The 55,913-nt window shown below is 70.3% G+C and carries 51 protein-coding genes and 1 pseudogene (1 of these 52 running past the window's edge); 29 read left to right on the top strand and 23 right to left on the bottom strand.

The window, feature by feature from the left end:
- The 4 genes from VGL85_RS01125 to VGL85_RS01110 all read left to right on the top strand — a co-directional run.
- Nucleotides 1–662 carry the end of a peptide MFS transporter gene (locus VGL85_RS01125; RefSeq protein ID WP_331585130.1) on the top strand. 727 nt of this gene lie to the left of the window's left edge, so 662 of the gene's 1,389 nt are visible here — the last part of the coding sequence; the start codon falls outside the window, past its left edge; it ends in the stop codon at nt 660–662.
- 151 nt (nt 663–813) lie between these two features.
- Entirely contained in the window at nt 814–1,791 is a 978-nt protein-coding gene (locus tag VGL85_RS01120) for a hypothetical protein (RefSeq protein WP_331585128.1), read from the top strand.
- 147 nt (nt 1,792–1,938) lie between these two features.
- Complete coding sequence (locus VGL85_RS01115; RefSeq protein ID WP_331585126.1) at nt 1,939–3,198, top strand: PEPxxWA-CTERM sorting domain-containing protein; 1,260 nt, start codon at nt 1,939–1,941, stop codon at nt 3,196–3,198.
- A 93-nt stretch (nt 3,199–3,291) separates the two neighbouring features.
- A complete protein-coding gene (locus VGL85_RS01110; RefSeq protein ID WP_331585124.1) occupies nt 3,292–3,984 on the top strand; it encodes a glutathione S-transferase family protein in 693 nt (230 codons plus the stop codon).
- 216 nt (nt 3,985–4,200) lie between these two features.
- On the opposite strand, the gene VGL85_RS01105 is transcribed toward VGL85_RS01110, so the two are convergent.
- Nucleotides 4,201–6,369, bottom strand: a complete 2,169-nt coding sequence (locus VGL85_RS01105) for a bifunctional (p)ppGpp synthetase/guanosine-3',5'-bis(diphosphate) 3'-pyrophosphohydrolase (RefSeq protein ID WP_331585122.1) — start codon at nt 6,367–6,369, stop codon at nt 4,201–4,203.
- A 164-nt stretch (nt 6,370–6,533) separates the two neighbouring features.
- On the bottom strand, nt 6,534–6,893 hold the full coding sequence (gene rpoZ, locus VGL85_RS01100) for a DNA-directed RNA polymerase subunit omega (protein WP_331585120.1): 360 nt from the start codon (nt 6,891–6,893) through the stop codon (nt 6,534–6,536).
- 266 nt (nt 6,894–7,159) lie between these two features.
- Here rpoZ and VGL85_RS01095 point away from each other — a divergent pair, with 266 nt between their 5' ends.
- Entirely contained in the window at nt 7,160–7,984 is an 825-nt protein-coding gene (locus tag VGL85_RS01095) for a hypothetical protein (protein WP_331585118.1), read from the top strand.
- Nucleotides 7,981–8,298, top strand: coding sequence for a hypothetical protein (locus VGL85_RS01090; protein ID WP_331585116.1), 318 nt, complete (start codon nt 7,981–7,983; stop codon nt 8,296–8,298). The genes VGL85_RS01095 and VGL85_RS01090 overlap by 4 nt, the downstream gene beginning before the upstream one ends.
- A 97-nt stretch (nt 8,299–8,395) precedes the next feature.
- Here VGL85_RS01090 and folK read toward each other — a convergent pair whose 3' ends face one another.
- On the bottom strand, nt 8,396–8,917 hold the full coding sequence (folK, locus tag VGL85_RS01085; RefSeq protein WP_331585114.1) for a 2-amino-4-hydroxy-6-hydroxymethyldihydropteridine diphosphokinase: 522 nt from the start codon (nt 8,915–8,917) through the stop codon (nt 8,396–8,398).
- 76 nt (nt 8,918–8,993) lie between these two features.
- Between folK and VGL85_RS01080 the strand changes: the two genes are divergently transcribed.
- From VGL85_RS01080 to VGL85_RS01065, 4 genes are all read left to right on the top strand, one after another.
- Nucleotides 8,994–9,593 carry an NYN domain-containing protein gene (locus VGL85_RS01080; RefSeq protein WP_331585112.1) on the top strand — a complete coding sequence of 200 codons (600 nt, stop codon included), beginning with the start codon at nt 8,994–8,996 and terminating at the stop codon, nt 9,591–9,593.
- A 196-nt stretch (nt 9,594–9,789) separates the two neighbouring features.
- On the top strand, nt 9,790–10,422 hold the full coding sequence (locus tag VGL85_RS01075; RefSeq protein WP_331585110.1) for a uracil-DNA glycosylase: 633 nt from the start codon (nt 9,790–9,792) through the stop codon (nt 10,420–10,422).
- Between the two features lie 64 nt (nt 10,423–10,486).
- The gene (locus VGL85_RS01070; RefSeq protein ID WP_331585108.1) at nt 10,487–11,890 is read left to right on the top strand and encodes a sensor histidine kinase; all 1,404 of its coding nucleotides are present in this window, start codon (nt 10,487–10,489) and stop codon (nt 11,888–11,890) included.
- A gap of 77 nt (nt 11,891–11,967) precedes the next feature.
- On the top strand, nt 11,968–12,996 hold the full coding sequence (locus VGL85_RS01065; RefSeq protein ID WP_331585106.1) for an MBL fold metallo-hydrolase: 1,029 nt from the start codon (nt 11,968–11,970) through the stop codon (nt 12,994–12,996).
- Here VGL85_RS01065 and VGL85_RS01060 read toward each other — a convergent pair.
- Complete coding sequence (locus VGL85_RS01060; RefSeq protein WP_331585104.1) at nt 12,993–14,882, bottom strand: winged helix-turn-helix domain-containing protein; 1,890 nt, start codon at nt 14,880–14,882, stop codon at nt 12,993–12,995. The genes VGL85_RS01065 and VGL85_RS01060 overlap by 4 nt on opposite strands.
- Before the next feature lie 223 nt (nt 14,883–15,105).
- Here VGL85_RS01060 and VGL85_RS01055 point away from each other — a divergent pair, with 223 nt between their 5' ends.
- The 4 genes from VGL85_RS01055 to VGL85_RS01040 all read left to right on the top strand — a co-directional run bounded on the left by VGL85_RS01055 (nt 15,106) and on the right by VGL85_RS01040 (nt 18,519).
- The gene (locus tag VGL85_RS01055; RefSeq protein ID WP_331585102.1) at nt 15,106–15,459 is read left to right on the top strand and encodes a UrcA family protein; all 354 of its coding nucleotides are present in this window, start codon (nt 15,106–15,108) and stop codon (nt 15,457–15,459) included.
- Between the two features lie 234 nt (nt 15,460–15,693).
- On the top strand, nt 15,694–17,097 hold the full coding sequence (locus VGL85_RS01050) for a M20/M25/M40 family metallo-hydrolase (RefSeq protein WP_331585100.1): 1,404 nt from the start codon (nt 15,694–15,696) through the stop codon (nt 17,095–17,097).
- 334 nt (nt 17,098–17,431) lie between these two features.
- A complete protein-coding gene (locus VGL85_RS01045) occupies nt 17,432–17,719 on the top strand; it encodes a hypothetical protein (protein ID WP_331585098.1) in 288 nt (95 codons plus the stop codon).
- Nucleotides 17,716–18,519 carry a hypothetical protein gene (locus VGL85_RS01040; protein ID WP_331585096.1) on the top strand — a complete coding sequence of 268 codons (804 nt, stop codon included), beginning with the start codon at nt 17,716–17,718 and terminating at the stop codon, nt 18,517–18,519. The genes VGL85_RS01045 and VGL85_RS01040 overlap by 4 nt, the downstream gene beginning before the upstream one ends.
- A gap of 13 nt (nt 18,520–18,532) precedes the next feature.
- Here VGL85_RS01040 and VGL85_RS01035 read toward each other — a convergent pair whose 3' ends face one another.
- Genes VGL85_RS01035 through dapA form a run of 3 tightly spaced genes read right to left on the bottom strand, consistent with a single transcriptional unit; the run spans nt 18,533 to nt 20,621 of the window.
- On the bottom strand, nt 18,533–19,267 hold the full coding sequence (locus tag VGL85_RS01035; RefSeq protein ID WP_331585094.1) for a GNAT family N-acetyltransferase: 735 nt from the start codon (nt 19,265–19,267) through the stop codon (nt 18,533–18,535).
- Between the two features lies 1 nt (nt 19,268).
- Complete coding sequence (smpB, locus tag VGL85_RS01030; protein WP_331585092.1) at nt 19,269–19,727, bottom strand: SsrA-binding protein SmpB; 459 nt, start codon at nt 19,725–19,727, stop codon at nt 19,269–19,271.
- Nucleotides 19,728–19,736: 9 nt separating this feature from the next.
- The gene (dapA, locus tag VGL85_RS01025) at nt 19,737–20,621 is read right to left on the bottom strand and encodes a 4-hydroxy-tetrahydrodipicolinate synthase (RefSeq protein WP_331585090.1); all 885 of its coding nucleotides are present in this window, start codon (nt 20,619–20,621) and stop codon (nt 19,737–19,739) included.
- A 152-nt stretch (nt 20,622–20,773) separates the two neighbouring features.
- Between dapA and VGL85_RS01020 the strand changes: the two genes are divergently transcribed.
- Nucleotides 20,774–22,891, top strand: coding sequence for a lytic transglycosylase domain-containing protein (locus tag VGL85_RS01020; RefSeq protein ID WP_331585089.1), 2,118 nt, complete (start codon nt 20,774–20,776; stop codon nt 22,889–22,891).
- Nucleotides 22,892–22,894: 3 nt separating this feature from the next.
- Here the strand turns inward: VGL85_RS01020 and VGL85_RS01015 are convergent, their stop codons facing one another.
- Genes VGL85_RS01015 through VGL85_RS01005 form a run of 3 tightly spaced genes read right to left on the bottom strand, consistent with a single transcriptional unit; the run spans nt 22,895 to nt 25,446 of the window.
- Nucleotides 22,895–24,409: a serine hydrolase domain-containing protein gene (locus VGL85_RS01015; RefSeq protein WP_331585087.1), complete on the bottom strand. Its 1,515-nt coding sequence runs from the start codon at nt 24,407–24,409 to the stop codon at nt 22,895–22,897.
- Between the two features lie 33 nt (nt 24,410–24,442).
- Complete coding sequence (locus VGL85_RS01010) at nt 24,443–24,808, bottom strand: hypothetical protein (RefSeq protein ID WP_331585085.1); 366 nt, start codon at nt 24,806–24,808, stop codon at nt 24,443–24,445.
- A gap of 5 nt (nt 24,809–24,813) precedes the next feature.
- Nucleotides 24,814–25,446, bottom strand: coding sequence for a TetR/AcrR family transcriptional regulator (locus tag VGL85_RS01005; RefSeq protein WP_331585083.1), 633 nt, complete (start codon nt 25,444–25,446; stop codon nt 24,814–24,816).
- A gap of 132 nt (nt 25,447–25,578) precedes the next feature.
- On the opposite strand from VGL85_RS01005, the gene VGL85_RS01000 reads away from it, so the two are divergent.
- A complete protein-coding gene (locus VGL85_RS01000; protein ID WP_331585081.1) occupies nt 25,579–26,499 on the top strand; it encodes a class I SAM-dependent methyltransferase in 921 nt (306 codons plus the stop codon).
- Complete coding sequence (locus VGL85_RS00995; RefSeq protein ID WP_331585078.1) at nt 26,496–27,284, top strand: RNA methyltransferase; 789 nt, start codon at nt 26,496–26,498, stop codon at nt 27,282–27,284. The genes VGL85_RS01000 and VGL85_RS00995 overlap by 4 nt, the downstream gene beginning before the upstream one ends.
- Before the next feature lie 8 nt (nt 27,285–27,292).
- Here the strand turns inward: VGL85_RS00995 and VGL85_RS00990 are convergent, their stop codons facing one another.
- The 3 genes from VGL85_RS00990 to VGL85_RS00980 are packed head-to-tail and all read right to left on the bottom strand — an operon-like array spanning nt 27,293 to nt 28,560.
- Complete coding sequence (locus VGL85_RS00990; RefSeq protein WP_331585076.1) at nt 27,293–27,712, bottom strand: hypothetical protein; 420 nt, start codon at nt 27,710–27,712, stop codon at nt 27,293–27,295.
- A gap of 33 nt (nt 27,713–27,745) precedes the next feature.
- The gene (locus VGL85_RS00985; RefSeq protein WP_331585074.1) at nt 27,746–28,099 is read right to left on the bottom strand and encodes a hypothetical protein; all 354 of its coding nucleotides are present in this window, start codon (nt 28,097–28,099) and stop codon (nt 27,746–27,748) included.
- A 14-nt stretch (nt 28,100–28,113) separates the two neighbouring features.
- Entirely contained in the window at nt 28,114–28,560 is a 447-nt protein-coding gene (locus VGL85_RS00980) for a hypothetical protein (RefSeq protein ID WP_331585072.1), read from the bottom strand.
- A gap of 166 nt (nt 28,561–28,726) precedes the next feature.
- Here VGL85_RS00980 and VGL85_RS00975 point away from each other — a divergent pair, with 166 nt between their 5' ends.
- On the top strand, nt 28,727–29,584 hold the full coding sequence (locus VGL85_RS00975; protein WP_331585070.1) for an undecaprenyl-diphosphate phosphatase: 858 nt from the start codon (nt 28,727–28,729) through the stop codon (nt 29,582–29,584).
- Here the strand turns inward: VGL85_RS00975 and VGL85_RS00970 are convergent.
- Nucleotides 29,581–32,052 (bottom strand): ATP-binding protein, encoded by a 2,472-nt coding sequence (locus VGL85_RS00970; protein WP_331585068.1) that lies wholly within the window; start codon nt 32,050–32,052, stop codon nt 29,581–29,583. The two genes, VGL85_RS00975 and VGL85_RS00970, sit on opposite strands and share 4 nt — an antisense overlap.
- Before the next feature lie 137 nt (nt 32,053–32,189).
- Here VGL85_RS00970 and VGL85_RS00965 point away from each other — a divergent pair, with 137 nt between their 5' ends.
- From VGL85_RS00965 to VGL85_RS00955, 3 genes and pseudogenes are all read left to right on the top strand, one after another.
- A complete protein-coding gene (locus tag VGL85_RS00965) occupies nt 32,190–32,804 on the top strand; it encodes a glutathione S-transferase family protein (protein ID WP_331585066.1) in 615 nt (204 codons plus the stop codon).
- Between the two features lie 98 nt (nt 32,805–32,902).
- Nucleotides 32,903–33,553 (top strand): annotated as a pseudogene (locus VGL85_RS00960) (peroxiredoxin); the annotation flags it as partial.
- Between the two features lie 80 nt (nt 33,554–33,633).
- The gene (locus tag VGL85_RS00955; protein WP_331585062.1) at nt 33,634–34,113 is read left to right on the top strand and encodes a carboxymuconolactone decarboxylase family protein; all 480 of its coding nucleotides are present in this window, start codon (nt 33,634–33,636) and stop codon (nt 34,111–34,113) included.
- Between the two features lies 1 nt (nt 34,114).
- Here VGL85_RS00955 and VGL85_RS00950 read toward each other — a convergent pair whose 3' ends face one another.
- Genes VGL85_RS00950 through hrpB form a run of 5 tightly spaced genes read right to left on the bottom strand, consistent with a single transcriptional unit; the run spans nt 34,115 to nt 40,756 of the window.
- On the bottom strand, nt 34,115–35,422 hold the full coding sequence (locus VGL85_RS00950) for an alpha/beta hydrolase family protein (protein ID WP_331585059.1): 1,308 nt from the start codon (nt 35,420–35,422) through the stop codon (nt 34,115–34,117).
- A 55-nt stretch (nt 35,423–35,477) separates the two neighbouring features.
- Nucleotides 35,478–36,635 carry a 2OG-Fe(II) oxygenase gene (locus tag VGL85_RS00945; protein WP_331585057.1) on the bottom strand — a complete coding sequence of 386 codons (1,158 nt, stop codon included), beginning with the start codon at nt 36,633–36,635 and terminating at the stop codon, nt 35,478–35,480.
- Nucleotides 36,636–36,683: 48 nt separating this feature from the next.
- A complete protein-coding gene (locus tag VGL85_RS00940; protein ID WP_331585055.1) occupies nt 36,684–37,745 on the bottom strand; it encodes a TauD/TfdA family dioxygenase in 1,062 nt (353 codons plus the stop codon).
- A gap of 3 nt (nt 37,746–37,748) precedes the next feature.
- A complete protein-coding gene (locus tag VGL85_RS00935) occupies nt 37,749–38,261 on the bottom strand; it encodes a VOC family protein (RefSeq protein WP_331585053.1) in 513 nt (170 codons plus the stop codon).
- A gap of 11 nt (nt 38,262–38,272) precedes the next feature.
- Nucleotides 38,273–40,756: an ATP-dependent helicase HrpB gene (gene hrpB / locus VGL85_RS00930; protein WP_331585051.1), complete on the bottom strand. Its 2,484-nt coding sequence runs from the start codon at nt 40,754–40,756 to the stop codon at nt 38,273–38,275.
- A 141-nt stretch (nt 40,757–40,897) separates the two neighbouring features.
- Here hrpB and VGL85_RS00925 point away from each other — a divergent pair, with 141 nt between their 5' ends.
- The 5 genes from VGL85_RS00925 (at nt 40,898) to VGL85_RS00905 (ending at nt 45,762) form a co-directional block, all read left to right on the top strand.
- Complete coding sequence (locus VGL85_RS00925; RefSeq protein ID WP_331585049.1) at nt 40,898–42,466, top strand: amino acid permease; 1,569 nt, start codon at nt 40,898–40,900, stop codon at nt 42,464–42,466.
- An 83-nt stretch (nt 42,467–42,549) separates the two neighbouring features.
- The gene (locus VGL85_RS00920; RefSeq protein WP_331585047.1) at nt 42,550–43,233 is read left to right on the top strand and encodes an MBL fold metallo-hydrolase; all 684 of its coding nucleotides are present in this window, start codon (nt 42,550–42,552) and stop codon (nt 43,231–43,233) included.
- 49 nt (nt 43,234–43,282) lie between these two features.
- Nucleotides 43,283–44,020, top strand: a complete 738-nt coding sequence (locus VGL85_RS00915) for a response regulator (protein WP_331585045.1) — start codon at nt 43,283–43,285, stop codon at nt 44,018–44,020.
- A complete protein-coding gene (locus tag VGL85_RS00910) occupies nt 44,017–45,360 on the top strand; it encodes an ATP-binding protein (protein ID WP_331585043.1) in 1,344 nt (447 codons plus the stop codon). The genes VGL85_RS00915 and VGL85_RS00910 overlap by 4 nt, the downstream gene beginning before the upstream one ends.
- Before the next feature lie 183 nt (nt 45,361–45,543).
- Nucleotides 45,544–45,762, top strand: coding sequence for a general stress protein (locus tag VGL85_RS00905; RefSeq protein ID WP_331585041.1), 219 nt, complete (start codon nt 45,544–45,546; stop codon nt 45,760–45,762).
- A gap of 27 nt (nt 45,763–45,789) precedes the next feature.
- Here VGL85_RS00905 and VGL85_RS00900 read toward each other — a convergent pair whose 3' ends face one another.
- Both VGL85_RS00900 and egtB read right to left on the bottom strand, forming a co-directional pair.
- Complete coding sequence (locus VGL85_RS00900; protein WP_331585039.1) at nt 45,790–46,953, bottom strand: tetratricopeptide repeat protein; 1,164 nt, start codon at nt 46,951–46,953, stop codon at nt 45,790–45,792.
- A 43-nt stretch (nt 46,954–46,996) separates the two neighbouring features.
- Nucleotides 46,997–49,270: an ergothioneine biosynthesis protein EgtB gene (gene egtB, locus VGL85_RS00895; RefSeq protein WP_331585037.1), complete on the bottom strand. Its 2,274-nt coding sequence runs from the start codon at nt 49,268–49,270 to the stop codon at nt 46,997–46,999.
- 199 nt (nt 49,271–49,469) lie between these two features.
- On the opposite strand from egtB, the gene VGL85_RS00890 reads away from it, so the two are divergent.
- Entirely contained in the window at nt 49,470–49,991 is a 522-nt protein-coding gene (locus tag VGL85_RS00890) for a hypothetical protein (protein ID WP_331585035.1), read from the top strand.
- A gap of 18 nt (nt 49,992–50,009) precedes the next feature.
- Here VGL85_RS00890 and VGL85_RS00885 read toward each other — a convergent pair whose 3' ends face one another.
- On the bottom strand, nt 50,010–51,767 hold the full coding sequence (locus VGL85_RS00885; protein ID WP_331585033.1) for a CocE/NonD family hydrolase: 1,758 nt from the start codon (nt 51,765–51,767) through the stop codon (nt 50,010–50,012).
- A 150-nt stretch (nt 51,768–51,917) separates the two neighbouring features.
- Between VGL85_RS00885 and kynU the strand changes: the two genes are divergently transcribed.
- Nucleotides 51,918–53,153: a kynureninase gene (kynU, locus tag VGL85_RS00880; RefSeq protein ID WP_331585031.1), complete on the top strand. Its 1,236-nt coding sequence runs from the start codon at nt 51,918–51,920 to the stop codon at nt 53,151–53,153.
- Between the two features lie 104 nt (nt 53,154–53,257).
- The gene (locus tag VGL85_RS00875) at nt 53,258–55,054 is read left to right on the top strand and encodes an ATP-binding protein (RefSeq protein WP_331585028.1); all 1,797 of its coding nucleotides are present in this window, start codon (nt 53,258–53,260) and stop codon (nt 55,052–55,054) included.
- A 9-nt stretch (nt 55,055–55,063) separates the two neighbouring features.
- Here the strand turns inward: VGL85_RS00875 and VGL85_RS00870 are convergent.
- On the bottom strand, nt 55,064–55,913 hold an 850-nt coding region (locus VGL85_RS00870; RefSeq protein WP_331585026.1), incomplete at its 5' end, for a hypothetical protein.

Below are 55,913 nucleotides of genomic sequence, written 5' to 3'. Positions count from 1 at the left end.
AACAGGCGCGATTGACCGCCGCCGACCTGCCGGTGCTGGCCGCGATGGGCGTGATCCTGGTGGTGGTGGCGCTGTTCTGGATCGCCAACGGCGAGGTGCTGAACGCCTACATGATCTGGGCCCGCGCGCACCTGGACCGGCAGATCGGGGGCTTCACCCTGCCGGTGACCTGGCTGCAGTCGGCCAGCGCCATCGTCGGCATCTGCCTGGCGCCGGTGCTGGTGGGGCTGTGGAGCGGCCAGGCGAAACGCGGGCGCGAGCCCTCGGCGTTAGGAAAGATGACCACCGGCTGCGGCCTGGCGGCGGCGGCCTATGGGCTGCTGGCGCTGGCCTGCGCGGTGTCGGGGGCCGGACAGGTCCCGCTGGCCTGGGCGCTGGCCTTCCACCTGGTGGTGCAGAGCGCCTATCTGTTCGTCTATCCGGTGGGCATGGCGCTGTTCAGCCGCGTGGCCCCGCCGGCCATCAACGCCCTGATGATCGGCGTCTACTTCCTGTCGGTGTTCGCAGGCTCCCTGCTGGTGGGCTGGGTGGGCCAATTCTACGAGCGGATGACCGCGCCCGGTTTCTGGCTGCTTCACTCAGCCGCAGCCGGCGGCGCGGGGCTGATCCTGCTGATCCTCTGGGGACCGCTCAGCCGGGCCTTTATGGTCAAACCTATTTAACCAGAAGTCTTAACTCCGCCGAAGACCATCGGCTCTATACGAGGGTCTATCGAGGGCGGATGCGCCACGGCTTTTCACAAGGTCGGCGCCACGCTCCCGATCCCGCGCGGCCCCTGAAACAGGGGTCGGGGCTCAGAAGAGAGACGGTGTGGTGTCGTTGAGCGAGAGGACGGCGTTTCCAGCAGACCTGCCGGAGGGCTTGAAGCCCCGGCTGCGCCTGTTCCTGAGCGTCGACCTCGTGGGATCCACCGCCTTCAAGCAGTCGCGCCAGGAATGGCTGCCGGCGATGCTGAACTTCTACCGCGACTTCGACCAGATCGTTCACGCCCAGCACCGCGCCTTCCGCCAGCGCAGCAACGCCCTGGTGCCCACGCCGGAGCTGTGGAAGACCAACGGCGACGAACTGCTCTACGTCTGCGAGCTGGTGACCCGCGCCCAGGCGGTGGAGGCGATTCACATCTGGCTGGCGGCGCTCAGCGCCTACCGCTGCGACCTGGCGACGCTGACCGAGGACCTGGACGTCAAGTCCCGCGCCTGGATCGGCCTGTTCCCGGCGCCCAACTGCGAGGTCTTCTTCCGCCGCGGCGGGGCGCAGTTCCGCTCCGACGCCGACGACGACCCGATCCTGCTGCAGGCCGAGATGCGCGACCAGTGGTACGCCGGCAAGGGTCGCGAGGACATCGTGCGCGACTTCGTGGGCCCCTCGATCGACACCGGCTTCCGCCTGTCGTCGTGGGCGACGCCCCGGCGCATGGTGCTGTCGGCCGACCTGGCGTTCCTGCTCTCCACCAGCATGACCACCGAGGACGAGCCGCTGCCGCTGCACTTCTCCGGCGCGCACAAGCTGCGCGGCGTGGTCGATAACCAGCCCTATCCGATGATCTGGCTGCCGGTGGGCGCCGTGCCGCGCACCGACCAGGACGACGGCATCGGCCGCCACCTCTCCGACCCGGTGCTGCTGCGCTCGTACTGCGAGGCGATCATCGAGCAGAACTACAAGGTGTTCACGCCCCTGTTCCTGACCGACGAGATCGAGGACGACGGCGAGTTCGCCTGGGCGCCGCCCTTCATCATCAACCGCATCCTCCACGACTGGAAGATGGAGAAGCGGCACAAGCTGGCGGCGTAGCTCAGAATTTATACCGTATACAACTATCGGGGGAATTTTCCGTTCACCACAACTTGTTTGGACGGCCCCCAGTTCGCTCCTAACCTCACCTTCACAACACTGATATTCGGCGGCGGAGGGTCAGCCGATTCAGGTTTGGGGGTGGCCATGAAAATAGCTGTTGCATCGTCATGCGCCGTCGGCATCGCGGCGGCGGTCACGCTCGTGCTGGCGACACCGGCCAGCGCGGCGGTCCAGATCAATCCGATCTTCTCGAACACCTTCGGCCTCAGTTGCGCCGGGGGCAGTTGCGGGCTCGACCCGAGCCAGGTCGTCTCGTTGAGCGGCAACGCCGCGGCGATGGGCGCCATCACCGCCGCGACCACTCAGATCGCCTCCCAGTTCAGCAACAACCTCACCGAGAACATCGTGTTCTTCGGCTATCACGGCGGAACCGACAGCTTCCTGGGCGCCAGCATCTCCGGGCAGACCGTCTATAGCTACAACCAGTACACGACCGCGCTGGCGGCGCAGGCTGGCGCCAATCCTCAGAACACGGTCCTGAACACCGCCGTCGCCAACCTCGGCGCGGGTAACGGCGCCGGGATCAGCGGCGCCAATGTTGCGGTGAACACGACCGACGCGCGCGTGCTGGGCCTGGGCGTGGGCGTGAACACCGCCTTCGGACCCGGCGACGCCACGGCGCAGTTCACCAGCACCGGCGCCTTCGTCGGCAGCGACGCCGGCGGGACAGCGGACGCCGTCGTCTTTCTGAATATCGACCAGCCGCTCTTCTACACGCGGCCGATCCCGACCCCCGGCCAGGCCATCGGCTTCGACGCCGAGTCGACCATGGAGCACGAGATCGACGAGACCTTGGGAATCGGCGGCGCGGGCTCCCAGCTCAACAGCTTCAACGCCGACCCCAACTATGCGCAGGACGTCTTCGGGGTGAGGGGCCCGTTGTACGGCGTCATGGACCTCTACCGCTACGCCGCCCCCGGCGTCGGCTCGTTCGACCCCACCGACACAGCCGTCACCGGCTGCCCGGCCGGCGCGGGGTTCACCAACACCAATCTCTGTACTGGCGCGAACTCACCGTACTTCTCGGTCGACGGCGGACTGACCTCGATCGACGAGTTCAACCAGGCCTTCCCCGAAATCGGCGGCGACGCCGGCGACTGGGGCCTTAACCTGGCCCAGGCCTGCCCGGGAAACCAGTTCATCGGCGGCACGGGGGACGTACAGGACGCGTTCAACTGCAACAACAACTCCGCGGACGTCAGGCCCGGGACGCCTTCCTTCAAGGCGTTCGAAGCGATCGGCTTCAACGCCGTTCCCGAACCCGACGCCTGGCTCCTGATGATTGCCGGGTTCGCGCTGGCGGGGACTCAACTCCGCCGCCGCGCCGCCCGGGCGCGCCTCTGACCCCAAGCTGAGCAGTCCCGGTTTCGCCGCTCGACGAAACCGGGATGACACCCGGCAGCGGCCGTTCAATCATGCCGGCGGGAGACCGCCACGATGAAGCTCTACCAGACCTATGCCTCGCCGTTCCCGACGCGGGTGCGGCTGCTGATCTACGCCAAGGGCCTGGACGTCGAGATCATCGAGCCGCCGGGGTTCCACGCCTCCACGGAGGCCAAGGGCGACTACCTGAGGATCAACCCGATCGGCCGAGTGCCGACCCTGGTGCTGGACGACGGCCGCGCCCTGCCGGAGTCGGAGGTGATCTGCGAATATCTGGAGGACGCCTTTCCCGAGCCCAGCCTGCGGCCCGCCGATCCGTGGGGCCGGGCGCGGATGCGGCTGCTCGCCCGCATCTGCGACTTCTACGTGGTGATGGCCATGGTCCCGCTGTTCAACCTGTCGGCCCGCTCGCGCCGGCACTGGACGCCGGAGGTGGTGGAGGGCGCGGCGGCCAAGGTGGCCGAGGCCCTGGGCTGGCTGGAGGCCTACATCGGCGAGGACGGCTTCGCGGTTGGCGGCGCGCTCAGCCAGGCCGGCGGCGCCATCGCCCCGCAACTGGTGCTGGCGGCGGAGTGGATCCCGGCCGCGTTCGGCACGCCCGATCCCCTGCTCGGGCTTCCGAAGCTTTCGGCCTACTGGCGCGCCATCCAGGCAAACCCGATCTGCGCGCGGCTGATCGCCGAGACGCGCGAGGCCATCGCCGGGGTGGCGGCGCAGGCCAAGGCCCAGGCGGAGGCGCGCGCCTAGTCGTTGCGACAGGCCCTCCTCCCCTTGTGGGAGGAGGTGGCCCGCGGAGCGGGTCGGAGGTGGGGTCTCTCAGACTCTCGCAGCTTTTCGATCTGCCCTATCGCACCGATAGCGGCGTGCGACCCCACCTCCGTCGACCTCCGGCCGACACCTCCTCCCACAAGGGGAGGAGGATCACGCTGGGGCGTCGCTTCGAAATGGCGACTAGCCCGCCCCTTAGTCCTTGCGCCGTTCCACCGTCTCGACGCTGGGATTGGCCCGAAGCGCCGCGGCGATGTGGGTCAGGTGGCGGGCGTCGTTGACGTCGACGTCGATGTCCACGTCGAAGAAGTCGTTCTGACGGTGGTGCATGCGCAGCTGGACGATGTTGCCGCCGGCCTCGCCGATGATGCTGCAGACCTGGCCCAGGACGCCGGGAGCATTGCGGATGGTGGCGATCAGCTTGGCGCGGGCGATGGCGTTGCGCTCGGCCTCCGGAGTCCACTGCAGGTCGCGCCAGGCGGCCTCGTCCTCCTCGAAGCCGGCCAGATGCTCGCAGTCGATGGTGTGGACGGTGAGCCCCTTGCCCTTGGCGTCGATGATGCCGACGATCCGGTCGCCCGGCAGCGGCGAGCAGTGCTCGTCGAAGTGGATGGTGACGCCGGGCGTGAGCCCGCCGCCGCGCACATAGAGCCGGGCGCCGCGGCCGCCCTCGATCCGGTGGCGGGCGGCGGCGGCCTTCTTTTCCTCGGCCTTGAGGCCCGGGAACAGGGCTTCCAGCACCTGGGTCGGGGTGACCCGGCCGCGGCCGACGGCATCGAACAGCTCATCCTCCGTGGTCACGGCGAAGCGGTCGAAGGCGGGCCTGAGCGAGACGTCCTTGCGCGACTTGCCGGCGACCTCGAAGGCCTGGTCCACCGTGGCGCGGCCGAGGCGGGTGAACTCTTCCTTCTCGGTCTGGCGGATATGGCGGCGGATCGCCGAGCGGGCGCGGCCGGTGACGGTGATCGACTGCCAGTCCGGCGGCACCACCGGCTTGGCGCCCTTGATCACCTCCACCACGTCGCCGTTCTGCAGCACGGTGCGCAGCGGCTTCAGCTCGCCGTTGATCTTCACCCCGATACAGGTGTCGCCGATGTCGGTGTGCAGGGCGTAGGCGAAGTCCAGCGGCATGGCGCCGGTGGGCAGGCTGACCAGCCGGCCCTTGGGCGTGAAGACGAAGGCCTGGTCGAGGAACATCTCCAGCTTGGCGTGCTCGACCAGCTCCTCCGGGTCGCCGCCATGCTCCAGCACCTGGACCAGGTGGCGCAGGTTGACCAGAGGGTCGCGGCCGCCGGCGGCCATCTGGTGCTCGGCGTCGAAGCCGTAGCTGTCGTTCTTGTAGCGCCAGTGGGCGGCCACGCCCTCCTCCGCCACCCGGTCCATGGCCTCGGTGCGGATCTGCATCTCGATGCGCATGCCGCGCGGGCCGACCACGGTGGTGTGCAGCGAGCGGTAGTTGTTGCGCTTGGGCGTGGAGATGAAGTCCTTGAACCGCTCCGGCACCATGGGCCAGGCCCGGTGGACGACGCCGAGCGCGCGGTAGCAGTCGGGCTCGCCCTCGACGATCACCCGGAAGGCGTAGATATCGGAAAGCTGAGAGAATCCAATCGATTTTCGCTGCAACTTGCGCCAGATCGAATAGGCGTTCTTCTCGCGGCCGAACACCCGGGCCGGGATGCCGGCGGTCTCCAGCCGGGCGCTGATTTCCTGGCTGACCAGCGAGACCGCCCCGCCCTGGGTCTGGCGCAGCGTCTCCAGCCTGCGGCCGATGGCGTCGCGGGCGACCGGGTTCAGGTGCTCGAAGGCCAGCTCCTCCAGTTCGGTGCAGATGCGGTGGACGCCGATGGAGCGGGCCAGCGGGGCGTAGATGTCCAGGGTCTCGCGCGCGATCCGCTCGCGCTTGGCGGGGCTCTGGATGAAGCCCAGGGTACGCATGTTGTGCAGGCGGTCGGCCAGCTTGACCATCAGCACGCGCACGTCGCGGCTGATCGCCAGGATGAATTTTCTGAGGTTCTCGGCCTGGCGCAGGTGCTCGGAGGAAAGCTCCAGCTTGGAGAGCTTGGTGACCCCCTCCACCAGCTCGCCGATTTCCTTGCCGAACAGCTCGTCGATCTCGGCGCGGGTGACCGGGGTGTCCTCGATCACGTCGTGCAGCAGGGCGGTGACGATGGTCGCGGTGTCCAGCCGATAGTCGGTGAGGATGCCGGCCACCTCGATAGGGTGGGCGAAGTAAGGGTCGCCCGAGGCGCGCTTCTGCGCCCCGTGCATGCGCATGGCGTAGACATAGGCGCGGTTCAGCAGCGCCTCGTCGGCGGTGGGGTCGTAGGAGCGGACCTTCTCGATCAGCTCGAACTGGCGGAGCATCCGCGGACGCTTGGAGCCCGTCTGGCTGGGCGATGAGGCGGGGATGGCGATGGTCTTCTCGGCGGACGCGCCCGCCTTCGGGGTCTCCGAAGTGGGGGCGTCCTTCAGCGGAGCGGCGGGTTTGGTCGCCGCCTTGGGTGGGAGGGGGTCTGCGCCTTCGAGGCTCAGTACCGCTCCTCCTGGCCGCCGTCGCGGTCGCTCTGCAGGGCGCGCACGAGTTCGAGCTCGCTCATCTGCATGTGGGTGGGATCGGCCAGCAGGGCCAGGGTCTCGGCCTCTTCCTCGGCCTCGGAACGTTCGTCGACGCGCTGCAGGCTGGCGATGAGGGTCTCGCGCAGCTCCTCGGAATCGACCACGTCGTCGGCGATTTCGCGCAGCGAGACCACCGGGTTCTTGTCGTTGTCGCGATCGACCAGGATCTGCGAGCCCGCCGAGATGGCGCGGGCGCGGTGCGCCGCCAGCAACACGAGATTGAAGCGGTTCGGAACCTTTTCGATGCAGTCTTCGACAGTGACGCGAGCCATGGAGTCCTCGGAACGGGGAGAGAACTCACTAAAATAGAGGTTTAGGGCTCATTGTGCAATGCCGCAAAGGCCGCAGCCTAGGGCGCGGAAGCTGTTCGGCGAGCGGCCGGCATGGCCCGGGGCCGCATCACGGTCCTGTCCCCGGCTTCAGGCCGCTTGGTTCCCGGCCGGTTGAGGTTACGCCTTAAGCCTCGTTCACCACGTGCAGTTGCAATTGCTCAACCGATAGCAGCTAGGGTCGCGGGAAGCTGTCAGCCGGAGTCCCTATGCCGCCTGCGTCCGCCGCACGCCCTGGAGCGCGTCAGGAACGCTTCCCCTGGGAGCCGGAGTCCGTCAACCGGGCGAACCTGGCCCTGGCGGCGGTGCGCCAGCTGATCGTCCAGAAGATCCCGCCGCAAGGCGCCACGGCGCCCAGCGTGCTGGCGGCGGCCGGCGCCCTGGTCGGCGCAGCGGCGCAGAACGCCGCCCTCGAACAGGGCGAACTGCTCACCGTCCGGCGCGACCTGGTGGCGCCCGAGAGCCTGATGCTGCGCGAAACCAAGGACGGCCGCCGCTATCTGGCCGGGCGCTGGATCACGGCGCCCCTGCTGCTGGGCTACGGCCACGGCTTCCCGCTGCAGCGGTTCGTGGTGCAGGCCGGCTCGGCCGGCGGCATGAAGCGGACCGACTTCCCCGACTACTGGGAGCTGGAGCGCAGGGTCTCCAAGGCGGCGGCGGACCGCGGCGAGCTGGGGACCCTGGCGGCGACCGACGGCCGCCCGGCCACCGCGCGGCTGCCGGACCTGCTGCGCGCGCTCTGGCCCGCCACCCGGCGGATCATGATCGCGCCCATGCCGCTGGAGTTCGCCGACGAGCCGGTGCTGCACGAAGCCCATTGGCCGGCGCTGCTGGCCTTGGTCGCCGCGCGGCTGATGGCCCAGACCAAGGACCTCGTGCCGGCCCCGGTGGCGGCCGACCTGGTGATGGAGTCGGCGATCATGGCCTCCAAGCTGGACCCGGACCTGGCCGAACGCGGCCGCTGGCTGCTGGCCCCCGGCCCGCGCGGCCTGCAGATCGCCCGCGACGACCGCAAGCGGCAGCGGGTGGCATGACGATGGCGTTCCTGTTGAGCACGATCCTGGGCGTGATGCTCCCCGCCTTCGCGATCTGGGCGGTCGGGGCCGCGGCGGTCGTCGCCTTCACGCGGCAGCCGGAACGGCGGCCCTATCGGCTGCCCTGGCTGTTCATCGCCTTCGTGGCCGGCACCTGGAGCCTGTCCATCGAGGCGGCGATCCTGGATCCCCCGCGCTGGTCGCGCGCCCTCGGGACCCCGCTCCTGATGCTCCTGCCGCTGTTGCTGGCGGCGAACCGGATCGTCACGATCCGCAAAGGGCAGGCCAAGCCGAAGACCGACGCGGAAAGCTAGAGCGGGCGCGGGCTGCACGCGGTCTTCTCCGGCTGTCCCGGCGAAAGCCGGGACCCATACGACCTCGGCGGCTTCTTCGCAGGCGCCCTGCCCTGACTCAGCTTGGATCCCGGCCTTCGCCGGGACAGCCGGGTGTTGGGATGGGCGCCGCGTCCCTCCCTACCGTCGCCGACGCCGCCAAGGCCCCAGCGGTCGCCCCGTTCACCGGATGGCGCCACCCCGGCGCGACCTCGGCCAGCGGCCCCATGACGAACAGGCGCGCCGCGGCGCGCGGGTGCGGCAGGATCAGGCCGGGCTCGTCCACCACAAGCCGTCCGTGGGCGATCAGGTCCAGGTCGAGGGTGCGCGGCGCGTTGGGGACGCCGCGGCGCCGGCCGAACCGGCGCTCGATGGCAAAAAGCTGCGCGAGAACGGCCTGCGGAGGGTCATTCGTCTCGACAATCGCGATTCCGTTGCGATACTCGTCTCCATTCGGGTCGGGCCAGGCGGCGGAACGCCACCAGCGCGACCGGGCCAGCAGGGGCAATCCTGCCTGGGGGAACAGGGACAGGGCCGCCTCGAGCAGGGCCTCCGACGAGCGATGATCCCCGGGCCTATTGGAGCCCAGGGCCACGATCACCGCCGCATCGAGGGCCTCACGCGTCGGCGTCCAGTCTCCGGATCCCGCCTTGCCGGCCGTTTGGGAATTTTGAGCGATGACCTTTTACCCCACCGACCGTCTGGCGCTGTTCATCGACGGGTCCAACCTCTACTCGGCCGCCAAGGGCCTGGGTTTCGACATCGACTACCGCAAGCTGCTGGACGAGTTCAAAAAGCGCGGCGTGCTGGTCAGGGCCTACTACTACACCGCCCTGGTGGAGGACGAGGAGTACTCGCCGATCCGCCCGCTGGTCGATTGGCTGGACTACAACGGCTATTCGCTCGTCACCAAGGCGGCGCGGCAATACACCGACAGCCAGGGCCGCAAGCGCTGGCGCGGCGACATGGACGTCGAGATCGCCGTCGACATGATGGAGATGGCGGGGTCCGCCGACCATCTGGTGCTGTTCTCCGGCGACGGGGACTTCAAGGCGCTGGTGGCGGCCGTACAACGCAAGGGCGCGCGGGTGACGGTGGTCTCCACGGTGAAGTCGCAGCCGCCGATGGCCTCGGACGACCTGCGCCGGCAGGCGGACAACTTCGTGGACCTGGCGGACCTGGCCGACATCATCGGGCGGCCCTCGCGCCTGCCGCGGTTCATCCAGGAAAGCCGCAGCGAACGCCGCCACGACGACGAGGCCGATGCCGAGGCCTGACGACCTCCTCCGTCGCGAAGACGACGGCGGGAGGGGAACCGCTCGCCGAGCGCAGCGGAGAGCGAGTGGCAGAGGGCGCGAGCCCCAGTCACCGAGTCAGCGACTGTCGATCGAACGTCCGGGTCTGAAGCCCGCCCCCTCCACCATCCGCTCTTCGGCGGATGGTCCCCCTCCCGCCGCTTCGCGGGGGAGGTAGATGGAAGCCGAGCCGCCGCGCGACTGTCCGCTCTGCCCGAGGCTGGTCGCCTATCGCGCCGCCAACGCCGCCCAGCATCCGGACTGGTGGAACGGGCCGGCGCCGTCGTGGGGCGATCCGGGCGCGCGGCTGCTGGTCGAGGGCCTGGCGCCGGGGCGCACCGGGGCCAACCGGACCGGGCGGCCGTTCACCGGCGACCATGCCGGCATCCTGCTCTATGCGACCCTGAAGAAGACCGGGTTCGCGACCGGGACCTATGACCCGAACGGCCGCGACGACCTGGCGCTCACCGACTGCATGATCTCCAACGCGGTGCGCTGCGCCCCGCCAGGCAACAAGCCGGAGACGTCGGAGGAAGCCAATTGCCGCCCGTTCCTGGCGGCGCGGCTGGCGGGACTTCCCCGGCTGAAGGTGATCGTCACCCTGGGCGACGTCTCGCGGCGAAACGTGCTGAAGGCGCTGGGGCTGAAGGCGTCTGCGGGGATCCCGGGCCATGGCAGCGAGTTCCGCGCCGGGCCCTATGTGGTGCTGAACAGCTACCACTGCTCGCGGCTCAACACCAATACCGGGCGGCTGACGCCGGCCATGTTCGAGGCGGTTTTCGAACGTGCGCGGACGATTATCGATGGCTGACGTGGAACCATCGGACGGCCGTGGCGTTTCGCCTGCGTCGGAGTGCGCGCGTATGGGGGAATCCTTGACCCAAGTCCTGGCGTTCGAACCGCCACCTGTCTCGACGACGATCCAGGGGCTGCTGGACCTCGACCAGGCGGTGTTGGACGCCCTGCCCATGGGCGTCTACGCCTGCGACGCCGACGGCCGGATCGTGCGCGCCAACCGCCGCGCGGCGGAGCTGTGGGGCCAGTCGCCGCGGCTGAACGATCCGACCCAGAAGTTCTGCGGCTCGTTCCGGGTGGAGCTGCTGGACGGCCAGTTCGTGCCCCCCGACGCCACCCCGATGGCGCACGCGGTGCGGACCGGCGAAGGCTGCCGCGGCGTGGAGGCGGTGGTGCAGAACCCCGACGGCCGCCGCTGGGTCGCCTCGGTCACCATCGAGCCGCTGATGGACGACGACGGCGTCCTGCTGGGGGCGGTGAACTGCTTCCAGGACATCACGCGCGAGTTCCGCCAGCGGCGGCAGTTCGCCGAGCAGCAGCGGACCATGGACCTGGCGATGGTCGCCGCCAACATGGGCGCCTGGCGCTACACGGTGGCCGACAACATCTGCCTCTACGACGAGCACGCCCAGCGGCTCTATGGCCTCACCAACCCGCGCTTCCTGCACGACGACGAGGGCGTGAAGAACCTGATCCACGCCGACGACCTGGAGCGCATGTGGGCGGCGGTGGCCAAGGCCTGCGACGCGGCCGGCGACGGGCGCTACGACGTCGAATACCGGGTGAAGCAGCTCGACGGCAGCTGGCGCTGGCTGAGCGCCTGGGGGATCGTGGAGTTCGATTCCGACGGCCCCGAGCGCAAGCCGGTGGCGATCTCCGGCGCCAGCCGCGACCTGACGGAGATCAAGCTCGCCGAAGAACATCAGAAGCTGCTGATCAACGAGCTGAACCACCGGGTGAAGAACACCCTGGCCACCGTGCAGTCGATCACCAGCCAGACCCTGCGTTCGGCGTCCGATATCGGCGCCGCGCGCCAGGCCATCGACGCGCGGATCGGCTCGCTGGCCCGCGCCCACGACCTGCTGACCGACCACAACTGGTCCGGGGCCCGGCTTTCGGACGTGGTGAGCCGCGCGCTGGAGCCGTTCGGCCTGGGGCGGTTCGACCTGTCGGGGCCGAACCTGCACGTCTCGCCGAGGCACGCGCTGGCGCTCTCCATGGCGCTGCACGAGCTGGCCACCAACGCCGTCAAGCACGGCGCGCTGAAGGCGCCGGAAGGCCGGGTCGCGGCGACCTGGTCGGAGGCCGACGGCCAGTTCTGTCTCAGCTGGCGCGAAAGCGGCGGGCCGCCGGTGACGCCGCCGACGCGGCGCGGCTTCGGCAGTCGGCTGCTCGAGGAAGGGCTGATGCACGAGCTCGGCGGCCGCACGCGGTTGGCCTATCACCCCGACGGGGTCAGCTGCGAGGTCAACGCCAGCCTCTGAGGCGACGGCCAAGGCCGGCCCTTGCCAGCCGCGGGCCTCAGGCGTTTAGGTCGGGGCCAGCGGTTTAGGGGCGGCCCATGATCTTCGAACAAGTCGCGACCGGCGGATGCCAGTCCTACCTGCTGGGGTGCCAGGACACCCAGGCGGCGGTGCTGATCGACCCGGAGCTGTCGCGCATCGATCACTACAGGGGCCTGCTCGCCCGCCACGGCCTGGCGGTGAAGTACGTCGTCGACACCCACACCCACGCCGACCACTTCTCGGCCAGCAAGGAGATGGGCAAGGCGCTGGGCGTTCCGGTGGTGATGCACCGCCTGTCGCCCGCCCCGCACGCCGACCTGCGGCTGGACGACGGCGACATGCTGATCGCCGGCGGGCTGAAGCTGAAGGCGCTGCACACGCCCGGGCACACCCGCGATTCCATGAGCCTGGTGATGGACGACCGGGTGTTCACGGGCGATGCGCTGCTGATCGGCGGCACCGGGCGCACCGACCTGCCGAGCGGCGACCCGCACATGCTGTTCGAGAGCCTGTTCGACAAGCTCCTGAAGCTGCCGCCGGAGACGATGGTCTTCCCGGCGCATGACTACAAAGGCCGGTCGCACTCCACCATCGGGACCGAGATCGCCGAGAACCCCCGATTGCAGAAGACCGAGCGGGCCGCCTTCGTGGAGATGATGCAGGCGCTGGACCTGGCCGCGCCGACCCATCTGACCGAGGCGCTGCGCACCAACATGAGCGGCGGCAAGACGGTGGCCCAGCTTCTGGCGGAAGCCGCGGCCAAGGTGCCGTTCATGTCGCTGGAGGAGCTGTCCGGCCGGATCGGCGGCAACAGCGCCGACATCGTCGTACTGGACCTGCGTGAGAAGGAGGCCTTCGAGGCCGACCACATCCCAGGCGCCCGCCACCTGCCCCGCGGCCAGCTGGAGCTGCGGGTGAACAGCGAACTGCCGGACCCGACCCAGCGGATCCTGACCTACTGCGAGTTCGGCAAGATCTCGACGCTCGCGGCCGCGACCCTGCGCGAACTGGGTTATGGCCGCGCCGTCGCCCTGGACGGCGGCATGAAGGCCTGGCGCGAGGCCGGCTATCCGCTGGACAGCTAGGCTGTGGCCGGTTGTCCGCCCGCCTCTCCCGCCCGGATCGCCAGCCGCCGCGCCTCGGCCTTGAAGTCGTAGGGCGCGGAAGCCGCGCAGTCCGGCCAGCGACCGGTCTCCAGCCAATAGGCGCAGAGCCCGAGCTTGGCGCACAGCCTGACAAAGCGTGGATCATGCATCATCGGCGCGTTGTGGATGACGCTGAAGATCAGCGCGGGTCCGGTCGCGCCGTTCGGCGAGGGAAGGTCCGGGTCGAACATGAAGGCGAAACTGGCCTGGTCGATCAGGTCGAACGTCTCTTCGATGAAACCGAACCTGCAGAGCGTCGTGAACACCCATAGCGGCAGAGCCCCCTCCTCAGCGAGCGTCTTGCGGGCGTTCTGGAGATACGGCGTCCGCCGAGACGGATCGGCGGCGCGTAACCTTTTGCCGTAGCCGATCGTGTGGCGGAAGACCGGGGCGTCGAGTTCCCGTTCGCGCGCCTCGGCGACGAGATCGTCGAACCACGGCGATTGCGGGCGCTCGGCCGCGAAACAGAGGGCGCCCCACAGGATCAGCTGGTTGTCCGGCCAGCGTTCGCAGAGCGAAGCCCACTGCGCGCGCTCGACATAGCCACGGCCCGCAAAGTCGAGGATGGTGAGATACCAGTTGGCGGCCCACGGATACATCGGATCGAGGTCGTAGGCTTGGCGGGCCAGATCGATGGCGTCTTCGATCCGGCCGACCTCGGCGTAGAACAGGCTGGCGTTGGTGAGCACCGTGGGGTCGTTGGGGGCCGCCGCCAGGGCCTTTGCATGGAAGGCGTCACGCTCGGCGAAGCGGCCGAAGGCCTCGAGTTGGCCCAGCGCCTGATAGGCGCCGCCGGCTCCTTGATCGAGAGCCAGGGCGGCCTGCGCCACGGCGACGACGTCGGCGCGCGTGACGCCGGTGCGGGGTCGCGGCTCGTCCTCCTGGAATCGAAGCTGCTCGACCTGGACCGTCGCCAGGAACACCCAGGCCCGCACGAACCGGGGCGCAAGGCGCGTGGCGGCTTGCAGGAGCCCGATGATCTCCCCGATGGTCGTCGCGTCCAGCAGGCCCCGCTGGTTCCTGATTTCCAGGGCCTTCAGGTAGAGATCGAGCGCGGCGGGGTCGATGGTCTCGGCCGGGACGAGGGGCGCGAACGCCACCTTCAGGGCGGCGGCCACGGCGGCGGCGATCTCGTCCTGCAGGGCAAAGACGTCGGAGAGCTGCCGGTCGAAACGGTCGGACCACAGGGTGGTCTCGCCGGCGCATTCGATCAGGCTGGCGGAGATTCGCACCTGGCCGCCGCTGCGACGCACCGCGCCGTCGAGCACATGGGTGGCCCGAAGCGCCGCCCCGACCTTGGCGGCCGCCTTGTCGGGTCCGCGGAACTGGAAGCTGGAGCCGCGGCCGATCACCTTCAGCCCGGCGCCGCGGGCCACGGCCTGGAGGATCTCCTCCGAAACCCCGTCGGAGAAATAGGCCATCTGCGGGTCGCCTGAGAGGTTGTCGAAGGCCAGCACGGCCAGCACGACCGGCTCCACCATGCTCTCGCGCGACGCGTCGAGGCGGTAGCCCACCCGCGCAATGGTGGTCACCGAGAAGCCGCCGCTGGCCTTGGCCAGCCGCCGGACACCGGAGATGCAGCGGTTGATGGCGTCCTCGCCCACCGCGCGGCCGCGCCAGCAGGCGGCGAGCAGGTCGTCGCGCGAGACAACCTCGCTCCGGCGCCGCGCCAGCGCCACCAGGACCTCCATGATCCTGGGTTCGATGGTTTCCGGCACGCCAGCGATCATCACCTGGCGTGTGGAAGGGCGCACGTGCAAGGACCCCAGGTCGAAGGGAGCCTCATGGGCCAGGTGGACGGCGGCCGGCCGGCTGTCCGCGCTCATCGGCATTTCATCGGCGAGCCGTAAGGTCGAGCCCGTGTCGGGCGCGGCGCGCGGATGGCCAACTCAGGCCCGCGATCCAAGCCCGGGTCGCGAACACCGCAACCGCGCAGATGCCAGGCCCAGCCAAGGTCTCCACCTCTCCCCCGAGAATGCTTGCCGCCGCCGTGGCCAGACATAACGCAGTTCGGTCTTCGGCATGCAACCCACTCCAGGACGTTCGAGCATGACCCACACACTCGCACCCATCGCCATGGCCCTGGCCGTCGCAACGACCTTCGCCGGTGCGGCGCTGGGCGCACCGCTTCGGGTGGTGGACGACAGCGACCTGGTCACCGCCAAGGTGGCCTACGCCGACAGCGAACTGCACAGCGCCGACGGCGCCAGGGCGGTGGCCCAACGCATCCGCACCGCCGCCTGGGAGGTCTGCGGCGGCGCGCGCAGCACCGTCCGCTCCGGCGTGCGATTCCAGCAATGCCGCTCAGCCGCCATCGACCGGGCGCTGGCCACTCTGTCCGCGCCCATGGTCTCCGAGGCCGCGGGCCGCAAAACCAGCCTCGCCGAGGCGCCCATCCGCTGAGCCACGAGCCCCTTCGCGGGATCCGGTCACGGCAAACGGCCCGGCTCTCAGCTCCGCGAAGGCGCCTGGGAGGAGCGGCGACGCTCCTCCGTCTCTTTGCGTCGTTTCGGGGGAGGAGCGGCGACGCTCCTCCCGTCTCTTTCCGTTCACCGGTCTTTTTTCGCCCCGCGTCTCGCGTCCCGGCGGCCCCGCCGTTAGGGTCGCTGCGGTAAGCGTCATCCAAAGGGCCCCATCTTGAAATCCAGCCTGTTCCTCGGCCTCGCCGCGTGCGCCGCCGTGTCCGTCGCCGTTCTCCCGAAGCCGGCCCTCGCCCAAGTCCATGTCGACCCGGCCGAACACACCTCGGCCCTGGAACTGCTCAAGAAGGGAATCACCTTCCGCACCGTGATCCCCGGCGACCAGGTGAAGCCCTACGCCGAGTACCTGAAGAGCGTGCTGGTGGCCGGCGGCTACAAGCCCGCCGAGGTCGAGGTGCGCCCGGTGCTGGGGACCTCGATCCTGATCGCCCGCTATCCGGGGACCGATGCATCGAAGAAGCCGCTGGTGGTCATCGACCACATGGACGTGGTGGAGGCCAAGCCCGCCGACTGGACGCGCGATCCGTTCAAGCCGGTGGTGGAGAACGGCTATGTGTTCGGCCGCGGCGCCATCGACGACAAGTTCGACGTCTCGATGGTGGTCACCGTGCTCGCCAAGCTGCGCCGCGAGGGCTGGAAGCCCGGCCGCGAGGTGATCCTGGCGCTGAGCGGCGACGAGGAGACCCTGCAGCAGACCGCCCGGGTGTTCGCCAAGGAGCTGAAGGGCGCCGAGATGGTGCTGAACGGCGACGCCGGCGGCGGACTGGTCGCGGAGGACGGCAAGCCGGTGTTCTACGGCCTGCAGGCGGCGGAGAAGACCTACGCCGACTTCCAGGTCGTGGTGACCAATCCCGGCGGCCATTCCAGCCGCCCCGGCAAGGTCAACGCCATCTATGAGATGGGCCAGGACCTGGCCCGCCTCGCCGCCTACAAGTTCCCGGCCATGCAGAGCGACATCACCATGGCCAGCTTCAAGGCGGCCGCCGCCAATACGCCAGGCCCGATGGGCGATGCGCTGCGCCGCTATATCGCCAACCCGCACGACGAGCAGGCCCTCGCCAGCCTGTCGGAGGATCCGGACTTCGTGGGCCAGCTGCGCACCACCTGCGTGGCGACCATGATCGACGGCGGCCACGCCACCAACGCCCTGCCGCAGAAGGTGACCGCCAACGTCAACTGCCGGATCTTCCCCGGCACGCCGTCGGAAGAGGTCCGCCGGACCATCGAGAAGGTGATCGCCGACCCGATCGCCAAGATCGAGCGGCAAAACGACGGGGCCATCGACGCCGGCGCCTCGCCGCTGCGCCCCGATGTGCTGGCGGCGGTGACCAAGGCGGTGCAGGCGCGCTATCCGGGCCTGGCGGTGGTGCCCAACATGTCGGCCGGAGCCACGGACTCGATGTTCTTCCGCGCCCTGGGCGTGCCGGCCTATGGCGTCGGCGGCGCCTTCATGAAGGCCAGCGACGACTTCGCCCATGGCCTGAACGAGCGCGTGCCGATCAACACCATCGACGGGGCGCTGTTCCAGTGGGAGAGCGTGCTGAAGGACCTGGCGAAATAGCGGCGACGGCCGCACCGCCCCGCCGGACCCGAAGCCGAGCGGCGGCTGCGCGGCGATTCACAACGAGAAGGTGAATTCGCATATCACTGCAACGTGAACGTCTACGGCTTTCGCCCGGCCAGGATCGGAGTCACTACTATCCAGCGTTGAGTTTCGAGGTGGGGCGAGCAGAGCGGAACGCACCATTTCGCATGGAACCCGCCCACGGCCATAGATCAGCCGCTGGATTCTAGTGTCCGCGCGTCCGATTGAACTTGCCAATCCTGGCCGATATTCGCGCACATCGAGGCGTTGCTGCGGGCTGCGCGACAGTCAATATTCAAAGGATCGCAACATGGTCAAAGAACGTCTTGCAGCCATCACCATCGTCGGCGGCACCGACGCCCCGGGCATCCAGATCGTTTCCGACGGCCATGGCGGCTGGGTCCTCAAGCGGGTTCCCGGGTGGAATCCCGAGGCGATGGCCGAACTGGCGCATGGGCTGGAGGTCATCAGCGCCGGATCGCGGCTGAAGACCTCGGGCCTGGCCGAGCAGGTGATCAACAGCGTGAGCGGGCTGGTGGAGCAACAGCTCGGCGAACACGTGGGCGGCGCGGCGAACGTGGTCGTCCTGCGCGCATGAGCCTGACCGCCGGCGTGGCGGAGGGCGATGCGGCCGGCCGGGACGACCTGGCCGGCCGCCGCTATGCCGCCTACTTCCACGCCCTGGACGCCTGGACCGAGTACTGGGACATCTACCACCCCGAGAGCCGCGGACGGTTCTACTTCGGCGACGACGAGGGCGAGGCCGGCCTGCTTCGGCGGTTCCTGCCCCGCGACGGGGCGCCGCCGCCCTGGCGGGCGTGGAAGCGCGTGGCCCTGGACCCTGCGGCCGAAGCCGGCATCGCCTTCGTCGAGGCCATCGGGACGGCGCCGGTGCGCGAGGCGATCCGGGAGGTCGACGATCTGCTGGCGCGACTGTTCGCCGAGCATTTCGGCCGCGCCGACCGGCCAGAAGTCCAGGCCGACTATCTGGAGGCGGTGTTCCGCTTCGCCATCGACACCCTGCCCGCCGCGCCGGAGCGCGACGCCCGCATCGCGAAGGACGACCCGCGCAAGTCCACCGCCGGCCGCCACACCCTGGAAGGCGACATCATGTGGTTCGCCTGGGCCCTGCACACCGAGGCGGCCCAGACGCTACGCGCTCGTGGGGCCGACCCGGAGGGCGGCGCGCGCCGGGCCTTGGCGCTGGCGGGCGTGGCGATGGGCTGCGCGGCGCAGTTCACCTGGCGCGGCCATCGCCGCACCCGGCCCGAATACCGCGCCGACACGGCGACGCGGCGCCGGTTGCGCGAGCGGGGGCTGGCGTGGGCCCAGGATTTCGACGCCGCGGCCGAAGAAGTCCACGCGCTCTATCGCATCCGCGAGTTCGGGGCGGCCTGAGCGCGCCTCGCCGTCAATCCCGGCGCCAGTAGCGATAGGTCCAGATTTCCCGGAAGCCGGCGCGGCGGTAGATGGACCGCGCGGTCTCGTTGGGCGCCTCGACCTGCAGGCAGACGCGATCGTAGCCGCGCGCGGCGGCTTCGCGGCCGAAGGCGGCCAGGATGGCGCTGGCGTGGCCCTTGCCACGATGAGCCCTGGCGGTGCGCATCCCGTGGATGCCCGCCCAGCGCGCGCCGAAGCTCATGACGCCCACCGCCTGGATCGCCTCGCCCTCCCCGGCCGCGCCGTAGATCGCCGCGGGCGAGCGGGTGAGCACCTCGACGCGGTGGGCGCCGTCCACCGGATCGAAGCCCTCGCCCAGGAACACCGCGCCCCAAGCCTCGTCTGGCGCAGTGAGCAGGCGCGCGGAAGTCCCTGAAAAGGCGGCGAGTTGTGCGACCGCGCCAGTCTTGAACACCGTCGGCTGGCGGGGTGTGAAGCCGCGCGCCGCCAGGGCCTCGCGGACCGGCGCCAAGCCAGGCGTCTCGGCGATCCGGAAACCGGGCGCGAGGCCCCGGCTCACGAAGGCCGCCTCGATCTCTTCCAGGGCGCCGGCATCGACGTCGTGGGCCAGCGGCACGGCGCTCTTGGCCCTGCCGATGGTCCCGGCGGCGAGCGGCGCGAGCCAGCCCTCGATCTCGACCATCTCCGGTGGGGCGACGGCGGCCACCACGTCGCGTTCGAGGGCCTCGATCTCGCCCGCCTCCACGTCAGCCTTTTTCCCGCATCAGCCGCGCTTTGTCGCGCTGCCAGTCGCGTTCGGCAGTGGCCTCGCGCTTGTCGTGCGCCTTCTTGCCGGTGGCGACGGCGAAGGTGAGCTTGGCCAGGCCCTTGTCGCTCCAGAACAGCTTCGTCGGGATCAGCGTGCGCCCTTCCCGCTGCACCGCGCCGATCAGCTTGTCGATCTCCTTGCGCTTCAGCAGCAGCTTCCGGGGCCGGCGCGGTTCGTGGTTGAAGTGCGGGCCGGCCTGCAGGTAGGGCGGGATGTCGGCGTTGACGAGCACGATCTCGTCGCCCTCCACCGCCACATAGCTCTCGGCGATGTTGGCGCGGCCGTTGCGGAGCGACTTCACTTCCGAGCCGGTCAGCACCAGGCCCGCCTCGAAGTCCTGCTCCAGGAAGTAGTCGAACCGCGCCCGGCGGTTCTCCGCGATCAGCTTGCCGGCCATGTCAGCAACCTAGACCAGGCCCGCGTCGTGCATGGCGGCCAGGACTTCCTTGCGCGAGGCCTCCGAGGCCGGTGCGATGGGCAGGCGCGCGTCCTCGGCGCAGAGGCCCAGGTGGGCCAGCGCGAACTTGGTGGGGGCCGGCGAGGCGTCGGTGAACAGCGCCTTGTGCAGGCGGATCAGCCGATCCTGGCCGTAGAGCGCGCCCTGCCACTGGCCGGACATGGCGTCGTTGAAGAAGGCCGAGACCTGTTCGGGGGCGACATTGGCGGTGACCGAGATGCAGCCGTGGCCGCCGTGCGCCAGGTAGCCCAGCGCTGTCGGGTCGTCGCCGGTGAGCATGGTCCAGCCCTCGCCGCACATCAGCCGCTGCTGGCTGGCGCGGGCCAGGTCGCCGGTGGCGTCCTTGACGCCCACGATGTTCGGCAGCTTGGCGAGCCGCGCGAGCGTCTCGTTGGAGATGTCGACGCCCGTCCGGCCGGGGACGTTGTAGACCAGGATCGGGATCTGAACCGCCTCGGCCAGGGCCGCGTAATGGGCGTACATGCCCTCCTGGCTGGGGCGATTGTAGTAGGGCGTGACCACCAGGGCCGCGTCGCAGCCGACCGCCTTGGCGTGGCGGGTGAGCTCGATCGCCTCTTCCGTGGAATTGGAGCCGGTGCCGGCGACCACCGGCAGGCGGCCGGCGGCGGTCTGGACGCAGAGCTCGGTGACCCGGCGGTGCTCGTCGTGGTTCAGCGTCGCGCTTTCGCCGGTGGTGCCGACCGGCACCAGGCCATGCACCCCGCCGGCGATCTGGCGCTCCACCAGGGCGACGAAGGCTTTCTCGTCCACGTCTCCGTCGCGGAACGGAGTGACGAGGGCCGGAAGGACGCCCTTGAACATAGGCTCTGGCATGGGAGTGCAATTTCGCGTGATTGGACGCCTGGAAAGGCGTCGTTCAGATTCGTTGCGACAATATGAGCACGCGAGCGAAGCCTGCAATGACCTATTGATTCGCTTCGTGTTCGCCTGAATTTCGTTGGGCGTTTTTCGTCGGGGGCGTCGGGGTGCACAAGATCGCACGCAAAGCCTTCCTGATCGCTGGGGTCGCCGCCATGGCGAGCGTCGCCGCGCGCGCCCAGTCGCTGGACCCGCTGGGCGACCTGCTCGAGAGCGTCACCCACACCGGCGTGCTGGGCGACGCGCCGCTGCAGCCGGCCAGCGCCTCCCACCGGCTCTCCGACCGCGACGCGGGCCTGTTGCGCCAGGCCATCGAGGCGGCGCGCCGGGCCAATGTGAACGGCGCGCGCGACGCCATCAGCCAGATCAGCGATCCCCTGGCCCAGAAGACCGCGACCTGGGTGCTGGTCGACTGCGACGCCGACTCCGTCGGCTTCTACGAGGTGGACAAGGCGCGGGTGGAGCTGGCGGCCTGGCCGCGCGGCGCGCGCCGCCAGGCCGCCGCCGAGCGGCTGGTGGAGACTTCCGGCAAGAGCGCCCAGCAGATCGTCGACTGGTTCGCCGGCGCCGAGCCCACGACCGCGCAGGGCGCGCTGGCGCTGGCCACCGCCGAGAAGACCCTGGGCCGCACGGCCGACGCGACCGCGCTGGTGAAGCGCTGGTGGCGGGAGAAGAGCTTCGACGAGGCCAGCCAGCGCACCATGCTGGCCAGGTTCGGCGACGTCCTGACCCAGGACGACCATGTGCGCCGCACCGACATGCTGCTCTATGGCAAGGAAGGCGGCGCGGCGCGCGAGATGCTGCCGCTGATCCCCGCCGACCAGCAGGCCGCCGCCAAGGCGCGGCTGGCGCTGCGGACCGATGCGCGGGACGCCAACGAGCTGGTCACCGCCCTTTCGCCCGAGCTGCAGGCCTCGCCCGGTGTCGCCTTCGAACGCGCCGCCTACCAGCGCCGCAAGGGCCTGGACATGCTGGCGCTGGGCCAGGTGACCTACTTCCCGCACGAGGTGACCTCGAGCGACCAGGCCGAGCGGATCTGGGACGAGCGCCGCCACCTGGTGCTCTCGGCGCTGCGGGCCGGCGACATGCACGCCGCCTATGCCGCCGCCGCCGACAGCGGGCTGTCCACCGGCTCGCCCGGGGCGGACGCCGAGTTCGACGCCGGCTGGATCGCGCTGACCAAGCTGAACGAGCCGGCCAAGGCCGCGAAACACTTCGCCGCCGTGGAGAAGATCGGCACCACGCCGGTGACCCGGGGTCGCGCCTTCTATTGGGAAGGCCGCGCGGCCGAGGCGAAGGGCGACCGGTCCGGGGCCGAGGCCTTCTATGGCCAGGCGGCGAAGTACGACACCACCTTCTACGGCATGCTGGCGGCGGAGAAGTTGGACCGGCGGCTGACGCTCACGTCGGACCCGATCATCACGTCGCAGGCCCACGACGCCTTCGAGGCGCGCGACGAGATCGCCGCCACCCGCCTGCTCTACGACTATGGCCAGCACGACCTGTTCAAGGTCTTCGTGCTGAACCTGGACGAGAGCCTGCCGTCGGCCGCCGACGAAGCCCAGCTGATCGACCTGGCCCGCGGCTATGGCGAGATGGACCTGTCCATGCGCGCGGCGCGCGCGGCCGCCCAGCGCGGCTTCGTCCTGCCGCAGCGGGCCTATCCGATGCGCGCGGCGCCCGACGGCGGCGCGGCGGAGGCGGCCCTGGTGCTGGCCATCACGCGGCAGGAGAGCAACTTCGACCCCAACGTCCACTCCGGCGCCGGCGCGCGCGGCATGATGCAGCTGATGCCGGCCACCGCGAAGATCCTGGCCCGGCGGATCGGGGTCGGCTACTCGCCGTCACAGCTGGACGAGCCCGACTACAACATGAAGCTGGGCGCCCACTACCTGGGCCAGCTGGTCAGCCAGTTCTCCGGCTCCTACATCATGGCCGCCGCCGGCTACAACGCCGGGCCCGGGCGGCCCAGCCAGTGGGTGCAGGTCTGCGGCGACCCGCGCGGCGGCAGCACCGACCCGGTGGACTTCATCGAGTGCATCCCGTTTTCCGAGACGCGCAACTATGTGATGCGGGTGATGGAGAACATGCAGGTCTACCGCGCCAAGCTGAACGGCGGCTCGGTGACGATCACGCTGTCCAACGACCTGAAGCGCGGCGCCTATGGGTCCAGCATCCCCGCCCAGCCCGTGCTCACCGAAGCCAGCGCGACGACGGGGCGCTAGCGGTCAGCGCGGCGCGCCCACGCCCAGCGCCTGGAGGCGGCCGTCCGGCGCCAGCACCAGGCGCCACGCCAGCTTGCCGCCGCCGAAGACCGCCTCGTAGATGTCGGCGCCATTGGGGCCCACGCCCTTGAAGGTCAGCGACTGCAGATCGCCCATCCGGGCCAGCATGGCCTGCAGGCCGGGCAGCTGTTGGCGGGTCGTGTCCGCCAGGCCGTCACTCATCTGGCCATAGTCGGGCTTGCCGGCCCTGAGCTCGCCCATCACCCGGCGCAGGACCGCCTCCCCCCCGGGGAAGGGTTGCTGGTCGGCGACCCGCCTGGCCCGCGCCGTGGCCGCCGCCGCCAGCCGCTGCGCCTCGCCGCGCCAGGCCGGCGCGAGCGCGGCCAGGGCTTCGATGAAGTAATCGCCTTCACAGCCGAAATCCGAGCTGCGGAGGCAGACGATTCCGACCTCAGCTCGCGGATCGAAATAGGCGGCCGAGGTGAAGCCGGCGACCGCCCCGCCGTGGCCGATCAGTTGGTTTTCGCCGTGCGGCTCGATCATGAAGCCGACGCCGTAGCGGCCGCCGCCCTTCATCGGGAAGGAGCGCTGGACGTTGGCGGCCACCAGATCGCGCGGCAGCACGCCGGCGGGCCCGTCGCCCATCTCGAAGGCCAGGAACTTCGCCAGGTCATCGACGGTGGTGAACAGGCCGCCGTTGGGGATCTTGTAGCCGCGGCCGCTCACCAGCTCGGTATCGGCCTGGGTCGGATCGGGCTTGCCGTTCCGCATGCCATAGCCCCTGGCCAGCCGCGCCAGCATGTCGGGGGTCGGGCGGAAGCCGCTGGAGGTCATCCCGAGCGGCGCCAGGACCTTGCGCTCCACCAATTCGGTGTAGGGCGTCCCGGCGGCGTTCTCCAACGCCAGGCCCAGGGCGGCGTAGCCGATGTTCGAGTACAGCGCCTCGTCGTTCGGCTTGAAGGCGTAGCTGGTGCGGGCGAGCGCGGCGCGAACGCTGGCCTCCCAGGCGTCGATCGGGCCGCGCAGGGTGCTCGGGTCGCCCGGCTCGCGGCCGAGCCCGGCGCGGTGGGTGGCGAGCGACAGCAGGGTGACCTGCCCCGCGGCCGCGTCGTCGAAGCCCTGCACGGTGCGAAGTTCCGGCAGGTACTTCACCGCCGGATCGTCCAGGCGGACCTTGCCATCGCGGGCGAGCTGAAGGAGGGCGACGGCGGTGAACTGCTTGGTGATCGAGCCGATGCGATAGACGGTCCGGCGGTTCGCCGGCGTCTTCTTGTCCATGTCGGCATAGCCGTAGGTCTTGGTCCAGATCAGCCGGCCGTGCTCGACGACGCCGACCGTCAGGCTGCCGACGGGATGGGCGGTGGCTTCGGCGGCGAAGGCCGCGTCGACCGCCTCCAGGGCCTTGGCGCGATCAGTGGCGAGCGCCGGCTGGGCGAGCGCGGTCGATCCCGTCGCGCCGGCCAGCAGGGCCACGCCCAAGGCCAGCGCCCTCACCGCCCCGCGCAATCCGAACCTCATGCCCAGCCCCCATCGCCAAGGACGTCGGCGCCGTCAGGCCTTCGGCGTCCGCGCCCAGGCCACAAGGAACAACAGGCCGAGCGCCATGTCGACGGTGGCGAAGAACACCACGGCGGGCTGGGTCTGGGCCTTGGCGAAGGCGATCCAGGCCACGGCGCCCCAGGACCACTTCTCAAGCGCGGTGATCGGCATCAGCGGGCGCAGCCGCACCGGATCGCGGGAAACCAGGAAGAACACCAGCTGGAAGACCAGGGCCACGGCCAGGAAGCCGTAGAAGTACTCCGGGTGCGTGAAGGGCGTGGTCTGGGCCTCGATCTGCCGGCGCAGGAACAGCAGCGGGGCCAGCACGAGGACGCCCCAGGCGGCCGCGAGGCGATAGGTCCACTGGGCGAAGCGCATGGCCCCTAGTCGACCACCAGGCCGTTCAGCAGGCCGTCGAGGGTGACCTCGATCAGCTCGTCCTTGGGCGCCCAATCGAAATCCGGGCGGGCCGACATCATGGCCACCACCCCGTGGCAGGCCATCCACAGCGCCTGGGCGGCGGAATCGGCGGTGCCGGTGCGCAGGCGCCCGGCGGCGGCCACCTCGCGCACCACGCCGGAGAAGGTGTCGTAGCACTGCGCGCCGACATCATCGGCGCCGTGCGGCAGCGGCGCGGCGACCGGCGGCGGATCGGAGAACACCAGGCGATAGGCGTTCGAGTGCTGCAGGCCCCAGCGCATGTAGGCGTCCAGCATCATCCGTACCCGCACCACCGGGTCGAGCGGGCGCGCGGCGAGTTCGCGGTTGCGCTCCAGGAGCAGCTTCAGCGTGCCCTCGCAGATCTCCCGCAGGATCGCGCCCTTGTCCTGGAAGTGCATGTAGAGGGCTGTGGAGGAGACGCCGACCTCGTCGGCGATCTTGCGGATGGTGGCGCCCTCGTAGCCCTCGACGACGAAGATGCGTTCGGCGGCCTCGAGGATTTCGGCGCGGCGCAGGTGGCCGTCGCCCTTGGCCTTGCGGGCGGACCGGCGGACGGGAGGGGCGAGGACCGGCAAGGGCGTCTTTCTCGGCTGGCTTTCCGCTACGGGACCCCAATTCCGTCACGGTGACAAGTGCGGTCGCATTTCCGCCACAGACGGACCTGTGGAGCGTTGGCGCCGGGCCGTGGACCGCGTAAGCGCGGGATCATGAGCCGGACTGAGCCGCAAGTCGCCGAACTGCCGAGCGTGATGCGCACGACCGGCTGGGACGACTATGGGCTGATCGACAGCGGGAACGGGCGCAAGCTCGAGCGCTACGGCGGCTTTGCGGTGGTGCGGCCGGAGCCGCAGTGCCTGTGGACGCCCGCCCTGCCCGCCGCGCGCTGGGACGCGGCCGAGGCGGTGTTCGATCCCACCGACGAGGAGGACGCCGGGCGTTGGAAGCTGAAGGGCGCGGCGGCCGCGCTGGGCAATGGGCAGGCCTGGCCGCTCAGCTGGCGCGACGTGAGGTTCCACGGCCGCTTCACCAGCTTCCGCCACCTGGCCTTCTTCCCCGAGCAGGCGGCGAACTGGGAATTCCTGGACGCCGCCGTGCGAAGTGCCGGCGCTCAGCCAAAGGTGCTGAACCTGTTCGGCTATACCGGCGTCGCCAGCCTGGTGATGGCGGCCGCCGGCGCGGCGGTGACCCATGTGGACGCCTCGAAGCGCGCGGTGGGCTGGGCGCGGGAGAACGCTGAGCTCTCCGGCCTTGCCGATCGGCCGATCCGCTGGATCACCGAGGACGCGCGCAAATACGTCCAGCGCGAGGTGCGGCGCGGCTCGCGCTACGAAGGCATCATCCTCGATCCGCCGAAATACGGCCGCGGGCCGGACGGCGAGGTCTGGCGGCTGTTCGAGGACCTGGCTGAGCTTGTCGGCCTATGCGCCGGACTTCTTTCGGAAAACGCAAGGTTCCTGGTGCTCAACGCCTACGCCGAGCGGATCAGCGGCGCGGCGCTGTCGGGCCTGTTGGCGCAGGCCATGGCCGGCCGCGGCGGGCGGATCGAATGGGGCGAGCTGGCGCTGGTCCAGGAAGGCGGGGCGCGGGAAGTCGGTATGAGCTTCTTCGCCAGATGGCAGGCGTCATGAGCACGCGAACCGTCACCTCGCTCACCAATCCGACGGTGAAGGCCGTGCGCGCCCTGCACATGCGCAAGGCGCGCGACGAGACCGGACTGTTCGTGGCCGAGGGTCTGAAGGCGGTGATCGAGGGGATCCAGACCGGCCACGCGCCGGCGATCCTGATGCACGGACCGGATGCGGCGAACCACGCCCTGGCCAAGACCGCCATCGCCGCGACGCTGGCGGCGAACGGCGAGGTAATCGAGGTCACCCAGGACATCCTGGCCAAGGTTTCCCGCCGGGAGAACCCGCAGGCGGTGGTGGGCGTGTTCCGCCAGACTTATCAGCCGCTCTCGACCCTGGAGCCGCCGGCCGCGCGTGTCTGGGTGGCGCTGCACCGGGTGCGCGATCCGGGGAACCTCGGGACCATCATCCGCACCGCCGACGCGGCCGGCTGCGGCGGGGTGATCCTGGTGGGCGAGTGCTGCGATCCCTATTCGGTCGAGGCGGTGCGCGCGACCATGGGCTCGATCTTCGCCACGCCCCTGTACCGGGCGGGCGAGGCGGAATTCGCCGCCTGGCGCAACGCCTGGCCGGGCTCGGTGGTGGGCACCCTGCTTTCGGCCGAGGTCGACCACCGCGAGGCGGACTATGGGAAGCCGGCGCTGATCCTGATGGGCAACGAGCAGCAGGGCCTGCCGAGCGACATGGCCGCCCTGTGCGACGTGAACGTGAAGATCCCCATGCGCGGCCGGGCCGACAGCCTGAACCTGTCGGTGGCGACCGGGATCATGATCTACGCCGCGGCCTAAGGTGCGGCCTAGTTGAAGTGGTAGGCGTCGACCGCGGCGCGTTCGACGGCATAGGTCGCCGTGCGGCAGGGGTCGCTCAGCTTCGAGCGACGGATCCGCAGGCACTCATAGACGGCGCCGGTGTCCCTGCGGCCCTGACACAGGGTCTCGCGATCCGAAGCGCAGGCCAGCTTCCAGCTCTTCAGGTCCTGGCGATAGGCGGCCTCCGCGCCGGAGGTCGAATAGGCCCGCGCGGGGTCGCCGGCGTTGAAGTAACTGGCGTGACGGCTCCAGGTGTCGCTGGGGTTCCGAAAGGTCTCGGCGTATTCGGACCGCGGCGGCGACGATCCGCCCGGCCCTTCCACGTAAGGCGGGGTGGCCTGTTGGGCGACGGCGACACCGGCGAGCGCCAGGGCGGCGACGGCGGTTGCGAGGATTTTCAGTTTCATCATCGGCCCTCATTCAGTCTAGCGGCGGCGAGGCTAACGGGCCGCCCAGGCCATCCTCTGTTGATCCATGGCGGTGCGGCAGGGCTCGCTGAGGTCCGGCCGGCGGCGTTCGAGGCAGCGGCCGGCGCTGAAGCTGGACTGGCTTTCGGCGCAGAGCCTTTCCCGGTCGGCGGCGCAGGCCTGACGCGTCTGCGCCGAGGCCTTTTCCAGCGACTGCAGCGCCTCTGGACTTGTCCTGGCCGCCCCGATGCGCGCCTGGGCGTTGGTGGGCGGCGAGGTCGATCCTTCAAAATCGGAGGCGATGGGCGTGGCGTGCTGCTGCTGGGCCGCAGCGGCGCCGGCCAGCAAAACGGCGACGGCGACGGCGGCGGGGGCGCGGAGTCTCATCGACGTTCCCCCTTCTACAGCCGCCCCTCGGCGGCCTTGGTCACCTGGTCCCAGGCCGCCTTGCACGGGCTCGAGAGCTTCAGGCGGTGGTATTCGAGGCAGCGGTCGACCGCGAGGTGGTTCGTCTTGTCGGCGCACAGCGACTGTTGGTCCGTCGCGCAGGCCAGCCGCATCTGCGGCACGGCGACCTTGAGGCCGTCGAACACCTGCTGGGTCATCTTGGTCTGCAGGCCGCTCGGCAGCGGCGGCGCATTGGGGCCCACCGGGCGGTCGAGGTCGCCGTAAGCGTCCCAGAGTTCCGGATTGCTCCAGTGCGAGCCCAGCGGCTGCACCGGCGGCGGGCCGAAGGCCTGGTGCGGCACGACGGAATAGGGTTGGCCTTCGACGGTGACCTGGGCGGCGGCGACGCCTGCGAGGCCCAGGGCGGCGACGGCGGCGGCGAGGACTTGCAGCAGCTTCATTGCCGGTCTCCCTCCAGGGAATGTTGCGCAAGCTTGAGCGCCCGACATACCGGCAATATTTCAGTCTCATAAAAAATCCATAAAACCTTCGCGCCGTCACGGCGAAAGGCGGCTTTCGCTTCCGCGCGCGGGCGGCCATAAGCGCCCCTTCGCGTGCGAGGTGGCGATGAGTGATTCCTGCGGCGGCCTGGATCTGGGATTCCTGGGCCTGAGCTATGCCAAGGTGGCGGCGCTGGGGGTGGTCCAGGGGATCACCGAGCTGATGCCGATCTCGTCCACCGCGCACATGCGGATCGTGCCGGCCCTGCTGGGCTGGCCGGACCCGGGGGCGGCGTTCTCCGCGGCGATGCAGGCCGCGGCCCTCCTGGCGGTGCTGAGCTATTTCCGGCGCGACTTCATCGGCATCGTCGGCGGATCGCTGCGCGCGGCGGCGCAACGGCGGTTCGGCGACAAGGACCTGAAGCTGGCGCTGCTGGTGGTGCTGGCGACCATCCCGATCGGGATCGCGGGCCTGGCGCTCGCGCCCATCCTGAACGCCTGCAACTCGCCCCTGCGCAGCCTGCAGGCGGTGGGCGTGGCCTGCGTGGTCATGGCCGGCCTGCTGGCGCTGGCGGAAATCGTCGCCCGCCATCGGCGCGACATGGAGAAGGCGACGGTGCTGGACGCGCTGCTGGTGGGCCTGGCCCAGGTGGGCGCGCTGATCCCCGGCGTGTCGCGCTCGGGCTCGACGCTGACGGCGGCGCTGGCGCTGGGCTTCCGGCGCGAGGAGGCGGCCAGGTTCTCGTTCCTGCTGGGCGCGCCGACCATCGCGCTCGCCGGGGCCAAGGAGTTCTGGGAGCTGCACAAGGCGCATCTGTCGGCGCACGGCTGGAGCCTGCTGGGCGTGGGCCTGGCGGTGGCCGCGGTCGCGTCCTTCGTGGCGATCTGGGGATTGATGCGGGTGCTGGAGCGGTTCTCAGCCTGGCCGTTCGTATTCTACCGCGCCGCGCTGGGCGTGGTGGTGCTGGCCGTGGCGTTCAGCTAGGCCGCTTTCGTCTCGAGCAGAGAGAGCGTCTCCGACAGCACCGCGATAAGGTCGTCGGGCCGCATGGGCTTGGCCAGGTGGCCGTCCATGCCGGCGGCGCGGGCCTCGGCGATATGCTCCGGCAGGGCGTTGGCGCTGAGGGCGATCATCCGTACAGGCGGGCGGCCGGCGGCGGCCTCGGCGGCGCGGATCTCGCGCGACGCCGACAGGCCATCCAGCACCGGCATCTGCAGGTCCATCAGGATCAGGTCGAAGGCGCCCTGCCCGGCCGCCTCCACCGCCTGGCGGCCGTCCTCAACCAGGGTCAGGTCGACGCCCAGCGGCTCCAGGATCAGTTCGACCACCTTGCGGTTGGTGGGATGGTCTTCGGCGACCAGCACCTTCAGGCCAGTGAGGTCGGCGCAGGCGGCTTCCTCCTCGTCCTCGGCCTCGGCCGGCGCCTCGGCGGGCGGCAGCGGCAGGGTGACGGTGAACACCGAGCCCTTGCCGGCCACGGACGAGGCGTCGATGGCGCCGCCCATCAGCCCAGCCAGGGAGGCGCAGATGGCCAGGCCCAGGCCCGAGCCGCCGAAGCGGCGGGTGATCGAGCCGTCGGCCTGCTCGAAGCGGCTGAACAGGCGCTCGCGGAACTCCGGCGAGAAGCCGACGCCGGAATCGCGCACGGTCATGGTCACCCTCTCGCCATCGGCGGCCACGTCCAGGGCCACGCCGCCCACCGTGGTGAACTTCACCGCGTTGGAGAGGAGGTTCGACAGGATCTGGGTCACGCGCACGTCGTCGCCGAGCCGCCAGCCCCGGGCGTCCGGCGCGATGGAGACGCGGAAGTCCAGCCCCTTGGCCTCGGCGCTGGCCCGGTGCAGGGCCGCGATGGTGGCGACGCACTCGGAAAGCTCGAAGGGCGCGGCGTTGACCGGCAGCTGGCCGGCCTCGATGCGCGACAGGTCAAGGATGTCGGTGAGCACCTGCTCCAGCAGGCGGCCGGAGGCGACCACGAGGTCGGCGGTCTGGCGGCCACGCTCGGTGGTCTGCTCCTTGGCCAGCAGGCTGCCCAGGGCGATCACCCCGTTCAGGGGCGTGCGCAGCTCATGGCTCATGTTGGCCAGGAAGTCGGTCTTGGCGGCGTTGGCGCGCTCCAGCTCGCTGGTGCGGGCGCGGACGCGTTCCTCCAGGTCGGCAAGGATGGCGTCGCCGCGCCGGCGCTCGGCGCTGAGGGTGCGGGCGAGCTGGCCGATCTCGTCCTGGCGCGCGGCCAGGACTTCGGTGCGTTCCGAGGCGGGATCGCCCAGCGCGCGCAGCGGGGCGATCACCAGGCGTCGCACCATGGCGAACAGGATCGCCGCCCCGATGGCGATGATCAGGAACTTGCCGGCGAAGTTGGGGGCCATGGCCTTCCAGGGGCTGACCGAGACCGCCTTGGGGAAGGCCACGAGCAGCAGCCAGGAGGGCCCGTCCAGGTGACCGTAGGCCACCCACATCTTGCCATCGGGGCTGTCCACCACGCCGCTGGCCTGGCCCTGGGCGTGGATGCGGGCCACCAGGTCGGGCACGCCGTAGGTCTTCTCGAGCTTGGCCACGGCGACGGGATTGAGGGCCTGGGGCTGGGCGAAACCGGGGAAGGCCACCAGCTTGCCCTGGTCCGAGGCGATCAGGCTGGTGGCGCCGTCGGGCGTATTGGCGAGCACCCGGGTCAGGTAGGAGCCGGCCATCAGCGTCGTGCCCCAGGCGCCGACGTACTGGTTGTCCACATAGACCGGGCTGACACAGCCGGTGATCAGGGTCGAACCGGTCTTGTCCTGCAGCAGGGGCGACAGGGGCGTGCAGCGCATGCGCCGGTCGAGGTCGTTGATCGGCAGCGGATAGCGGCCCTGGTCGGTGTGGTCGAAGTCGAGGCCGGGCGGGGCCGTGTGCCGGAAGTAGGTGAGGCCCTCCGGCCGGTGCGGCGCGAACAGGATCAACCGGTCCTTGGGACCCAGGAAGAAGAAATTCTCGAACTTGGCGAGGTCGCTTTCGCCGACCCGGTTCACCACCAGGGTGGCGGCGGTCATGATCCGCTTCTCTTCCGGCGTCACGTCGTCACCGTGGCCGAGATAGGCGCCCACGCCATAGATGGCGTCGCCATTGGAGGTCTGCTCGCCGTCCCAGAGGCTGTCGCGGCTGCGCCGCGTGCCGTCGCCATGATCCGGGAACCAGGCGTCGAACTGGCGGTCGACCTGCGGCCCCGGCCGCATCAGCTTGAGGCGGCGGTAGAGGGCTTCGCTGGCGGCGGCCTGCTTGGTGCGCAGGGTGTCGAACAGCTCTTCCTCGGTGCGGGTGCGCTCCTTCACATAGAGCGCCAGGTCGCCGACGCGCCGCCGCTCCAGCTGCTGGGTGTTGACCGACCAGGTCACCACGGTGTCGACAAGCAGCAGCACGGTCATGGCGGCGATGAGGCCCGCCAGGAGCTTGGTGCTGATCGATCGGAAGCGCATGCCGGGCGGCGCCTTCTGGAGGTGACGAAGACCCGCGATATCAAAAAAAAGTTTGCGAAAGACTTCAGACGCGACGACCAGGCTGTCGCATCCCGCGCCGTTCCAGCGTCTTACACAGAACGGGAAGGACCCTGATCGTGAAGCTCTACTACTCGCACAACCTGAACCCGCGCGTGGCCGTGGCGGCGGCGAAGCACCTGGGCTCGCCGGTGGAGTTCGTCCGCGCCAGCCCGCAGCATCCGGATAACATCGCCGCCTTCCGGGCGATCAACCCCAACGCCCTGGTTCCAGTGCTGGTCGAGGACGACGGGCGCACGACCTGGGAGACCGACGCGGTGGCCTTCCGCCTGTCGCAGATCGCCGGCTCGGACTTCTGGCGGACCGGGCCGGACGCGGTGGAGATGACCCAGTGGCTGAGCTGGAGCGCCTACCACCTGGGAAGCGCGGCCGCTCCGCTCTATTTCTACCGCATCGTCTTCCCGACCTTCTCAAAGGAGCCGGTCAACGAGGCCATGCTGGCCGAGGCGCTGGCCGACTTCCGTCGCCATGCGGAGACCTTGAACGCCCACCTGGCGGACCGGCGATGGGCGCTGGGTGAGACCGTGTCCTACGCGGATTTCCGCCTGGCGACGGCCCTGCCCTTCGCCGAGGGCGCGGGCCTGCCGGTGGCGGAGTTTCGCAACATCGCGCGCTGGCATGACCAGCTCTGGGCGCTGGAGGCCTGGCGCGAGCCGTTCAAGGGGATCGACTAGCTGTCCGCAGGGCGACTGATCGGGGCCGCAAAAATCTTCACTTGCCCGCCTCAACCGGTGGAACCATGGTCGCGCCCTCTCCAGACGAAGAGCGCGCCATGACCCTGAAGCTGAACGACATCGCCCCGGACTTCACCCAGGACTCCACCGAGGGGAAGCTGCACTTCCACGACTGGATCGAGGGTCACTGGGTGGTGTTCTTCTCCCACCCCAAGGACTTCACCCCGGTCTGCACCACTGAGCTGGGCGCGGTCGCGCGGCTGAAGCCGGAATTCGACAAGCGCGGCGTCAAGGTGCTGGGCCTGTCTGTGGACCCGGCTGACAGCCACGCCGGCTGGTCGAAGGACATCGAGGAGACGCAAGGCGTCGCCCCCAACTTCCCGATGATCGCCGACACCGACCTGTCGGTCTCCAAGCTCTACGGCATGCTGCCGGCGGACACCCAGGGCACCTCGGAAGGCCGCACGCCGGCCACCAACGCCACAGTGCGCAACGTGTTCATCATCGGGCCCGACAAGCAGATCAAGCTGATCCTGGTCTATCCGATGACCACCGGGCGCAACTTCAACGAGATCATCCGAGTGATCGATTCCATGCAGCTCACCGCCAAGCACAAGGTGGCGACGCCGGCCGACTGGGAGCAGGGCCAGGACGTGATCCTGACCGGCGCGGTCAGCGACGAGGAGGCCAAGGCGAAGTTCCCCGGCTTCGTCACGCTGAAGCCCTATCTGCGGACCGCCAAGCAGCCGGGCTTAAATTTTCCGGCGGCCATGTCACAGCCGGCTGGGGCCGCGCGTCTAGGGGGCATCAATCCTTCCTGGAGTCCCCAATGACCCAACGCCTCAACTTCATGGCCGCCGCCCCTGCCGCCATCGAGCCCCTGATCAAGGTCGCCGCCGACCTGGAGAAGGTCGGGCTGGAGCCGATCCTGACCGAGCTGGTGAAGATCCGCGCCTCGCAGATCAACGGCTGCGCCAACTGCCTGCACATGCATACCGCCGACACCCTGAAATACGGCGAGCGGCCGGAGCGCATCTTCCTGCTGAACGCCTGGCGGGAATCGAAGATGTACACGCCGCGCGAGCGGGCGGCGCTGGCCTGGACCGAGGCCCTGACCCGGGTGGCCGACACCGGCGCGCCGGACGAGGACTTCGCGGCGATCAAGGCTGAGTTCAACGACGAGCAGATCGTCCACCTGACGGTGCTGGTGGGCGCGATCAACGCCTGGAACCGGATCGCCATCGGCCTGCGCGCCCAGCACCCCAACGACAACCGCCTGGCCGCCAAGAGCGAGCCGGTGGCGGCCTAGATCAGCGATCGGAACGGACGCCGGCCTGGCGCGACACCCAGTCCACCACCACCTCGACCAGGCCCGGCGCCTGTTTCCACCAGAAGAACGGCCCCTTTTCGTCCGGCTGGATGGTCAGGTTGTGGACCGCCCCCGGCGCGATCAGGGCGGTGTAGGGCGTGTGCGAGGCGTCGAGCGCGCCGGTGATGGTGGCGATGGTCGCGTCCAGCGGCTGCAGGATGTCCTTCTCGCCGTAGATCAGCAGGACGGGCTGTCGGACCTTTCGCCAGACCGGCAGGGTGTCGAACGCGCCGTTCAGCCGACCGAAGGTCCAGACCCAGCTGTCGCGCGGCGGGAAATCCATCCAGCCGTACCAGGCCGCGCCCTTGTAAGGCGCGGCGGCGGCTTCGAAGGTCTCGTAGGGAACCGCGCCCGAGGCGGCGTCCACGAACAGGGTGTAGACCTGCATCGCTTTGGCCTTGTCGGCGGCGGACAGGCGAAGTTCGTCGATCGCGTGGTCGACCCGGTAGATGTCCTGGTCGCGCTGGGGGCCGGCGAAGGTGTCCATCGCCACGATGAAGGCGATCTTGCCGGGCGCCAGGGTGGCCGCCAGCGGGCCGATCACCCCGCCCTGGCTGTGGCCGTGGATACCGACCCGGCGCGGATCGATGTCGGGGCGCGCATCCAGCAGGTCGACGCCGGCCAGGGCGTCGCGGGCCAGGTCCTCATAGCGCGAGGTGCGCCAGTCGCCGCCGGACTCGCCGGAGCCGCGCTTGTCGAAGATCAGCGCCGCCACGCCGGCGCGGGCCATGCGGTCGGCGATGTAGCGATTGGTCCCCCAGCGGGTCTCCGGCCCGCTGCCGTGCACCAGCACCACCGCGCCATGCCTACCCGGCGTGTGCGGCAGGCAGAGCGTGCCCTTCAGCACCACCGCGCCGTTGCGGAAGCTGACCGGCACGACGTCGTAGGGCAACACCGGCGCCGGGCCGCGATGCAGGGTGAAGGTCCCCGAGGCGCCGCCGGTCTTGAAGGTCCCCGCGATCTCGCGATCCGACAGGGCGCCGTCGAAATGGATGCCGCCGCCGACCGTGAAGGTGACATGGGCCTGATCGCGCGCCACGGCGTCCAGCGGATAGTCCATCGCCCGCTGCACCGGCGAGGTGAAGCGGCCGTGGGCCTGGTCGGGATCGAAATCGAAGCTCACCGGCAGGCTCTGGCCCTGCTCGACCATGGTCCCCTGCCAATGACCGGCCAGGCCTGGCGTCGCGTGGGCCGCGCCGGCCGCCAGCAGCAGCCCCGCCACGATCCCGGCGGCCGTGCGCGTCCCCATCATCCGATCCCATCGCAGCCTTACCTTCAGGGAAGGTAGCAGGGCGTGGCGGACGTCAGCCAGGACGGGAATCCGACGGATTCGGACCCACTTCGGCCCGTTGGGCCCGTTCGGCGTTTTCGCGCTCCGTCAGGATCGCCTTGCCCGTGTCGTCGTAGACGAACGGCAGGTAGGCGTAGCGGGAGCCGGCGGTGACCCGCCGCACGGCGTGCAGGATGGCGCAGGGGAAGACCACGGCCCAGCCGGCCGGGGCCTTGTAGCCGGCCATGTTGTATTCGGGGAAGACGACCTCGCCGCCCTCGAAGCCGTCATTGAGGTTGATCGAGATGGCGAAGCGGCGATGGGCCGTCGATGGCGCGCCATTGTCGATGTGCGGCCGGAAATGGCCGCCGTCCTCGGCCGAATAGCAGCCGATCAGGTGCCGCTCGACGTAGTTGGCGCGCATGAAGAACAGCTTTTCGATCTCCGGCAGGATGCGGCGGCCGAGCGAATCCTTGAGCGCGGCGATCAGCGCCGGATCGGTGATGGTGACATCGCGGCGGCTTTTGAAACTGGGGTCGTAGACCTGCTGGTTTCCGCGGAAGAAGCCGATGTCGCGGCCGCCGCCCTGGTTCCGATGCAGGTCCGTGAGCTGGCGGCAGAGTTCCGGCGCCAGCACGTTGGGCAGCATCAGCACCGGCGCCGGTCGCGTGACCCCGCCGAACCCGTCCGGTGGCGGCAGGGCCTCGACGGCGGCGATCACCTCTTCCACCGGCGTCTCGCGCATCGGCCAGCTGCGCAGCACCCGCATCGACGGATCGACCAGCAGCCACTTGCGGGCGACCGCGCCGCCCTTGGCGACGTCGCCGTTCAGCGGCGTGGCCCCGCAGGCGTTGGACACCGTCCGGTCGAAGTCCCAGACGAAGCGCACACCCGGCTCGACGCCGGTCAGGCGGTGAACCTCGCGGTCGCGCGGCATGACGCTGACCCCGAAGAACGACACCCGCTCGCCATCGAACAGGTCGCTGCGCGCGGCCACCGCCTCGACCATGGCGCGGATGTCCGGATCGTCCGCCGACAGGAAGAGGCCGAACAGCAGGAAGCGGCCGGCGCAGGAGTCGAAGACGAAGCCCTTCATGTCTCCGCAGTCCTGGGACAGGGTGGGCAGCCGGTCGCCCGGCTCGATCCGCCGGTAGACGGCGGTGGCTTCGGAGGCGGCGGCGGTTTCCGTCATGGGGCCCAAGTCTAGGCGGCGGCGGCGCCAATGCGCCAGCCCGGCGCGTCAGGCCTCCAGCGACGCGATCCAGCGCTCCGGCGGGACGGTGACCCCGCCACGGGCGCCGGGCGTGACCGTGCCGAACCGCTCGGCGAACACCTCAGGCAAAGGCTGGGCCTGGAGCGGCGCGAGCCACAGGCGCAGCAGGTGGCGACGGCGCTCCGGCTCCGGCCAGTCCTCGAAGGCGGTACGGTCGTGGAACAGGACGTGGTTGTTCACCAGCTGGATGTCGCCCGGCAGGAAGTCGATCTCCAGGTGCAGCGCCGGATTCTCGGCCAGCGCGTCCATCAGGTCGAGGGCGGCGCGCTGGGCGTCGGTCAGCGGCGGGACCTCAGCGAACCGGCGGGCGCTTTCGATGTACTGGCGCTGGTATTTCCCGGCGAAGTGGCCGGCGTGCCAGTTGAAGACGGGGATCGTGAACCAGGGCTGCTCGCCCGGCGCCGCCTCGCCGCGCCGGTCGGTCTCGATGGGGGCGAACAGCGCTGCGGCCAGATCGGGCGCCCGGGCGCGCATCTCGTTGTGCAGGGTGACGGAGCTCACCAGGCTGGAGCGGCCGCCGGCGCGGGCCGGCTTCAGGCAATAGAGGCCGACCACGTCGCAGCTGTCGGTGTGATAGGTCTGCCGCTCGTGGGTCTGGTAGAGCCGCGCGGTGGGATCGTCGGGCGAACGGCCGAGGTCCTTCACATGGCCCAGGATGTGGCCGGCGGCGTTCTGCGGGCGAAAGGCGCCCAGGTGCGCGCCGATGCCCAGGAAGGCGGCGGCGTTCTCGCGGCGGCTCAGACGCTCTGGATCGAGGCCGCGCAGCACCGCGAAGCCGCGGCCCTCCAGCACCTCGTCGCGATGGATGGCGGCCAGGCGCCGCCCGAACGCCGGTAGCGGGAAATCGCCGGCGGTGACGCCCGCCAGGTCCAGGTCACGGGCGGCCAGCGCCCGGGCGGCGGCCTCGATCTCGGCGACCTCCGCCGGCGACAGCGCATGCAGCCAATCGGCGGGCGACAGGTCGGCGGCGCGCCAGGCAGCGGGGCCTGGGATGGGGCCCGGGGGAAGTTCGGGCGGAAGCTCAGTCATGGATCAGGCCGTCTGGCTCGCGGTCCAGTCGTCGAGGATCTGGCGGGCGCGGTTCTTCGCCGGGTCCATCATCGCGTCGTGGCCGGGGCGCTTGGCGGTGAGTTCGACCACATAGCCGTTGGGATCGCGGAAATAGATGGAGTCCACGAAGCCGTGGTCGGAGACGCCGCGCACCTCGCGCCCCTCCGCCTTGCCCTTGGCCAGCATCTCGGCCAGCGCCTGGGGCGTCACTTCCAGGGCGATGTGCAGGTCGAAGTCGTGCTGGGCCTTGAAGTCGAAGGCCATGTCCGGCGCCTCGAAGAAGGCCAGGAAGGAGCCGTCATCCATCCGGTAGAAGGTGTGCAGCACCCGGGTCTCGCGGCCGGTCTTGGTCTCGCCGATCGCTAGTGATCCGGAAAGCGGCAGGCCGAGGAAGTCCTCGTAGAAGGCGCGGGTGGCCTCGGAACTGCGGCAGCGGTAGGCGTTGTGGTGCAGGCCCTTGATCATGCCGTGATGATTCCACAACGGCGGGCTCATGTCCCCCAAACTTAGGATCCTCTGGGCTTGGCCCGGGTGGTGGGCGCCGCGCTCGCCGGGTCCTCCGGCCACAGATGCTTGGGATAGCGGCCCTTCATGTCGCTGCGGACATCCTTCCAGGAACCCTTCCAGAAGCCCGGCAGGTCCTGGGTGGTCTGCACCGGGCGATGGGCCGGCGAGAGCAGGGACAGGGTGAGCGGTACGCCGGCCACCATCGGGTGTTCGGCCAGGCTGTAGACCTCCTGCACACGGACATCGACGCGCGGGCCGGCCTCGGCGGCGTAGTCGATGGCGAAGCTGTTGCCGGTGGGCGCGGTCCAGCGGGCGGGCGCCGCGGCGTCCAGGCGGCGCTGCTGGTCCCAGGGGATGAGGCTGCGGAGCGCCCCGTCCAGCACGTCGGGCTTGAGGGCGCCGAGCGATCGGACGCCGGACAGGATCGGGGTCAGCCAGTCGTCGAGGCGTTCGGTCAGGGCGGCGTCGGAGAGGTCCGGCCAGGCGGGGTCGCGGCCGTGCAGGAAGGCCGCCCGTTCGCGCAGGCTCTGCGCCGCCTCGCCCCAGGGCAGCAGGCCCATGCCCTCGGCGCGGACCCGGTCGGCCAGGGCGGTGGCGATCCGGGCCGGATCGGGGTTGTCGTCGACGGTTTCGCGCAGGGTGAGCTTGCCCAGCCGCGTGAGGCGCTTGGCGCGCAGGCGTCCTGCCCCGCTCTCCTCCAGCCGGTCGTCGACGGTGAGCTGACCCGCGAACGCAGCCTCGATCTCCTCCGGCGTCAGCGGGGCGGCCAGCAGGATACGGTCGCGGCGCTCGCCGCCGCCCAGTTCCGCCACCGCCAGCCAGGGCTCGCGGGCCAGCGCGTCGGTGGGCTCCAGGAAGGCGCCACGGCCGGTGGCGAGCTGGTATTCGCCCTGCGGTCCACGGGCCCTGGCGACGCGCTCCGGATAGGCGAAGGCCAGCAGCAGGCCTTCGGACAGCGGTTCGCCCCTTCCTTCCAAAGCCCCCTCCGTTGGCTTCGCCGACACCTCCCCCGCTATCACGGGGGAGGAGCGAGCCTGCGACGCCCAGCGTTCGGCGAGCGCCTTGGCGTCGCGAGCGCGGGGGCTGCGGTCGCGGCCCAGGGCTTCCAGCCGATGGCGCAGGTCGGCGTCGCGGCCGGCGAGGTTGCGCTCGACGATCAGGGCGGCGATGCGCGCCGCGCGGGCCGCCTGGCCGGTCTCCGCCGCCTTCAGCACCATATGCGCCAGGCGCGGGCTGAGCGGCATGTCGCTGAGCGCCCGGCCATGGGCGGTCAGCACGCCGTCGGGCGTCAAGGCCTCCAGGCGGACCAGCAGGCTGCGGGCCTCGGCGAAGGCGGCGGTGGGCGGCGGGTCGAGGAAGGCCAGGCCCGCGGCGTCCTTCGCGCCCCAGCGGGCGAGGTTGAGCGCCAGGCCGGCCAGGTCGGCGTCGAGGATCTCCGGGTCGGCGTAGGCCGGCAGGGCGCGGGTCTCGGCTTCGTCCCACAGGCGATAGCAGACGCCGGGCTCGGTGCGCCCGGCGCGGCCGCGGCGCTGGTCGGCGGCGGCGCGCGAGACGCGCACGGTGGCCAGCCGCGTGAGCCCGCTGGCCGGATCGAAGCGCGGCACGCGCGCGACGCCGCTGTCGACCACCACGCGCACGCCCTGGATGGTCAGGCTGGTCTCGGCGATCGAGGTGGCGAGCACCACCTTGCGCACGCCGTCAGGCGCGGGCGCGATGGCGCGGTCCTGGTCGCGCGGGTCGAGCGCGCCGTAGAGCGGGGCGATCTCGACGCCCGGGCGGGCGCGTTCAGCCAGGCGCTCGGCCGTGCGGACGATCTCACCCTGGCCCGGCAGGAAGACCAGCAGCCCGCCCGTCTCGGCGGCGAGCGCGCGGTCGATGGCGCGGACGGCGCGGTCCTCCAGCCGCAGCGTCTCGTCGCGGCCGAGGTAGCGGGTATCGACCGGAAAGGCGCGGCCAAGGCTCTCGACCACCGGGGCGTCGCCGAGCAGGCGCGCCACCGCCGCGCCGTCGAGGGTGGCCGACATCACCAGGATGCGCAGGTCCTCGCGCAGCAGGGCCTGCGCGTCGCGGGCCAGCGCCAGGCCAAGGTCGGCGTCCAGGCTGCGCTCATGGAACTCATCGAAGATCACGCAGGCGATCCCGGCCAGCTCCGGGTCAGCCAGGATCATGCGCGTGAAGACGCCCTCGGTGACCACCTCGATGCGGGTCTGGGCCGAGACCCTGGACTGCATCCGCACCCGGAAGCCGACGGTCGCGCCCACCGGCTCGCCGAGCGTCATGGCCATCCGCTCGGCCGCGGCGCGGGCCGCCAGGCGGCGCGGCTCCAGGACGACGATCTTGCCGGCGCCCATCCACGGCTCGGCCAGCAGTTCCAGCGGGACCACGGTGGTCTTGCCGGCTCCGGGCGGCGCCACCAGCACCGCCGCATTCCGTTCGGCCAGCGCGGTCTTCAGCGCCGGCAAAGCCTCGTGGATCGGCAACATTCGTGCGCTCTAGCGGCCGGTCCGCGCAACGCCAAGCCTTGACGCTTGACCCGCACGGCACAACCAAGTCACGGTCGCGTCAAATTTCGCAGGCGGCCCGAAGACCGTTGGGTTCGGGGGGAGCCGCTGTTCGGAGGGAAAATGTGGCGCGTTAAATCGCTCGACGCCATTCTGGCGACGGCGGAGAAGAAATCGCTGCACCGGTCGTTGGGGCCGTTGCAGCTCACCCTGCTCGGCATCGGCGCGGTCATCGGCACCGGCATCTTCGTGCTTACCGCCACGGCGGCGCAGAAGGCCGGGCCGGGCATGATGGTCTCCTTCATCATCGCCGGGGCGGTCTGCGCGGTCGCCGCACTCTGCTACTCCGAACTCGCCTCGATGGTGCCGGTGGCGGGCTCGGCCTACACCTATTCCTACGCCGTGATGGGCGAGCTGGTGGCTTGGCTGGTCGGCTGGGCGCTGATCCTGGAATATGCCCTGGGCGCCAGCGCGGTCGCGGTCGGCTGGTCCGGCCACATGATCGGCCTTCTGGACTCCCTGGGCATGCACATACCCCACGCGTTGACGGTGGGGCCGAAGATGTCCTTCGGCAATTTCCTGGAAGGCGGCGAGGTCGGCGGGATCGTCAACCTGCCGGCGGTGATCATCACCGCCCTGGTCACGGCCTTGCTGATCTACGGCACCAAGGAAAGCGCCACGGTCAACGCCGTCCTGGTGGCGATCAAGGTGGCCGCGCTCAGCCTGTTCGTCCTGGTGACGGTGCCGATGATCGCCGGCCACGCCAGCCACTTCACGCCCTTCACGCCGCGCGGCTGGGGCAATCCTCTGGGGTCGTCCGGCACCGGGGTCCTGGGCGCGGCGGCCTCGATCTTCTTCGCCTATGTGGGCTTCGACGCGGTCTCCACCGCGGCCGAGGAGACCCGAAACCCGCAGCGCAACGTGCCGATCGGCCTGATCGGTTCGCTGCTGATCTGCACCCTGTTCTACCTGCTGGCCGCCGGCGGCGCGATCGGCGCCTTCGGGGCCCAGCCCCTGGTCGGCCCCGACGGCGTGCCCTACGGCGACGGCTCCCCGGAACTGGCGGCGGCCTGCACCGCCATGGGCGCGCACACCCCGCTGGTCTGCTCCAAGGAGGCCTTGGCCTATGTGCTGAACGAGATCGGCCATCCGTTCCTCGGCAGCCTGGTGGCGCTGGCGGCGACCATCGCCCTGCCCTCCGTCGTGCTGCTGATGATGTATGGCCAGACGCGGATCTTCTTCGTGATGGCCCGCGACGGCCTGCTGCCGCCGGTGTTCTCCACCGTGCACCCGAAGTTCAAGACCCCCTGGATCATCACCCTGGTGACCGGCATCGTCGTGGCGCTGTTCGCGGCCTTCCTGCCGGTGGGCCAGTTGGCGGACTACTCGAACTCCGGGACCCTGTTCGCCTTCGCGGCGGTGTCGCTGGGGGTGATGATCCTGCGCTTCACCGACAAGACCCGCGTGCGGCCGTTCAAGACGCCCCTGCTGTTCCTGGTGGCGCCGGCCTCGATCATCGGCTGCGCGGTGCTGTTCATGAGCCTGAACGGCAAGTCCAAGGGGCTGTTCCTGGCCTGGACGGCGCTCGGGCTGGTGTTCTACTTCCTCTACGGCTTCTGGCGCTCCAACGTGCGGCTGGGCGTCGAGAACGACGAGCCGCTGACCGAGGGTCCGGGCGGCGTTCCGGACTAGCACCCCCCTCTGCGGTTGCGACGGAAAGGCCCGGGTTCGCCCCGGGCCTTTTCATATCCGCCGGAAACACCGATCTTGTCGTCATGAATGCGCCTCAGCCGCCACCCAGCCTCCCCATCCGCGCTCTGATCGCGCCGGTGACGCCGCTGCAGCAGAATTGCACCATCGTCTGGTGCGCCAGGACGCTGAAGGCGGCGATCATCGATCCCGGCGGCGAGGTCGACCGGCTGCTGGGCGCGATCGCCGATCAGGGCCTGACGCTCGAGAAGATCTGGATCACCCACGGCCACCTGGACCACGCCGGCGGGGCGGCGGCGCTTCAGGCGAAGACCGGCGTCCCCATCGAGGGGCCGCATCCGGACGACGCCTTCTGGATCGACCAGATCGACGCCTCGGGCGCCAAGTGGGGTATGCCGGACGCGCGCGGCTTCATCCCCGACCGCTGGCTGCACGATGGCGACGTGGTCACGCTCGGCGAGACGGAATTCGAGGTCTACCACTGCCCGGGCCACACGCCGGGCCACGTGATCTTCTTCCACCGCGAGACCCGCTTCGCCCAGGTGGGCGACGTGCTCTTCCAGGGCTCGATCGGGCGCACGGATTTCCCGCGCGGGAACCATGCCCAGCTCATCGAAGCCATCACGACCAAGCTCTGGCCGCTGGGGAACGACGTGCGCTTCGTGCCCGGCCACGGACCGATGTCGAGCTTCGGCCAGGAGCGGGCGACCAACCCCTTCGTCGCCGACGAAATCTTGTCGCACCCGTGATTTCAGCCGCGAAATCGCAGCGTTACGGCGCCCCGCCACCATCGGCGCCATGGAGCAGATCGTCGACATGAACAGCGCGGGCGCCCGCATTCTGATGGTCGACGACGATCCCGGCATCCGTGATGTCGTGTCCGACTTCCTTGGCAAGCACGGCTACAAGGTCGAGACCGCGGGCGATGCTTCGGAGATGGAGCAGGCGCTGGAGCGCGGCCCCGTCGACCTGATCGTGCTCGACGTCATGCTGCCGGGCGAGGACGGGCTGGCGATCTGCCGCCGGCTTGCCAACGGCGAGAGCGGGCCGCCGATCATCATGCTGTCGGCCATGGGCGAGGACACCGACCGGATCGTGGGCCTGGAGCTGGGCGCCGACGACTACCTGGCCAAGCCCTGCAATCCGCGCGAACTGCTCGCCCGGGTGCGCGCGGTGCTGCGCCGGGCCGAACAGCGCGCCGGCGCGGGCCCGGTCGGCGCGGGCTGCGAATTCGCCGGCTGGCGGCTCGACCTGGTGCGCCGCGAGCTGCGCTCGCCGCAGGGCGTGGTGGTGAACCTGTCGTCGGGCGAATTTTCGCTGCTGCGCGCCTTCGTGGAGCGGCCGCAGCGGGTGCTGACCCGCGACCAGTTGTTGGAGTTCGCCCGCGGGCCGGATTCGGACGCGTTCGACCGCGCCATCGACGTGCAGATCAGCCGCCTGCGCCGCAAGCTGGACGACGGCGGCGGCAGCCATGAGCTGATCCGCACCATCCGCAACGAAGGCTATATGTTCACCGCCAAGGTGAAGCGGACATGAGCCTCATGCGTCGCGCGCGGCCGACGGGCTCGCTGTTCGTCCAGCTCGCGACGCTGGTGGGCCTGGCCCTGGTGCTGGCCGAGGCGATCAACCTCCTGCTGATCTTCAACCTGCCGCCGCCGACGCCTGATTTCTATAGGCTTTCGGAAATCGAGCAGACCTTCCGCGGCCCCGCGCCGACCTTCACCGAGCGAAAGCCCCTGCAGTTGGAGCTCACCGCCAAACCGCCCGGCCCGGCCATGGAAAGCGCCAACGCCCCGGCCATCCGCGCGCGCCTGGCCAAGGACCTGGGCCTGTCGGTCGACAGCGTCGTGCTGGCGACCAAGGCCGGCCCCTATGCCGACCGCCGGGTGTTCCGCATCATCCGCGACCGGATCGCGCGCGAGGGCGTGCGCGAGGAGCACTATCTGGTGGCGCCGTTCGAGGTGGGCGTGCGCCGGGCGGACGGCCAGTGGGCGGTGATCCGGCCCCAGCCCGCCTTCGGCCTCGATCCCTGGCAGACGCGGACCGCCCTGTGGTTCGTGGTCTGCGCCATCGCCATGGCGCCGATCTCCTACGTCTTCGCGCGCCGGCTCTCACGGCCGATCAAGCAGTTCGCCGACGCCGCGGAGCGGCTGGGCCGTGACCCGCGCGCCGAGCCGCTGGCGATCAAGGGCTCCTCGGAGATCGGCGTGGCCGTGCGCGCCTTCAACGACATGCAGGAACGCCTGCGCCGCTACGTCGACGACCGCACCGCCATGGTCGGCGCCATCGCCCATGACCTGCGCACGCCGCTGACCCGCCTGCGCTTCCGCATCGAGGGCCTGCCGGACGACCAGAAGGCCAAGATGGCCAACGACATCGACCAGATGGAGGAGATGATCTCCGCGGCGCTCACTTTCGTGCGCGACGCCAGCCGGCCGGGCGAGCGGACGCCGCTGGAGCTCAGCTCCCTGCTGGAAAGCCTGTGCGACGAGATGGCCGAGACCGGCGCCGCCACCGAGGTGGAAAGCGGCGAGAAGGTGGTGCTGCAGGGCGATCCCATGGCGCTGCGCCGGCTGTTCGCCAACCTGCTGGAGAACGCGGTGAAGTACGGCGGCCGGGCGCGTACGCGGGTGTTCCTGGCCGAGCAGAACGCGGTGGTCGAGATCGAGGACGACGGCCCCGGCATCCCGCCCGCCGAGCGCGAGAAGGTGTTCGAGCCCTTCTATCGCCGCGAACCCTCGCGCAGCCGCCAGACGGGCGGGATCGGCCTGGGCCTGGCGGTGGTGCGCTCCATCGCCCGCGGCCACGGCGGCGACGTGGACCTGGTCAACCGCGCGGGCGGCGGCCTGACCGCGCGGGTGCAATTGCCACTCTAAGGTGTAGCTTTCAGTCGCCCGGCCAACCTCTCGGGCTTGTGATCGACAGCTAAGCCATTGTGGGCAAAGGCGAAGCTAGCGCTTTCCGCGAGGAAAACCGATCAACCGCGACCCGGGGTCTGCAACCTTAGCCGCCGTGGGGAATTAGGGCCTCGACCGTCAGTAGAGCCCCGAGGAGGCCCCATGCCCACCGCCGACATCGGCAAGCCCCGCGCCCGACGCGGTTTCGCCGCCATGAATCCGGAACGTCGTCGCGAGATCGCCCGCAAGGGCGGCGCCAGCGTGCCGGGCGAAAAGCGCAGTTTCGCGAAGGACCGCGACCTGGCGGCCTCCGCCGGGCGCAAGGGCGGCGAGGCCAGCCGCGGCGGCGGACGCACCCGCGGCCGTCAGCCGACCGCCTGATCCGGCTATAGCCCGGGACCCGAGGATCTAGGCGCGGACGCGCGTCCGCAGGTCCCGGGCCATGGCCGCGAAAACTCCGCCCCAGTCGTTGAACGCCATCTGGCGGTAGAGCCGCACCGTCGGATACCAGGGTGTGTCGGCGCGGTCGTTCATCCAGCGCCAGTCGGCGGCCTGCGGGACCGCGAGCCAGGTCTGCGCGCCGAGCGCCCCCGCCAGATGGACGATGCTGCCGTCCATGGTGACCACAAGATCGCAGCACCGGATCGCCGCGGCGGTGTCCAGATAGAGGTCCGGGCCGGGATCGAAGTCTTCGCCAAGCGTCTCGACGACCATGCCAGTGGGCAATCCCGCCAGCTGGTCGAGGCCCAGGCCCTTCTGCAGGCTGATCAGCCGCACGCCGGGAACCCGGCCCAGCGGGGCCGCCGCCGCCAGCGGGAAGGCTCGCGGCACCGGCGGCGCAGCCGAGGCCTCGCTGCCCTGCCAGACGATCCCGACCTTGACCCCGCTCTGGCCGATCTTCGAACGCCAGTGGGCGATCCGCTCGGGCTCGGCCTGCAGGTAACGGCCCTGCGGCACGCTGGTGACGGTGGTCCCGAAGCCGGCCGGCAGGCTGAGCAGGGCGCTGGCGACATCGTAGTCGTCGGGGGTCTCGGCCTCGTCGATCAGCGTGAGCCGCGGGCTCATGGTCTGCAGGATGCGGTGCATGGCGCGGGGTGCGGCCAGGGTGACCGCGGCGCCCGCCGCCTCAGCCAGCAAGGCATAGCGCCCGAACTGCAGCAGGTCGCCCTGGAAGAATTCCGGATAGATGAACAGCTTCTGGCCCTGCAGCGACTGGCCGGCCCACTGGCGCGGCAGGCGGTAGCGCGGATCGTCGAACCCGGGGCAGGATTTGCGCCACTCGAACGCCTGGAACCCGCCGCGCAGGTCGCCGAGCTGCAGCAGGCAGCTCGCCCGGTTGTGCTGGGCGATGGCGAAGCGTGGATCCAGCGCGATGACCCGGTCGTAGGCGGCGTTCGCCTCGGCATAGCGGCCCAGCAGGCGCAGCGCGCCGGCGATGTTGAACAGCAGCACCGGATTGCCTGGCGCCAGCGCCGAGGCGGCGCGGAAGGTCTCCAACGCCTCGCCATAGCGGCCGGCCGCATACTGGGCGTCGGCCTGGCGGTGAAGGTCTTCGACGCTCGCGGAACTCATGGACGCGGGCCTTGGGGCTGGGGCTCGTAGAAAAGCCCGGCGTTCATGCCATCAGCGAGACCACCGCGAAAGCCGGATCGGGGCTGATCCAGCGCGCTTCCAGCGTCCAGCCGGCGCTCGCGGCCAGGCGCGCGAAACCGTCCACGGTGAACTTGCAGGAATTCTCCGTGTGGATCGTCTCTCCCGCCGCGAACCGGACGGCCCGGCCCGCCACCCGCACCTGCTGGTCCTTGAGGCTCTCCAGGTGCATCTCGATGCGGCTGTCCTGCGCATTCCACACGGCGCAGTGAGCGAAGGCGTCGAGGTCGAAGTCGGCGCCCAGCTCGCGATTGATCCGGGTCAGCAGGTTCTTGTTGAAGGCGGCGGTGACTCCCTGGGCGTCGTCGTAGGCGCGAACCAGGGTCTGCGGGTCCTTGACCAGGTCGATGCCCACCAGGAAGCGCGCGCCGGACCCCAGCAGGGCCCGGGCGCGGGCCAGGAAGGCCTGCGCCTCGTCCGGCGTGAAGTTGCCGATGGTGGATCCGGGGAAGAAGCCGGTCACCGGCCGCCCCTGGGCCTCGTGCGGCAGCACCAGCGCGCGGGTGAAGTCCTCCAGCAGGGGCGCTACGATCAGTTCCGGATAGTCCTTGCGGATCGCGGCGGCGGCCTCGTCGAGGGCCGCACGGCTGATGTCGATGGGGGCATAGACCGAAAGCTGCGGGGCGGCGTCCAGCAGAAGCCGGGTCTTGACGCTGGCGCCGGAGCCGAATTCCACCAGGGCCGCGCCATCGGAGATCAGGCCGGCGATCTGCGGCGCGATCTCACGCAGCAGGGCGACCTCGGTCCGCGTCGGATAGTATTCGGGAAGTTCGGTGATCTGTTCGAACAGGGCCGAGCCCGCCGCGTCGTAGAAATATTTCGGCGGAATGGCCTTCTGGGGCCGCGACAGGCCCGCCAGGACGTCGGTCTCGAAGTCGCCGGCCACCGCCGCGCCCTCGCCCGGGCCGGCGTCGCGGGCCAGGCGGACGCCGGAGAACATCCAGCGCTGCTGCGGGTAGAAGAAGTTGCGGTAGCTGGCGCGCGTGTGGCCGCTGGGCGTCACGCAGGCGCCGCCGCGCAGCACGAACTGGCCGGCCATGAACTTGCCGTTGTACTCGCCGACCGCGCCGGCGGCGGGCCGGAAGCCCGGATAGGGCGCATAGGCCGAGCGCGTCCAGGCCCAGACGTCGCCGAACATCTGGCGCAGGCCGGTTCCCGGCGGCGGCGCGGCGGGCGCGAGGCGTCCGGACCCCAGGAAATTGCCGGCCACGGCCATCCCCGCGGCGGCGTGCTCCCATTCCGCTTCGGTGGGCAGGCGCGCGCCGGCCCAGGCGGCGTAGGCCTCGGCCTCATAGAAGCTGACATGGCTGACCGGGGCTGCGGGATCGATCGGGCGCAGGCCGTGCAGGCCCATGTCAGCCCAACCGCCCTGCCCGTCCTCTCGCCAGTAGAGCGGCGCGTCGCAGCCCTCGGCCTGGACGCGCGCCCAGCCCTCGGAAAGCCACAGCTCGGCCCGGCGGTAGCCGCCGTCGGCCATGAAGCCCATCCATTCGCCGTTGGTCACCAGCCGGTCGGCCAGCTCGAACGGCTCCAGCCAGACCTTATGGCGCGGGCTCTCGTTGTCGAAGGCGAAGCCGGGCCCCTCGTGGCCGATCGGGACCAGGCCGCCGTCGAAGCGGACGAACTTCAAGGGCTCCGGCGCCGGCGCCGGCGTCAGGTTACGCGGCGGGGCGTAGGCCGGCGTGAGCGGCGACTGGGCGAAGAGGTGCAGGATGTCCATCAGGATCAGTTCCTGATGCTGCTCCTCATGCGCCAGGCCGAGGTCGATCAGCTCGGTCAGGGCCGGCGCGCCATCGGCCAGCAGCCCGCTCATGGCCGCATCCACGTGGGCGCGGTAGGCGATCACGTCGTCCAGCGACGGGCGGGTGAGCAGGCCTCGTTGCGGCCGCGGCTGCCGCTCGCCCAGCGCCTCGTAGTAGGAGTTGAACAGGTAGTGGAACCGGGGATCGAAAGGCTTGTAGCCGGCCAGGTGCGGGACCAGCAGGAAGGTCTCCCAGAACCAGGTGACATGGGCCAGGTGCCACTTGGTGGGGCTGGCGTCCGGCATGGACTGGGCGAGCTGGTCCTCGGGCGTCAGCGAACGGGTGAGCGCCTCGGTGGCCTGGCGCACCGCCCGATAGCGGTGCAGCAGCGGCGGGGACGGGCCGCGGGCCGGTTGTGACCTGGGTGAACCGGGGGTCCGCGCCTGCGCGTTGCGCGCGCCAAGATCGTGCGGACGAGAGTCGTCGGACTGCGCCATAGGCTCCTCTCCGCGCGACCGCCCGGGCCGCGCCTCTCCCCGCACCGGCAACAGCTAGGCATTCGCCCGCCCGGCGCAACCACCTTGGCGAACGCGGATCGAAAAAAGACCGTTCCTTGAAGGCAGGCCCACACCGGAACGGTGAAGCTCTACGGCCGTTGAATGAGGCAAAGCTCCCCTCAGGAAAGGAGACCCCGTCATGCCCATCCGCCACGAACCCCCGATCGGATCCCCGCCCTCGCGCGGCGAAGGGCGCAGCTTCGAGGCCGAAGGCGAGCGCCTGAACCACGAGCTGGACCGCTATGAACGCAGCCGGCGGCGCGGCGGGCCGGCGGAATACGGCCATGACGAGAACTATCGCCCGGGCTACCACCAGGGCGGTACGCGCTTCGGCTTCTTCGGCGGCCCGGCCGGCGCTGGTTACGGGCCCGGCCCGCAGCCGACCGAGTTCGGCTACCGCTCGATCGACGACCAGGACTTCGACCCCGACTACCTGAGCTGGCGCCAGCAGCAGATGGCGCGCCACGACAGCGACTACGCCGAATGGCGCCGCCAGCAGATGCGCAAGTACGACGACGACTACTGGCGCTTCCGCGCCGACCGTCGCGAGGACTTCCACCAGCGCTTCCAGGACTGGCAGGCCCAGCGCGACGCCGAACGCGCCGCCGCCGCGCCACCACCGCCACCGCCACCGGCCAGCAGCGAGCGTGAAGAGCGGTAGGCCGCGCCCCGCCGCGTCCTAGTGCTTCGGGTCGTCCGGGTAGATCACCGGCAGCACCAGGGCCGAGGGATGGCTCGCGTCCATGTAGACGCTGTTGGTGGCCACGCGCGGCGCCATCCTGTGCTGGCCGGCCGGTTCGCCGGTGTTGGGGTTCACCTCGAAGCGCGGGGCGTTGGACGAGGTGATGTGCAGGGCGATGCGGTGGCCCTTCTCGAAGGTGATCGCCGTGGACCACATGTCGATGTCCAGTTCCTCCGGCGCGCCCGGCGTCATCATCTTGACGTCGTCGGGCATGCGGCCATTGCGGAATCGCGCGCGGATCGGGGCGTCCAGCACGAGGGCCTCATAGCCGTCGGGATAGACGTCGACGAGCTTGGCCATGAAGTCGGTGTCCTTGCCGTCGGTGGCGCCGAACAGCTCGACCTTCACGGGGCCCGCGATCACCACGTCCTTGTCCAGCACCGGGGTCTGGAAGCGCAGGTAGTCCTCGCGCTTGCCGATGGCGCGCTGGTCCATGGGGCCGCGCTCGAAGGTGAGGTTCGCGCCGCCAACGGTCGGAACCGGATGGGCCGGGTCGTCGCGGTAGCTGAGCTTCTCGCTCTCGACGCCGGGCGGCTTCTCCGAGAGGCCCTTTTCCGGCGTCAGGTAGTAGCGGACCTCGCGGTTGGCCAGCGGCCAGTTGGCGGCGGTCAGCACCCGGTTCTTGGGGCTGATGTGGCCCTTCTCGGCCGCCGCCATCATGAAATAGGTCACCGGTGGCTCGGCCATGATGCCGTTGTCGATCCCCTTCAGCCAGTAGTCGAACCAGCGGATCTCCTGGTCGCCGGCCAGGCTGAGGCGGTCGAAGCCGGGGTATTCCAGGTTGCCCGACAGGTTGCCGTGGCCGAACGGGCCCATCAGCAGCTTCTGATTGCCGCGCGCGCCCTTGGCGCCCTCGTTCTGCAGGTACTCGAAGTTCGAGATGTTGCCGTGGTTGAAGATGTCGTACCAGCCGCCGACGTTGTAGATCGGGATGTCGATGTACTTGCGGTTGGTGCTCATCGCCGCGCGGTTCCAGAAGATGTCGTCGGTCACCCGGCGGCGTTCCTGGTTCAACACCTCGTCGGAAACCCCCTGGCCTTTCGACCAGCCCAGGACGTCCTTCTCCTTCAGCACCCCGTTGATGTAGCTGTTGCGCAGCAGGTCGTAGGGGGCGACGACCACATAGGCCGCTTTCAAGTGCGGCGGCGCCGCCATGGCGGCCTCGTTGGAGGTTATGCCCATGGCCGAGCCGCCTGAGAGGCCGACCTTGCCGTTGCTCCAGGGCTGGGTCCCGGCCCATTCGACGCTGTCGTAGCCGTCCTCCACGTCGTTCTCGAAGGCGGCATAGAAGCCCTGGGAGCGGCCCTTGCCGCGCACGTCCTGCAGGACGAAGACATAGCCCGCGTCGGTGTAGTGCTTGGCCTGCCCCATCAGGGCCTGGCGCATCTTGGCCCCGTCGGGATCGTGTTCCTTGTCGATGCGGCCGTCCTTCAGATAGGGCGTGCGGGTCATGACCACCGGCCAGGGGCCGCTCCCCGCCGGCTTGAAGATGTTGGCGGCGAGCTTCGTGCCGTCGCGCATGACCGCGTATTCCTCGACCGCGCCCGGCGGCAGGCCCGGCCATTTGTCCGCGGCCGCCGCGGTCTTGGCGGCGGCGGGCTTCCTGGCGGCCGGCTTTTCGGCGGCCCACGATCCGCCCGCCGCGAGGCTGAGCGCGATGGCCGAGGCGAGCGCGAAGTGGCTGAGCGTCTTCATCCTGGTCGTCCCCCAAATGCGGGTCTTCGAGCGCCCGCCGAAATCGTTCCGGTTCAAATCGCGCGACGCCGCCGGCGAGTCCGCACCCAACGACTAAAGCACGGACCGGGCGGCTTTGTGAAAGGGGTCGGCGCGCTCTAAAGACAGGCCATGACCCGCGACGAGGCCCTGGCGCTGGACGCCGCCGATCCGCTGGCGCGGTTCCGCGCGGCGTTCGACCTGCCCGACGGCGTGATCTACCTCGACGGCAACTCCCTGGGCCCGCCGCCGGTCGCCCTGCATGGGCGCATGGAAGCGGTGACCCGCGAGGAATGGGGCCAGGGCCTGGTGCGCAGCTGGAACAGCGCCCGCTGGATCGAGGCTCCGCTGCGGGTCGGCGGCAAGATCGCCCGGCTGATCGGCGCCAAGCCATCCGAGGTGACGGTCGCCGACTCCACGACAGTCAGCCTGTTCAAGCTGGCGGCCGGCGCGCTCGGCCTGCGGCCCGGACGCACGACGATCCTGTCGGAGGCCGGCAATTTCCCGACGGATCTGTACGCCCTGCAGGGGCTGGCGGCGCTGCTGGGGCCGGACCGGGCGCGGCTGAAGGCGGTCGAACCCGAGGCCCTGCCGGACGCGATCGACGAGGACACCGCCGCGGTGGTGCTGACCCAGGTCCACTACAAGACCTCGCGCCGCTGGGACCTGGCCGCGGTCACGGCGCAGGCCCATGCCAAGGGCGCGCTGATGATCTGGGACCTGTGCCATACGGCCGGGGCGCTGGCCGCGGACCTCAATGGCGCGGACGCGGACCTCGCGGTCGGCTGCGGCTACAAGTACCTGAACGGCGGGCCGGGCGCGCCGGCCTTCCTGTTCGTCGCCGAGCGGCACCAGGGCCAGATCGCCTCGCCGCTCACCGGCTGGATGGGCCATGCCGAGCCCTTCGCCTTCGAGGACGGCTACCGGCCGGCGGACGACATCCGCGCGATGATCACCGGCACGCCGCCGATCCTGGGGCTGGCGGCGCTGGAGGCGGGCCTGGACCTGCAGCTGCAGGCCGATCCGCGCGCGGTGGAGGCCAAGGGACTGGCGCTCTGCGACCTGTTCATCGGCGAGGTCGAAGGCCGCGCCGCCGACCCCGAGCTCAAGCTGGTGGGCCCGCGTGACCGTGACCAGCGCGGGCTGCACGTCTCCTTCGCGCACCCGGCCGGCTACGCCCTGGTGCAGGCGATGATCGCGCGCGGGATCATCGGCGACTTCCGGGCCCCCGACATCGCCCGCTTCGGCTTTTCGCCGCTGTTCCTCAGCCATGCCCAGGCCTGGGACGCCGCCCACGCCCTGGCCGACATCCTGGCTGGCCGGGAATGGGACCAGCCCCGCTTCCACGCCCGGGCGGCGGTCACCTGAGGCGCGCTCGGAAAGAGCGCTACAACCTGTCGCGCAACCGATAGTCGTAACTAATCCGCAGGGATTTCGGCGCATCCTAGGCGCGAGTGGAGGTGCGCCACGAGATGTCTCCCCGCCCAGGAAAGCCGTTCGCGGCGCTCGACCTGTTCCCGCAGGCCGTCGCCTTCGCCGTCCAGACCAATCGCAACCTCGTCGTCCAGGCCTCCGGGCTCGCCCTGGTGTTCGCGGCCATGGCGCCGGTCACGCCCTGGCCCTTCGTGGCCGGATGGACGCTGGCCGCCCTGCTGATCCTGACGAGCGAAGACCTGATGCTGCGCCAGGTCGCGCGGGGCAGCCGCCATGCGGGGCTGGCCTCGCGCATAGCTCCAGTGCTGCGGGTGCTGGCGACTTGCCTCTACGCCCTGGCGTCCCTGGACCTGCTGACCCATGGCTCGGCGGTGTACCGCCTCTTCGCCTTCGCCTTGATCAGCGTCTCCATGGTGCATGTGCTCATGCGCTATTTCCGCTCGCGCTGGGTGTTGATCGCCAGCCTGTCGCCCTATGCGGCCGTCCTCGGGCTGGTGGCGGTGAACCAGGCGCGGATCGAGCTCACGGCCGGCCGGGCGATGGGCGCCGCGGCGGCCTTCTTCACCCTGGTGCTGTTCGCGATCCAGTTCTGGTCGGCGCGCAAGCAGCTCGCCGCCTCGTTCCATGAGCTGATGGCCGCCCGCGAGGCCGCCGAGGAGCGCGAGCAGGCCGCCGAGGCCGCCAACCGCGCCAAGTCCAACTTCCTGGCCACCATGAGCCATGAGCTGCGCACCCCGCTGAACGGGGTGCTGGGCATGGTCCAGGCGCTCACCACCGAGGAACTGACCCAGGTGCAGCGCGAGCGGGTGAGGATCATCCGCCGCTCGTCGGAGAGCCTGCTGGCGGTGCTGAACGACCTGCTGGACCTTTCCAAGATCGAGACTTCGACCCTGGAGCTGGAGCTCAGCGAATTCGACCTGGAGCATCTGGTGCGCGGGGTGGCCGCGGCCTACCAGGCGCAGGCGGAGCGCAAGGGCCTGAGCTTCGATTTCCAGGTCGCGCCGAACGCGGCCGGCCGCTACCAGGGCGACAGCGCCCGCATCCGCCGCATCCTCTACAGCCTGGCCGACAACGCAGTGAAGTTCACCGAGGCCGGCGGGGTGACGCTCAGCGTCGAGCGCCAGGCCGCCGAGGTGGTCTTCCGGGTGCGCGACACCGGGATCGGCATCGCCGAGGAGAATCTCAACCTGCTGTTCGAGGGCTTCTACCAGGCCGACGGCAGCCGCACGCGGCGCTATGGTGGCGCGGGCCTGGGCCTGGCGATCTGCCGCGAGATGAGCGGCCTGATGGGCGGAGCCATCGAGGCCGAGAGCGCGATCGGCGAGGGCTCCGTCTTCACGGTGCGCCTGCCGCTGACGCCGGCCGCCGACGCGCCGGCCTCGCGCCCAGCCGAGGCCACGCCCGAGGACGCCATCGCCCCCGGCGAACTGCGCGTGCTGGCCGCCGAGGACAACGAGACCAACCAGCTGGTGCTGAAGACCCTGCTGGCCCAGATCGGGGTCACGCCCACGATGGTGGAGAACGGCCGCCAGGCGCTCGAGGCCTGGGAGGGCCAGGCCTGGGACATCATCCTGATGGACATCCAGATGCCGATCCTCGACGGGGTCGCCGCCACCCGCGAGATCCGCCTGCGCGAGGCCGAAACCGGACGCCCGCGCACCCCGATCCTCGCCGTCACCGCCAACGCCATGACCCATCAGGTGGCCGAGTACGAGGCCGCAGGCATGGACGGCATGGCGCCCAAGCCCATCGACATCACCGCCTTGATCCACGCCATGGAGCGGGCGCTGGAGCCCCGCCCGTCCGAAGCCGTGGACGCCGCCGCGATCGCCTAGCGGCCGGAGCTAGCGCCGGGGCCCGTAGGCCATCCGCGCCTCGTAGGGCCGGAAGTTCGCCCGGGCCAGGCCCCACCGGGGCCGGTCCAGCGTCTGGGGCTTGTCGCTCAGGTTGAGCACGATCCGGAACGGGCCCTTGGGCGTGGCGATCTCGCTCGCCTCGAAGGGATAGGGCAGCTGGCCCGCCGTCGGAGCCGCGCCCGGATTGGCCGACCGCCAGAGCGTATAAGGCCGCCGCCCGCCAACCTTGGCGTCGACCAGCACATCCTGAAGGCTCGCGATCCGCCGGTCGAACGCGACGACCGCCTGGACCAGCGCCGGCGGCGTCGCATCGAAAGACCAGGACGGCGGCAGGCGCACCGGGAAGTAGACGATCCCCACCGCCCCGTGGATCACCGCGCTCCAGGCCATGGCGCGGAACTGCTCCGGCGTCGGGACGGCGAGCAGCGGCCGGAAGGCCGAGGTCCCGATGATGGCCATCGCCGGCTTGCCGCCGGACCAGGCGCGCTGGCGGTCGAGGATCACGCCCTGGGTGGTGGAGGCGTAGCCGTCGGCGGTGCGGATCACCACCGGACGGCCTTCCTGCGGCGGGTAGCTGTCGGCCGACAGCCAGTCGCTGGCCGGGCCGCGCATGTAGTCCTGCATCAGCGCGTTGTTGCGGGCCCAGTCCGGGTAGATGTGCGGGCCGACATGGTTGGTCCAGATGGGGATCGCCCTGCCCGCCGCCCGGGCGGCGGCGCGCCAGGGGGCGGCCTGGCGGACCACATCGGCCGGATCCTGGGCGACGCCGCCGTAGTCGAACTTGAGCCGGCGATGATCCGAGGGCTCGTCGTCGGTGGCCCAGGCCAACAGCCAGGGG

Origin of the sequence: Phenylobacterium sp. (assembly GCF_036501465.1) — a bacterium.
Classification (GTDB): Bacteria; Pseudomonadota; Alphaproteobacteria; order Caulobacterales; family Caulobacteraceae; genus Phenylobacterium.
Note: the sequence above shows the minus strand (reverse complement) of the source record. Positions and strands in the feature narration are given on the sequence as shown.

Excerpts from the sequence above, each read along its gene's own strand:
- VGL85_RS01115 (WP_331585126.1), top strand. The coding sequence starts at position 1,939 with ATGAAAATAGCTGTTGCATCGTCATGCGCCGTCGGCATCGCGGCGGCG.
- VGL85_RS01110 (WP_331585124.1), top strand. The coding sequence starts at position 3,292 with ATGAAGCTCTACCAGACCTATGCCTCGCCGTTCCCGACGCGGGTGCGG.
- VGL85_RS01105 (WP_331585122.1), bottom strand. The coding sequence starts at position 6,369 with ATGCTCCGCCAGTTCGAGCTGATCGAGAAGGTCCGCTCCTACGACCCC.
- rpoZ (WP_331585120.1), bottom strand. The coding sequence starts at position 6,893 with ATGGCTCGCGTCACTGTCGAAGACTGCATCGAAAAGGTTCCGAACCGC.
- VGL85_RS01095 (WP_331585118.1), top strand. The coding sequence starts at position 7,160 with ATGCCGCCTGCGTCCGCCGCACGCCCTGGAGCGCGTCAGGAACGCTTC.
- VGL85_RS01090 (WP_331585116.1), top strand. The coding sequence starts at position 7,981 with ATGACGATGGCGTTCCTGTTGAGCACGATCCTGGGCGTGATGCTCCCC.
- VGL85_RS01080 (WP_331585112.1), top strand. The coding sequence starts at position 8,994 with ATGACCTTTTACCCCACCGACCGTCTGGCGCTGTTCATCGACGGGTCC.
- VGL85_RS01075 (WP_331585110.1), top strand. The coding sequence starts at position 9,790 with ATGGAAGCCGAGCCGCCGCGCGACTGTCCGCTCTGCCCGAGGCTGGTC.
- VGL85_RS01065 (WP_331585106.1), top strand. The coding sequence starts at position 11,968 with ATGATCTTCGAACAAGTCGCGACCGGCGGATGCCAGTCCTACCTGCTG.
- VGL85_RS01060 (WP_331585104.1), bottom strand. The coding sequence starts at position 14,882 with ATGAGCGCGGACAGCCGGCCGGCCGCCGTCCACCTGGCCCATGAGGCT.
- VGL85_RS01055 (WP_331585102.1), top strand. The coding sequence starts at position 15,106 with ATGACCCACACACTCGCACCCATCGCCATGGCCCTGGCCGTCGCAACG.
- VGL85_RS01045 (WP_331585098.1), top strand. The coding sequence starts at position 17,432 with ATGGTCAAAGAACGTCTTGCAGCCATCACCATCGTCGGCGGCACCGAC.
- VGL85_RS01040 (WP_331585096.1), top strand. The coding sequence starts at position 17,716 with ATGAGCCTGACCGCCGGCGTGGCGGAGGGCGATGCGGCCGGCCGGGAC.
- smpB (WP_331585092.1), bottom strand. The coding sequence starts at position 19,727 with ATGGCCGGCAAGCTGATCGCGGAGAACCGCCGGGCGCGGTTCGACTAC.
- dapA (WP_331585090.1), bottom strand. The coding sequence starts at position 20,621 with ATGCCAGAGCCTATGTTCAAGGGCGTCCTTCCGGCCCTCGTCACTCCG.
- VGL85_RS01015 (WP_331585087.1), bottom strand. The coding sequence starts at position 24,409 with ATGAGGTTCGGATTGCGCGGGGCGGTGAGGGCGCTGGCCTTGGGCGTG.
- VGL85_RS01010 (WP_331585085.1), bottom strand. The coding sequence starts at position 24,808 with ATGCGCTTCGCCCAGTGGACCTATCGCCTCGCGGCCGCCTGGGGCGTC.
- VGL85_RS01000 (WP_331585081.1), top strand. The coding sequence starts at position 25,579 with ATGAGCCGGACTGAGCCGCAAGTCGCCGAACTGCCGAGCGTGATGCGC.
- VGL85_RS00995 (WP_331585078.1), top strand. The coding sequence starts at position 26,496 with ATGAGCACGCGAACCGTCACCTCGCTCACCAATCCGACGGTGAAGGCC.
- VGL85_RS00990 (WP_331585076.1), bottom strand. The coding sequence starts at position 27,712 with ATGAAACTGAAAATCCTCGCAACCGCCGTCGCCGCCCTGGCGCTCGCC.
- VGL85_RS00985 (WP_331585074.1), bottom strand. The coding sequence starts at position 28,099 with ATGAGACTCCGCGCCCCCGCCGCCGTCGCCGTCGCCGTTTTGCTGGCC.
- VGL85_RS00980 (WP_331585072.1), bottom strand. The coding sequence starts at position 28,560 with ATGAAGCTGCTGCAAGTCCTCGCCGCCGCCGTCGCCGCCCTGGGCCTC.
- VGL85_RS00975 (WP_331585070.1), top strand. The coding sequence starts at position 28,727 with ATGAGTGATTCCTGCGGCGGCCTGGATCTGGGATTCCTGGGCCTGAGC.
- VGL85_RS00970 (WP_331585068.1), bottom strand. The coding sequence starts at position 32,052 with ATGCGCTTCCGATCGATCAGCACCAAGCTCCTGGCGGGCCTCATCGCC.
- VGL85_RS00955 (WP_331585062.1), top strand. The coding sequence starts at position 33,634 with ATGACCCAACGCCTCAACTTCATGGCCGCCGCCCCTGCCGCCATCGAG.
- VGL85_RS00950 (WP_331585059.1), bottom strand. The coding sequence starts at position 35,422 with ATGGGGACGCGCACGGCCGCCGGGATCGTGGCGGGGCTGCTGCTGGCG.
- VGL85_RS00945 (WP_331585057.1), bottom strand. The coding sequence starts at position 36,635 with ATGACGGAAACCGCCGCCGCCTCCGAAGCCACCGCCGTCTACCGGCGG.
- VGL85_RS00940 (WP_331585055.1), bottom strand. The coding sequence starts at position 37,745 with ATGACTGAGCTTCCGCCCGAACTTCCCCCGGGCCCCATCCCAGGCCCC.
- VGL85_RS00935 (WP_331585053.1), bottom strand. The coding sequence starts at position 38,261 with ATGAGCCCGCCGTTGTGGAATCATCACGGCATGATCAAGGGCCTGCAC.
- hrpB (WP_331585051.1), bottom strand. The coding sequence starts at position 40,756 with ATGTTGCCGATCCACGAGGCTTTGCCGGCGCTGAAGACCGCGCTGGCC.
- VGL85_RS00925 (WP_331585049.1), top strand. The coding sequence starts at position 40,898 with ATGTGGCGCGTTAAATCGCTCGACGCCATTCTGGCGACGGCGGAGAAG.
- VGL85_RS00920 (WP_331585047.1), top strand. The coding sequence starts at position 42,550 with ATGAATGCGCCTCAGCCGCCACCCAGCCTCCCCATCCGCGCTCTGATC.
- VGL85_RS00915 (WP_331585045.1), top strand. The coding sequence starts at position 43,283 with ATGGAGCAGATCGTCGACATGAACAGCGCGGGCGCCCGCATTCTGATG.
- VGL85_RS00910 (WP_331585043.1), top strand. The coding sequence starts at position 44,017 with ATGAGCCTCATGCGTCGCGCGCGGCCGACGGGCTCGCTGTTCGTCCAG.
- VGL85_RS00905 (WP_331585041.1), top strand. The coding sequence starts at position 45,544 with ATGCCCACCGCCGACATCGGCAAGCCCCGCGCCCGACGCGGTTTCGCC.
- VGL85_RS00900 (WP_331585039.1), bottom strand. The coding sequence starts at position 46,953 with ATGAGTTCCGCGAGCGTCGAAGACCTTCACCGCCAGGCCGACGCCCAG.
- egtB (WP_331585037.1), bottom strand. The coding sequence starts at position 49,270 with ATGGCGCAGTCCGACGACTCTCGTCCGCACGATCTTGGCGCGCGCAAC.
- VGL85_RS00890 (WP_331585035.1), top strand. The coding sequence starts at position 49,470 with ATGCCCATCCGCCACGAACCCCCGATCGGATCCCCGCCCTCGCGCGGC.
- VGL85_RS00885 (WP_331585033.1), bottom strand. The coding sequence starts at position 51,767 with ATGAAGACGCTCAGCCACTTCGCGCTCGCCTCGGCCATCGCGCTCAGC.
- kynU (WP_331585031.1), top strand. The coding sequence starts at position 51,918 with ATGACCCGCGACGAGGCCCTGGCGCTGGACGCCGCCGATCCGCTGGCG.
- VGL85_RS00875 (WP_331585028.1), top strand. The coding sequence starts at position 53,258 with ATGTCTCCCCGCCCAGGAAAGCCGTTCGCGGCGCTCGACCTGTTCCCG.